At 60.7% G+C, this 57,671-nt stretch carries 50 protein-coding genes; 17 read left to right on the top strand and 33 right to left on the bottom strand.

Features of this window, described 5'->3' with window-relative positions; translation table 11 throughout:
• Positions 1-95 precede the first annotated feature (95 nt).
• Complete coding sequence (locus tag INF37_RS02315) at positions 96-386, top strand: hypothetical protein (RefSeq protein ID WP_101693870.1); 291 nt, start codon at positions 96-98, stop codon at positions 384-386.
• 84 nt (positions 387-470) lie between these two features.
• Complete coding sequence (locus INF37_RS02310) at positions 471-1,376, top strand: C40 family peptidase (protein ID WP_186962924.1); 906 nt, start codon at positions 471-473, stop codon at positions 1,374-1,376.
• Positions 1,377-1,477: 101 nt separating this feature from the next.
• Here the strand turns inward: INF37_RS02310 and INF37_RS02305 are convergent, their stop codons facing one another.
• Positions 1,478-1,852: a serine proteinase gene (locus INF37_RS02305; protein WP_101693872.1), complete on the bottom strand. Its 375-nt coding sequence runs from the start codon at positions 1,850-1,852 to the stop codon at positions 1,478-1,480.
• Between the two features lie 292 nt (positions 1,853-2,144).
• Between INF37_RS02305 and INF37_RS15830 the strand changes: the two genes are divergently transcribed.
• Entirely contained in the window at positions 2,145-2,636 is a 492-nt protein-coding gene (locus INF37_RS15830; protein ID WP_193536204.1) for a BclA C-terminal domain-containing protein, read from the top strand.
• Positions 2,637-2,698: 62 nt separating this feature from the next.
• Here INF37_RS15830 and INF37_RS02295 read toward each other — a convergent pair whose 3' ends face one another.
• The 10 genes from INF37_RS02295 to INF37_RS02250 all read right to left on the bottom strand — a co-directional run bounded on the left by INF37_RS02295 (position 2,699) and on the right by INF37_RS02250 (position 12,775).
• Positions 2,699-4,141, bottom strand: coding sequence for an aspartate ammonia-lyase (locus INF37_RS02295; protein ID WP_186962926.1), 1,443 nt, complete (start codon positions 4,139-4,141; stop codon positions 2,699-2,701).
• Positions 4,142-4,319: 178 nt separating this feature from the next.
• The gene (locus INF37_RS02290) at positions 4,320-5,498 is read right to left on the bottom strand and encodes an iron-containing alcohol dehydrogenase (RefSeq protein WP_193536202.1); all 1,179 of its coding nucleotides are present in this window, start codon (positions 5,496-5,498) and stop codon (positions 4,320-4,322) included.
• Between the two features lie 88 nt (positions 5,499-5,586).
• Positions 5,587-6,609, bottom strand: coding sequence for a rod shape-determining protein (gene mreB / locus INF37_RS02285; protein ID WP_101693875.1), 1,023 nt, complete (start codon positions 6,607-6,609; stop codon positions 5,587-5,589).
• A 158-nt stretch (positions 6,610-6,767) separates the two neighbouring features.
• Positions 6,768-7,421 (bottom strand): ComF family protein, encoded by a 654-nt coding sequence (locus INF37_RS02280; RefSeq protein WP_193536200.1) that lies wholly within the window; start codon positions 7,419-7,421, stop codon positions 6,768-6,770.
• Positions 7,418-7,600, bottom strand: coding sequence for a hypothetical protein (locus INF37_RS02275; protein ID WP_193536198.1), 183 nt, complete (start codon positions 7,598-7,600; stop codon positions 7,418-7,420). The genes INF37_RS02280 and INF37_RS02275 overlap by 4 nt, the downstream gene beginning before the upstream one ends.
• Before the next feature lie 124 nt (positions 7,601-7,724).
• On the bottom strand, positions 7,725-9,941 hold the full coding sequence (gene recD2 / locus INF37_RS02270) for an SF1B family DNA helicase RecD2 (RefSeq protein ID WP_193536196.1): 2,217 nt from the start codon (positions 9,939-9,941) through the stop codon (positions 7,725-7,727).
• 35 nt (positions 9,942-9,976) lie between these two features.
• Positions 9,977-10,321, bottom strand: coding sequence for a hypothetical protein (locus tag INF37_RS02265; RefSeq protein ID WP_101693878.1), 345 nt, complete (start codon positions 10,319-10,321; stop codon positions 9,977-9,979).
• A 45-nt stretch (positions 10,322-10,366) separates the two neighbouring features.
• A complete protein-coding gene (locus tag INF37_RS02260; protein ID WP_101694026.1) occupies positions 10,367-10,846 on the bottom strand; it encodes a COG2426 family protein in 480 nt (159 codons plus the stop codon).
• Positions 10,847-11,033: 187 nt separating this feature from the next.
• Entirely contained in the window at positions 11,034-12,440 is a 1,407-nt protein-coding gene (locus tag INF37_RS02255; RefSeq protein WP_193536194.1) for a copper amine oxidase N-terminal domain-containing protein, read from the bottom strand.
• Positions 12,441-12,553: 113 nt separating this feature from the next.
• Positions 12,554-12,775 carry a hypothetical protein gene (locus INF37_RS02250; protein WP_186962931.1) on the bottom strand — a complete coding sequence of 74 codons (222 nt, stop codon included), beginning with the start codon at positions 12,773-12,775 and terminating at the stop codon, positions 12,554-12,556.
• 103 nt (positions 12,776-12,878) lie between these two features.
• On the opposite strand from INF37_RS02250, the gene INF37_RS02245 reads away from it, so the two are divergent.
• Positions 12,879-13,109, top strand: a complete 231-nt coding sequence (locus INF37_RS02245) for a hypothetical protein (protein ID WP_101693881.1) — start codon at positions 12,879-12,881, stop codon at positions 13,107-13,109.
• Here INF37_RS02245 and uvrA read toward each other — a convergent pair.
• The 6 genes from uvrA to pyrE form a co-directional block, all read right to left on the bottom strand.
• Positions 13,106-15,934, bottom strand: a complete 2,829-nt coding sequence (uvrA, locus tag INF37_RS02240; RefSeq protein WP_193536192.1) for an excinuclease ABC subunit UvrA — start codon at positions 15,932-15,934, stop codon at positions 13,106-13,108. The two genes, INF37_RS02245 and uvrA, sit on opposite strands and share 4 nt — an antisense overlap.
• 38 nt (positions 15,935-15,972) lie before the next feature.
• Positions 15,973-16,737, bottom strand: coding sequence for a hypothetical protein (locus INF37_RS02235; RefSeq protein ID WP_193536190.1), 765 nt, complete (start codon positions 16,735-16,737; stop codon positions 15,973-15,975).
• A 15-nt stretch (positions 16,738-16,752) separates the two neighbouring features.
• Positions 16,753-17,025 carry a hypothetical protein gene (locus tag INF37_RS02230; protein WP_193536188.1) on the bottom strand — a complete coding sequence of 91 codons (273 nt, stop codon included), beginning with the start codon at positions 17,023-17,025 and terminating at the stop codon, positions 16,753-16,755.
• A 39-nt stretch (positions 17,026-17,064) separates the two neighbouring features.
• Positions 17,065-19,032 (bottom strand): excinuclease ABC subunit UvrB, encoded by a 1,968-nt coding sequence (uvrB, locus tag INF37_RS02225; protein ID WP_193536186.1) that lies wholly within the window; start codon positions 19,030-19,032, stop codon positions 17,065-17,067.
• 132 nt (positions 19,033-19,164) lie between these two features.
• Entirely contained in the window at positions 19,165-19,842 is a 678-nt protein-coding gene (locus INF37_RS02220; RefSeq protein WP_193536184.1) for a JAB domain-containing protein, read from the bottom strand.
• A 3-nt stretch (positions 19,843-19,845) separates the two neighbouring features.
• Entirely contained in the window at positions 19,846-20,520 is a 675-nt protein-coding gene (pyrE, locus tag INF37_RS02215; RefSeq protein ID WP_193536182.1) for an orotate phosphoribosyltransferase, read from the bottom strand.
• Between the two features lie 169 nt (positions 20,521-20,689).
• On the opposite strand from pyrE, the gene INF37_RS02210 reads away from it, so the two are divergent.
• Positions 20,690-20,995: a hypothetical protein gene (locus INF37_RS02210; RefSeq protein WP_193536180.1), complete on the top strand. Its 306-nt coding sequence runs from the start codon at positions 20,690-20,692 to the stop codon at positions 20,993-20,995.
• Between the two features lie 73 nt (positions 20,996-21,068).
• Here INF37_RS02210 and INF37_RS02205 read toward each other — a convergent pair whose 3' ends face one another.
• A complete protein-coding gene (locus tag INF37_RS02205; RefSeq protein ID WP_193536178.1) occupies positions 21,069-22,325 on the bottom strand; it encodes a diaminopimelate decarboxylase in 1,257 nt (418 codons plus the stop codon).
• A gap of 227 nt (positions 22,326-22,552) precedes the next feature.
• Here INF37_RS02205 and INF37_RS02200 point away from each other — a divergent pair, with 227 nt between their 5' ends.
• A complete protein-coding gene (locus INF37_RS02200) occupies positions 22,553-23,125 on the top strand; it encodes an ECF transporter S component (protein ID WP_101693890.1) in 573 nt (190 codons plus the stop codon).
• A 49-nt stretch (positions 23,126-23,174) separates the two neighbouring features.
• Here INF37_RS02200 and INF37_RS02195 read toward each other — a convergent pair whose 3' ends face one another.
• Positions 23,175-24,551 carry an MATE family efflux transporter gene (locus tag INF37_RS02195; RefSeq protein WP_101693891.1) on the bottom strand — a complete coding sequence of 459 codons (1,377 nt, stop codon included), beginning with the start codon at positions 24,549-24,551 and terminating at the stop codon, positions 23,175-23,177.
• Between the two features lie 298 nt (positions 24,552-24,849).
• On the opposite strand from INF37_RS02195, the gene INF37_RS02190 reads away from it, so the two are divergent.
• Entirely contained in the window at positions 24,850-26,160 is a 1,311-nt protein-coding gene (locus INF37_RS02190) for an MATE family efflux transporter (protein WP_193536176.1), read from the top strand.
• Between the two features lie 236 nt (positions 26,161-26,396).
• Entirely contained in the window at positions 26,397-26,825 is a 429-nt protein-coding gene (locus tag INF37_RS02185; RefSeq protein WP_101693893.1) for an Hsp20/alpha crystallin family protein, read from the top strand.
• 21 nt (positions 26,826-26,846) lie between these two features.
• Here the strand turns inward: INF37_RS02185 and INF37_RS02180 are convergent, their stop codons facing one another.
• Positions 26,847-27,062, bottom strand: coding sequence for a hypothetical protein (locus tag INF37_RS02180; RefSeq protein WP_193536174.1), 216 nt, complete (start codon positions 27,060-27,062; stop codon positions 26,847-26,849).
• 94 nt (positions 27,063-27,156) lie between these two features.
• Between INF37_RS02180 and INF37_RS02175 the strand changes: the two genes are divergently transcribed.
• The gene (locus INF37_RS02175; RefSeq protein WP_101693895.1) at positions 27,157-27,351 is read left to right on the top strand and encodes a helix-turn-helix domain-containing protein; all 195 of its coding nucleotides are present in this window, start codon (positions 27,157-27,159) and stop codon (positions 27,349-27,351) included.
• Positions 27,352-27,395: 44 nt separating this feature from the next.
• The gene (clpB, locus tag INF37_RS02170; protein ID WP_193536172.1) at positions 27,396-30,023 is read left to right on the top strand and encodes an ATP-dependent chaperone ClpB; all 2,628 of its coding nucleotides are present in this window, start codon (positions 27,396-27,398) and stop codon (positions 30,021-30,023) included.
• Positions 30,024-30,795: 772 nt separating this feature from the next.
• Here the strand turns inward: clpB and INF37_RS02165 are convergent.
• The gene (locus tag INF37_RS02165) at positions 30,796-31,338 is read right to left on the bottom strand and encodes an NADH peroxidase (RefSeq protein ID WP_101693913.1); all 543 of its coding nucleotides are present in this window, start codon (positions 31,336-31,338) and stop codon (positions 30,796-30,798) included.
• Positions 31,339-31,575: 237 nt separating this feature from the next.
• On the opposite strand from INF37_RS02165, the gene INF37_RS02160 reads away from it, so the two are divergent.
• Both INF37_RS02160 and INF37_RS02155 read left to right on the top strand, forming a co-directional pair.
• Positions 31,576-31,851: a metal-sensing transcriptional repressor gene (locus INF37_RS02160; RefSeq protein ID WP_101693914.1), complete on the top strand. Its 276-nt coding sequence runs from the start codon at positions 31,576-31,578 to the stop codon at positions 31,849-31,851.
• 142 nt (positions 31,852-31,993) lie between these two features.
• Positions 31,994-33,868 carry a heavy metal translocating P-type ATPase gene (locus INF37_RS02155; protein ID WP_193536170.1) on the top strand — a complete coding sequence of 625 codons (1,875 nt, stop codon included), beginning with the start codon at positions 31,994-31,996 and terminating at the stop codon, positions 33,866-33,868.
• Between the two features lie 52 nt (positions 33,869-33,920).
• Here the strand turns inward: INF37_RS02155 and INF37_RS02150 are convergent, their stop codons facing one another.
• Genes INF37_RS02150 through INF37_RS02135 form a run of 4 tightly spaced genes read right to left on the bottom strand, consistent with a single transcriptional unit; the run spans position 33,921 to position 39,354 of the window.
• Entirely contained in the window at positions 33,921-34,550 is a 630-nt protein-coding gene (locus INF37_RS02150) for a toprim domain-containing protein (protein ID WP_101693916.1), read from the bottom strand.
• 27 nt (positions 34,551-34,577) lie between these two features.
• Positions 34,578-35,621: a DNA polymerase III subunit delta gene (gene holA / locus INF37_RS02145; RefSeq protein ID WP_186962941.1), complete on the bottom strand. Its 1,044-nt coding sequence runs from the start codon at positions 35,619-35,621 to the stop codon at positions 34,578-34,580.
• An 18-nt stretch (positions 35,622-35,639) separates the two neighbouring features.
• Positions 35,640-37,925 (bottom strand): DNA internalization-related competence protein ComEC/Rec2, encoded by a 2,286-nt coding sequence (locus tag INF37_RS02140; protein ID WP_193536168.1) that lies wholly within the window; start codon positions 37,923-37,925, stop codon positions 35,640-35,642.
• Positions 37,918-39,354, bottom strand: a complete 1,437-nt coding sequence (locus INF37_RS02135) for an AAA family ATPase (RefSeq protein WP_193536166.1) — start codon at positions 39,352-39,354, stop codon at positions 37,918-37,920. The genes INF37_RS02140 and INF37_RS02135 overlap by 8 nt, the downstream gene beginning before the upstream one ends.
• A gap of 214 nt (positions 39,355-39,568) precedes the next feature.
• Here INF37_RS02135 and INF37_RS02130 point away from each other — a divergent pair, with 214 nt between their 5' ends.
• Positions 39,569-40,510 carry an Ig-like domain-containing protein gene (locus INF37_RS02130; RefSeq protein ID WP_193536164.1) on the top strand — a complete coding sequence of 314 codons (942 nt, stop codon included), beginning with the start codon at positions 39,569-39,571 and terminating at the stop codon, positions 40,508-40,510.
• Between the two features lie 87 nt (positions 40,511-40,597).
• Here INF37_RS02130 and INF37_RS02125 read toward each other — a convergent pair whose 3' ends face one another.
• The 8 genes from INF37_RS02125 to INF37_RS02090 all read right to left on the bottom strand — a co-directional run bounded on the left by INF37_RS02125 (position 40,598) and on the right by INF37_RS02090 (position 53,888).
• Positions 40,598-42,193 (bottom strand): sensor histidine kinase, encoded by a 1,596-nt coding sequence (locus tag INF37_RS02125; RefSeq protein WP_193536162.1) that lies wholly within the window; start codon positions 42,191-42,193, stop codon positions 40,598-40,600.
• Positions 42,183-42,857, bottom strand: coding sequence for a response regulator transcription factor (locus INF37_RS02120; protein WP_193536160.1), 675 nt, complete (start codon positions 42,855-42,857; stop codon positions 42,183-42,185). Before INF37_RS02120 ends, INF37_RS02125 begins: the two co-directional genes overlap by 11 nt.
• A gap of 65 nt (positions 42,858-42,922) precedes the next feature.
• Positions 42,923-44,059, bottom strand: coding sequence for a glycosyltransferase (locus INF37_RS02115; protein WP_193536158.1), 1,137 nt, complete (start codon positions 44,057-44,059; stop codon positions 42,923-42,925).
• Between the two features lie 176 nt (positions 44,060-44,235).
• Positions 44,236-45,321, bottom strand: a complete 1,086-nt coding sequence (locus INF37_RS02110) for a hypothetical protein (protein WP_193536156.1) — start codon at positions 45,319-45,321, stop codon at positions 44,236-44,238.
• A gap of 132 nt (positions 45,322-45,453) precedes the next feature.
• On the bottom strand, positions 45,454-47,901 hold the full coding sequence (locus INF37_RS02105; protein WP_193536154.1) for an O-antigen ligase family protein: 2,448 nt from the start codon (positions 47,899-47,901) through the stop codon (positions 45,454-45,456).
• 16 nt (positions 47,902-47,917) lie between these two features.
• Positions 47,918-49,306 (bottom strand): undecaprenyl-phosphate glucose phosphotransferase, encoded by a 1,389-nt coding sequence (locus INF37_RS02100; RefSeq protein WP_193536152.1) that lies wholly within the window; start codon positions 49,304-49,306, stop codon positions 47,918-47,920.
• Between the two features lie 140 nt (positions 49,307-49,446).
• The gene (locus INF37_RS02095) at positions 49,447-51,918 is read right to left on the bottom strand and encodes an S-layer homology domain-containing protein (protein ID WP_193536150.1); all 2,472 of its coding nucleotides are present in this window, start codon (positions 51,916-51,918) and stop codon (positions 49,447-49,449) included.
• Positions 51,919-52,103: 185 nt separating this feature from the next.
• Entirely contained in the window at positions 52,104-53,888 is a 1,785-nt protein-coding gene (locus tag INF37_RS02090) for a sigma-54-dependent transcriptional regulator (RefSeq protein WP_193536147.1), read from the bottom strand.
• A 261-nt stretch (positions 53,889-54,149) separates the two neighbouring features.
• Between INF37_RS02090 and INF37_RS02085 the strand changes: the two genes are divergently transcribed.
• The 4 genes from INF37_RS02085 to INF37_RS02070 form a co-directional block, all read left to right on the top strand.
• Positions 54,150-55,517, top strand: a complete 1,368-nt coding sequence (locus tag INF37_RS02085; protein WP_193536145.1) for a GntP family permease — start codon at positions 54,150-54,152, stop codon at positions 55,515-55,517.
• Positions 55,518-55,601: 84 nt separating this feature from the next.
• Complete coding sequence (locus tag INF37_RS02080) at positions 55,602-56,912, top strand: nickel pincer cofactor-dependent isomerase, group 22 (RefSeq protein ID WP_193536143.1); 1,311 nt, start codon at positions 55,602-55,604, stop codon at positions 56,910-56,912.
• Between the two features lie 122 nt (positions 56,913-57,034).
• The gene (locus INF37_RS02075) at positions 57,035-57,325 is read left to right on the top strand and encodes a UxaA family hydrolase (RefSeq protein WP_101691438.1); all 291 of its coding nucleotides are present in this window, start codon (positions 57,035-57,037) and stop codon (positions 57,323-57,325) included.
• Between the two features lie 21 nt (positions 57,326-57,346).
• Positions 57,347-57,671, top strand: a 325-nt coding sequence (locus INF37_RS02070) for a UxaA family hydrolase (protein WP_193536141.1), incomplete at its 3' end; no start/stop codon positions are given.

Genomic DNA, 57,671 nt, shown 5'->3' with positions numbered 1-57,671 from the left:
TGCTTGACATAAAATAAGAATTTGACAACTCGGAAACAATGTGTTACAATTCGGTTACAGTTTTTAATTTTTAATTTATTTTCAGGAGGCACAGAATGGCAGACGAAAAGTTTCCTCTGGTCTACAAGGGCCATCCCCTTCGCCGGAAAGATAATCTGATCTATTACGGAAGCATGGCCGATAAATATATCATCATGATGCAGGTCATGAGCACCAAAAAGGTCAAGGATCTGGATGTGGCCAACAAGGTCGTGGTCCAGCTCCAGCTCACCGATCCCGATCTGAAAAGCCGGGACCGCGTCGTCAAGAAGAGCGAGAAGGACAGCCTCTACGCCGCCATGGATGTGGCCGCCGTCTGGCTGGAGCGTGCCCTCTCCAACAAATAACCCCCACCCACCCAAATGCCAAACGAATGAGAAGATAAACGGACTGCCTTCGGGCAGCATTTGACTGAATGGAGGATTATACCGATGATACAGCCTGTGAAGTTCCTGCGCGTTATGGCCGTCACCGTGGCGGTTTCTTGTGCCTGTCTGGTCAGCGCTGCCGCCGCCAGCATGGGCGTCGGCACCGTTCAGGCCGACGCACTCCGCCTGCGCTCCGCCGCCAGCACCGACTCCGCGATCCTGGCCACCGCCTCCAAGGGCGACGCCGTCATCGTGCTGGAAGACGCCGGGAACAACTGGTACAAGGTCGATTATGAATCTGTGCAGGGCTATATGTCCGGCGAATACCTCACCATTTCCCAGAAGGCGGACGCTGCCATCGGTTACGGCAAGGTGAGCGCCGGCGGCTCTACCCTGAATATGCGCAGCGCGCCCTCCACCTCTGCTTCCAAGGTCGCCTCTCTGGCTGACGGCACCGTCGTCAAGATCATCGGTGTGGATGGCAGCTGGTATAAGGTCGACTATAACGGCAAGACCGGCTATGTCAGCAGCGAGTATATGATCACCACCAAGGAGACCACCTCCCGCGGCAATGAAACCACGGCGACCTCCTCCTCCAGCATGGGAGAGCAGGTGGTGGCCTATGCCAAGCAGTTCCTGGGCACCCCCTATGTGTACGGCGGAAACGGCCCCAACTCCTTTGACTGCTCCGGCTTCACCAAGTATGTCTATGCCCACTTCGGCGTGACCCTCAACCGCACCGCCACCGATCAGCTGGCCAACGGCACCGCCGTTTCCAAGAGCCAGCTTCAGCCCGGCGATCTGGTCTTCTTCAAGGCCAACACCACCAAGCCGGTCTCCCACGTGGGCATCTACATTGGCGGCGGCCAGTTCATCCACGCCTCCACCAATACATACACGGTCAAGATCGACAACCTGAATTCCGGCTATTACAGCCGCGTCTATGTCTACGGCCGCCACATCCTGTAATATCCTCTTCTTCCATTCCGTCTGAATCTGTTTAAAAAGCGCCTGATGGTACTCCATCAGGCGCTTTTTCTATGAATTCTTCTTGGCTGTTGGAAGGGTGCTTACTCCTCTTCCTTCTCGGGCTCTGCCGTCATGACAGGCTCCTCCGCGGGAATCTCGGTCTCCACCACGGCGGCGACCTCGCTGTCCTTGATGCTCCCCTCTTCCTTCAGCTGGGCGATCCGGGCCTTGTTTTCCTCAATGTTGATCTTGGCCGCGGTGATCTTCTCACACAGCGACGTGTAAGCGGCCTCCGGCGCCATTCCCCGCTCTGCATAGTAAAGTTTTCCAATCTCAATATAAGCCTTGCGGATATTGTCCTCCTCGCCGGTGTTGGCCAGGCTCAGCCGGGCGATCTCCGCCAGCTGCTTGGACTTGGCCATGCCAACCTGGGTCAATTCCACCGCTTTTACCTTCAAATCATCCAAAAGCGCCATATATCATGACCTCCTGTTCCCTTAAACTGGCTCCATTTTATACCTTTTGCCCTATCTGCGCAAGTAGCTCCCTCTGGATTTAAGGAATATTTAAGCCTCCTCCCGGACCGGTCATACCGCCCCCCTTTCCCGGCTGGCACCTCTCTGCACACCGGAGCATAGGATACTGCGGAGGTTATGCCCAATGAATGTATACCAGAACAAAGACTTCCGTTTCGGATGTCCTCCCCCTGTCTGTCCGCCCGCGTGCTGTCCTCCGCCCTGTCCCTGTCCCGGGCCGGAGCCGTGCACGGTGAGCATCGTTCCGGTTCCCGGTCCTACCGGCGCCACGGGCCCCACCGGCCCCATCGGTCCTACCGGTCCCACCGGAACCGCGCCAGCGCCTCAGGCCCTCTACGCCGTCGCTCCGGCGGCTCAGACGCCGGCCTCCGCCGGCTCTTCCCTTACCTTCCCCACCAACCAGATGGTTCTGGGGACCGAGATCACCCATACGGCCGGCTCCGGTGACTTCATCCTCACCCAGCCTGGCAGCTATGAGGTGCACTACACGGTCAACGCGGCTTCTTCGGACGCCCCCACGCTGGCCAGTGTACAGCTCAATGCCAACGGCACCCTTGTCCCGGGCTCCCTGGCGACCAACTCCATTGCCACCAGCGGAAAACCGGTACTGCTCGCCAATACCACGGCCCTGACCATCCCCGGCACTACCACGCTGACTCTGGTCACCAACACGGCCAACACCACCTTTACCAACGGCTCCATCCTGATTCACAAGTTGAGCTGAGCCAAGACACAAAAGCGCCTCCCCGGCTGGGGAGGCGCTTCGTTTGTTCCAATGAGAGACGCTTAGTCCAGCAGCTCCTTGGCGGGGATGCCGGGCTCGGTCATGGCGTAGGGATCCAGGATCTTGTTCAGGGTCTCCTCGTCCAGCAGGCCCTCTTCAATGGTGATGGTCCGGACGCTGCGGCCGGTCTGGATGGCCTTCTTGGCCACATTGGCGGCCGCCTCATAGCCCACATGGGGGCAGATGGCGGTGATGATGCCCACCGAGTTCTCCACCATCTCCCGGCACCGATCCCGGTTGGCGGTGATGCCCTGGATGCAGTTGTCCACCAGCGTGCTCACCGCATAGGTCAGGAACTCCACCGCGTGGGTCAGGTTCCAGAAGATGATGGGCTCAAAGGCGTTGAGCTCCAGCTGGCCGGCCTCGGCGGCCATGGTGATGGTCAGGTCGTTGCCCATGATGTTGAAGGCCACCTGATTGACCACCTCGGGGATGACCGGATTGACCTTGCCGGGCATGATGGAGGAGCCGTTCTGGCGGGGCGGCAGGTTGATCTCCCCGAATCCGCAGCGGGGACCGGAGGACATGAGCCGCAGGTCGTTGGACATCTTGGAGAGGTTCACGGCGCAGGTCTTGACCGCGCCGGAGACCGCCACAAACTCGTCCAGGTTCTGGGTGGCGTCAATCAGGTTGAAGGCCTGGACCAGCCGCAGACCGGACACCTTGGAGAGGTTGGGCACGATGCGGCGGAGATACTGCTCGTCGGCGTTCAGGCCGGTACCGATGGCGGTGCCGCCCATATTCAGGCAGCGCATCTCGTCCATGGCCCGCTCGAAGCGGGCAATGTCCCGGCGAATGGCCTCGCTGTACGCCCGGAACTCCTGGCCCAGGCGGATGGGCACGGCGTCCTGCATCTGGGTGCGGCCCATTTTGATCACGTCGTCAAACTCCTCCGCCTTCTGCAGAAGAGCGGTGTACAGACGCTCCAGCTGGATCTGAGCCCGGACCAGCAGCTTGAGCACCGCCAGCTTTCCGGCGGAGGGGAACACATCGTTGGTGGACTGGCCGCAGTTTACGTGGTCGTTGGGGTTGACCAGGGTGTAGTCACCCTTCTCCCCGCCCAGCAGCTCAATGGCCCGGTTGGCGATGACCTCGTTGGCGTTCATGTTCAGGCTGGTGCCCGCGCCGCCCTGGATGGGGTCCACGATGAACTCCTCATGGAGCTTGCCCTCCACGATCTCCTCACAGGCCCGGACGATGGCGTCGGCCACCTTCTTGTCCAGCAGGCCGATCTCATAGTTGGTGATAGCGGAGGCCTTCTTGATCTCGGCAATGGAGTTGATGATCTCCCGGTGCATGGTCAGTCCGGTGATGGGGAAGTTTTCCACTGCCCGCAGGGACTGCACGCCGTAGTACACATCCCGGGGGACCGCACGCTCGCCAATGGAGTCATGCTCCGAACGGTAGGGCCCATGCTCGAACTCCACACGCTGCTTATCTGTCATGGAATACTCGCTCCTCTTCCTGTTTTCCTGCACTTCAGATGCAGGTTTTCTTTCGTTGCCTCTAATCTAGCACGTTCACTTGCAAAATGCAAGCTATTTTTGCAAGTTTTCCACCATACGCAAGAAAAAAATCGTTTCCCCGGAAAAACTCCAGGGAAACGATGGTATTGTAACCGATTTATCCGCGGGCCATGCGGAAAATCTGGATCATATCGTCCTGACTCAGGGTCTTGAAGCCACCCAGATTGGGGTTGCGGCGGGCGCACTTCTCGGCCAGCAGCTGGATCTCGCTCTCATTGAGGTCGTGTCCCAGCTCCCGCACCGAGGTGGGCATGCCGATCTCCCGGTAATACTGCTCCATGGCCTCGATGCCGGCCAGGGCGGTCTTCTCCGGGTCACGGAAGTCATTGGGACAGCCCATTACCTTGACCGCGAACTGGGCGAAGCGCTCGGGCTCCTCCCGGTATACATACCGGGCCCAGCTCCCCCAGATGGCGGCCAGTCCCGCGCCGTGGGCCACGTCGAACAGGGCGCTGAGCTCGTGCTCCATGCGGTGGCTGGCCCAGTCCCCCACGGTGCCGCAGCCGGTCAGGCCATTGTGGGAGAGGCTGCCCGCCCACATGATCTGGGCCCGGGCATTGTAGTCCTTCGGGTCCCGGAGGGCCTTGCGGCCGCAGTCCATCACGGTGCGCATCAGACCCTCGGCCAGCTCGTCGGTAAGGGCAGTATCCTTCTCATGGGTGAAGTAGCGCTCCATGGTGTGCATGAGGATGTCCACCACGCCGCAAGCCGTCTGATAGGGCGGCAGGGTATAGGTGAGCTCCGGGTCCATCACCGCGAAGCGGCAGCGGCAGATGTCGTTGTTGAGCCCCCACTTGAGCCCATTCTCCTCGTCCGAGATGACGGAGGAATTGCTCATCTCGCTTCCGGCGGCCGAGAGGGTGAGCACCGCGCCCACCGGGCAGACCCGCTCCGGCTGAGCCGTGCCGCTGTAAAAGTCCCACACGTCCCCCTCGTAGGGGATGCCGTAGCCGATGGCCTTGGCCGAGTCGATGACGCTGCCGCCGCCCACAGCCAGGATGAAGTCCACGCCCTCCGCCCGGGCAAGGGTGATGCCCTCCCGCACCTTGGAGAGCCGGGGATTGGGCACCACGCCGCCCAGAGAGACAAAGTCGATCCCCTGATCCTTCACAGCACGCTCCACGCGCTCCAGCAGACCGGAGCGGCGGGCGCTCTCCCCGCCGTAGTGGATGAGGACCTTACGGGCCCCTTCGGCGCGCAGCAGCTCCCCGACTCGCTCCACTTCTCCCTTGCCAAAGACCACTCGGGTGGGGGTGTAGTACGTAAAGTTTTGCATGATGGCGTTCCTCCTTTGATCTGGACGGTATGTGTTGAAAGGGCAAAAAGGACGCCATACCCCTGTACGGCGCCCTTTCTGGTCAGTTTTAGTTCATCTGCTTGCGGCGGGACAGGTTGATGGTGCCGTCCTGCATGTCGCCGATGGTCTCCAGGCTCTTGCCGGTGCCGTAGGCCACGCAGGAGATGGCGTCGTCCGCCACATAGGTCTCGATGCCGGTGTGGGACTCGATCAGCTTGTCAAAGCCCCACAGCAGGCTTCCGCCGCCGGTCATGACGATGCCGTTGGTGGCGATGTCGGCCACCAGCTCGGGGGGCGTGCGCTCCAGCACACCGTGGATGGCCTCCAGAATGCGGGTGGCGGGCTCCTCAAAGGCCTCGATCATCTCGCTGGAGGTGACGGTGAACACTCTCGGCAGGCCGGTCATCAGGCAGCGGCCCTTGATCTCGATGGACTGCTCCTCGGGACGGGGGAACACGCAGCCGATCTTCATCTTCAGCTCCTCCGCAGTGCGCTCGCCGATGAGGACGTTGTGCTTGCGGCGGATATACTTGATGATGGCCTCGTCAAACTGATCGCCGGCGATCTTGATGGAGGTGGACTCCACGATGCCGCTCAGAGAGATGACGGCGATATCAGAGGTACCGCCGCCGATGTCCACGATCATATGGCCGTCGGGACGGGTGATATCGATGCCCGCACCAATGGCAGCAGCCACCGGCTCCTCAATGAGGTAGACCCGGCGGGCGCCGGCCTGGATGCCCGCGTCAATGACGGCGCGCTCCTCCACCTCGGTGATGCCGGAGGGCACGCAGATGACGATACGGGGCTTGAAGAGCCGGAAGGAGGTCACCTTGCGGATAAACTCCTTGAGCATCCGCTCGGTCATATCATAGTCGGAGATGACGCCCTCCCGCAGGGGACGGATGGCAACAATGTTGCCAGGGGTCTTGCCCAGCATCTGCTGAGCCTCGGTGCCCACCTTGAGCAGCTTGCCGGTGTCCTTGTGCAGGGCCACCACAGAGGGCTCGCGGAGCACAACGCCCTTGCCGGCCACATACACCAGAATAGACGCAGTACCCAAATCAATGCCGATATCCTTGCTGAACATACCCACACCTCGAAGTCTCTTGAACTTTTCTTTTAAGTTTGCCCAAAATTCCATTCCTAAATCACCTATTTAAAGTCTGTCTAACATTATAAAGACATTTCCCCCGTATTTCAACAGGATTTTTCATAAGTTTTTCGGATATTTCAACCACTCTTCCGTCAATGGGCACGGGCCGCCGTGACGCAGACCACATCGGCCGCGCCCGCCTGGCGCAATACCGCCGCGCAGGCGGCCAGGGTCGAGCCGGTGGTGATCACGTCGTCCACCAGCAGAAAACGCCGCCCGGCCACCCGTTCGGGCCGGATGCACCGGTAGGCATCCCGCACATTCGCCCGCCGCTCCTCCCCGTCAGAGAGGCCGGACTGGGCCCGGGTGTGGCGCACCTTGCACAGGACTTCCTCCGGCTCCATCCCCAGATGTTCCCCCACGGCCCGTGCCAGGAGGAGGGCCTGGTCGTAGCCCCGTTCCTTCCGGCGGCGCTGGGACAGGGGCACCCAGGTCAGCGCGTCAAAGCGCCCGTCCAGATGCTCCCGGACGCACGCGGCCATCAGCCCGCCATAGGTAAGGGCATACCATCTGCGTCCCTCGAACTTGTAGCGGCGGATGGACTGGCGCACCTCCCCCTCGTACCGGAGGGGCGAGACCGCCAGGGTGATCCCCTCGCCCCGCTGCTCCGCCCCCGTCCCGTGGGTATAGGGCAGCGCCCGGACGCAGTGGGGACAGATGCCCTCCCCTTCTTCCAGCAGCCTGCCGCAGAAGACGCAGCGGGGCGGAAAGAGGAGATCCAGAAGGACCTGCCTCCACCGGCTCAATCCAGGTCCTCCGGCCGGATGGGGCCGTGCTCCTTTTCAAACTCGCGAATACATTTCTGAATTAGGTAGTGGGCCTGTCCATTGATGGTACGGCCCTCATAATTGGCGATATAGCGCAGCTTCTGATGTGTCTCCAGACCAACTCGCAGACCAATGTGCTTGATTTCTTTTTCCTGCATACTCAAATAAAGACTCCATTCCGTGCATACTGCACGCATTCTATCTTTATAGTATGCAAATGAACGCAAATTATTTTATAATGCGTGCAATTGCACGCACAAAATAGTTTTGGGTATCCGTTTCCTATCCATTATTTTGGGCCAGACGCCATCGCAGGCCGGAATAGCGCCGCTGCTGACGGTTGTTGGCGGTCATCTGGGCCACCGCCTCCTCGTCCCCCACCAGCACCAGCAGCTCTCTGGCCCGGGTGATGGCGGTGTAGAGCACCCCCCGGGTGAGCAGGAGCGGCGTGGCCTTACTCACCGCCAGGATCACCGCCCGGTACTCGCTGCCCTGGGCCTTGTGGACGGTGACGGCATAGGCGGGCTCCAGCTCCCCCAGCATATCGGGGGAATACTCCACGATGCGGCCTTCAAAATCCACCGTAATGAGCTCGTTGCGGTTGTCCACCTCCAGAATCTGGCCGATGTCCCCGTTGAACACCCCCATGCCGGAGGTGAGGGAATCCCGGTCTTTCCACATCAGGTCGTAATTGTTGCGCACCTGCATGACCCGGTCTCCCTCCCGGAAGATATACTCCCCGAAGCGCCGCTCGCCCTTGCCGGGGACCGCCGGGTTGATGGCCTCCTGAATGGCCCGGTTGAGGGAGGTCGTCCCCGCCACCGTCTTGCGGGTGGGACAGAGCACCTGAATCTGCTCGGGCGGGATACCCATGTTCTCGGGCAGACGGTGGGAGATCAGCTCCACCACCGTGTCGGCCAGCCGGGCAGGCTCCTTCCGGCGCAGGAAGAAGAAGTCGGAGCTCCGGTTGCGCAGGTCGGGGAGCTCCCCCCGGTTGACCCCGTGGGCGTTCATGACGATGCCGCTCTGGGCGGCCTGCCGGAAGATCTCGGTGAGGCGCACCGTGGGGATGGCCCCGCTGCGGATCAGGTCAGAGAAGAGGTTCCCCGGCCCCACGCTGGGCAGCTGGTCCGGGTCTCCCACCAGCACCAGGCGGCAGTCGCTCCGCAGGGCGGAGAGCAGCGCCCGCATGAGGGCGATATCCACCATGGAGGTCTCATCCACGATGACGGCGTCAGCCCGCAGGGGCTCGCTCTCGTCGTGGGCAAAGACCAGCCGCCCGGTGCCGGGATCGAACTGGGTCTCCAGCAGGCGGTGGATGGTGGCCGCCTCCACCCCGCACAGGTCCCCCAGGCGCTTGGCCGCCCGGCCGGTGGGGGCGGCCAAGGCGGTCTCCAGCCCCAGGGCGTCAAAGAGGGCCAGCACCCCCCGCAGGGAGGTGGTCTTTCCGGTGCCCGGGCCGCCGGTGAGGAGCATCACCTGCCGCCGGGCCGCCAGAAGCACCGCCTCCCGCTGCTGGGGGGCATATGTAATGCCCTGTTCCCGCTGGATCTGCTCCAAAATCTCCTCCAGGCCGTCGGGGGGCAGCAGCTCCTGCCAGGCCATCTCGGTCATCCGGGCCGAGACATACTCCTCCGCCTCCTGGAGCTCGGCGAGGTAGCAGGCGGTCTCCCCGGCCACCTCCTCCTGCACCACCTCGCCCCGCTCGAGGAGGGCCTCCAGCCCGTCTTCCAAGCTCTCGGCCTCCACCCCGATGAGCTGGGCGGTGGCCAAGAGCAGCTTCTTCCGGGGCAAAAAGGTGTGCCCGTTCATCAGATTGTGGGAGAGCTCGAAGAGGAGCCCGGCCTCGATGCGCTGGGGGTCCTCTCCGTCCATGCCCATCTCCAGGGCCAGCTGGTCGGCCACGGCAAACTCCACCCCCAGCTCCTCGTCCACCAGCAGGTAGGGGTTGCCCCGGATGACCTCCAGGGCCCGGTCCCCGTACCGCCGGTAGAGGGGCATGGCCAGCTGGAGGGCCACGCCGTGCTCCCCCAGGAAGTCCAGCAGGCGGCGCATCCCCATCTGGAGCCGGAAGGCCTCCCCCATGGCGAGTGCCCGCTTGCGGGTGATCCCCTTGATCTGGGTCAGGCGCTCGGGCTGCTCCTCCAGGACCGTGAGGGCGTCCTCTCCGAACTCCTCCACCATGCGCCGGGCGGTGGCTGCGCCGATGCCCTTGACCGCGCCGGAGGCCAGATACTCGAAGATGGCCTTCTCCCCGGCGGGCAGGCGGCGCTGGATGACCTCGGCCTTGAACTGCTCGCCGTAGGAGGCGTGGCGCATCCACCGGCCCTGGACCGAGAGACTCTCTCCCGGGGCGATGGCGGGCATACAGCCCACTACAGTGATGCCGCCCTGCTCTCCGGCGTCGATCCGGAGGACCGTATATCCATTTTCTTCATTCTGGTAGATGACCGCATCCACCGTCCCCTCGATCAGGAGCTGTTCTTCCACCTGTTCCACCGGAATCACCCTTTTGTCTCAATCTCATCGGCCGCTCACGGCTGGCGGAGGTATTCCCCCAGCCGCTCCAGCGGACAGAGCACCATTCCTCCCTGCTCTCCCATCAGAGCAAGGGCCACCGCGCGGCCCCGGGGCGTGAGTCCCGCGTCGGCGATGATGATGGTAAACCGGGCGGCCTGCCCGCCCCGGAGCCAGCACAGGCCCCGCACATCGTGCTCCAGCGTCTCGGCCTCTCCCTGGACGGGCAGCACCGCGTAGACTGCCCCGCCCCCTGCTCCGCCGCTCACCGGCAGGAGCAGCTTGCCGAAGCACAGCCATGCCAGAGCCAAAAGTCCCGTGGCGGCCAGAAGGGCCACCATCGCCTGCAGAAAAGATTCCATTCCCGCTCACCTCCAGAGCATCCTATGCGGAAATGGAAAAATGGTTCAGATCATGGTCATCTTCACCACATACGTGAGGAAGGTCACCAGAAATCCCGCGATGAACACCCCGGCGGTCATGGCGGGCATGGCCTTGCGCAGGGGCATGTTCAGGAAAGCGGCGGCCAGCGCGCCGGTCCACCCGCCGGTCCCCGGCAGGGGAATGGCCACAAAGATCATCAGACCCAGATATTTGTACCGGGTCACCTTCCGGCCCTTCAGGTGGGCCTTTTTCTCCATTTTGTCCACCAGGGCGTTGAGCCGCGGCATATGACGGCGCATCCACTGAAAGATCCGCCGGATATAGACCACGATAAAGGGGAGCGGGAGCAGATTGCCCACCACACTGGCCACAAAGGCCACCCAGGGATTCAGTCCCAGGGCCACGCCGAAGGGGATGCCGCCCCGCAGTTCGATGATGGGCAGCATGGACACCAGCATGGTAAAGACCACCTCACCCGCCTGGTTCCCGGTAAGCCACGACATAAGATCCAATCTTAAAATCCTCCGATTCATTCGTTTGAAACCGGATCTGTCCGGTTTCTATCTCTATGATTGTAACATATTCGGTCAAAAGAAAACAGAACTGTTTTCCCACCACATGTGCAAAAGGCCCCCCGCCGAAGCGGGGGGCCGCAGCGTATTGAAACAGGTCAGAGTCGCTCCGATCCCGTTAGGGCATGACCGTCATTCCCATATCCAGGGGCGTGGCGGTGACGCCGGCGGGCAGACCGGTCTCAGGCTCCTTGTCGGTGGGCTTGTAGCCCAGGTCCATCTGGAGGGTCAGGTTCATCATGCCAGGCAGATCCATCTTCATGTCGATGGTGCTCTTGGTGCTGTCGGCATAGATCTTAGCGGTGGTGGACAGGTTCACGCCCTCGGCGCTGGCCGCGACCGCCATGTCCACCTGCATGGAGACGATCTCCCCATCCCGCTCGGTGAGCACGGTGGTGTAAGTGATGTTTTCCACGCCGCCCTCATTCAGGGTGTAGGTGGCCTTGTAGGTATCGCCGTCCTTTTTGAGGGCGCCGTCGCTGAAGAGCTTCACATAGCTGTCCGCGCTCATGGTCAGCATGGAATAGGCGGTATCACGGTCGCTGAGAGGCATGGAAGCCAGGGTGGAGCGCAGGGTGTCCTCCAGGCTGAAGTCCTTGTACAGGCCCATCAGCTGGGACAGGTCCATGCCGCTCATCTGGAAGAGGTTGTTCAGATCCATGGAGTACCAGCCGCTGCCGCCGTTCTGCTGCGCCAGGATGGGGGCGTAGATGTAGTACATGCCGGTCTCCAGATCCATGCGCAGCTCCAGCTCGGTCTTGGCCAGGGAATTTTTCAGCTCGGCCAGCTGCTCCGCAGTCATGGCGGCGGGGTCAGAGGCGACCAGGGTGGCCAGGTCGGAGAGGTCCATCTCCATGGCCAGCTGGGCGGCAGTCATGCTGCTCACGCCGGTGACGGTGCCGTCCACCTTCATTTCCACGTCCTTCTCGGTCCCGGTGAGGCTGGAATCCATGGTCAGCCCCATGGAGAAGGTGCCGTCGGTGGCCTGGTTCTGCTCCGCCTGCTTCTCATAGAGATTGGAGATATACTGGTCCATCTTGGTAAAGGTGGCATCCCCCAGGAGCTTATCCACATCCACGATCAGGATGGTCTGGTCGTCCTGATCCCAGCCCACGTTGCAGCCGAAGGCCTCGGCGGCAAAGCGGACGGGCACATAGGTCCGCCAGGTGGCGCTGTCCACATAGGGCGCCACATCCATGGAAATGGTGGAGGTCTTATCCCCCTGCGTGAGGGTGGCGGTGGAAGAACCGATGGTCATATGCAGGGTGGTGTCCCCCCGGACGGCGGTGATCTCCTTTCCCTCACTGGTCACCTGAACGCCCATGGCCTCAAAGACGGCCCGGAAGGGCAGGAAGGTGCGTCCGCTCTTGGCCACAGGGGCGGCGTCGGTGAAGGCCACATTCTGGCCGTCCAGCTGGACGGCGATGCCGGCGGTGTTCTCCGCGGCGAGGGCGGGGACGGCCAGGGTGGCCGCAAGAGCCGCAGCGCTGCCCACCGCGCCCAGACGTTTACAGATTCGATTCATACAGAAACCTCCTTTTCCAGCGCCGGTGGGAATCCCGGCACTTTTCCATAGCACCATGTTACACCATCCACCCGGTGAAATGTCAATGCAAAAGATACCTTTTTAAGGAAAGTTTAAGAATTCTCTTTCGTTTTTCCGCCGGGAAAAATGCCGTCCAGCGTCAGGTCCAGCCCCAGCTCCTTCCCCAGCAGATCGCACACCAGCCGGGACACCGATACCCCCCGGGCCGCGGCGGCGGCTTTGATGGTCTCCCGGTACTGTGCAGGCACAGAAACAGAGAAGGTATAGTAATTCTTCTGGCGATATTTATTTACTGCATTTTGAGAAGTTGCCACACCTTCGTCCTCCAGTCAAAAAATCAATCGCAATATTTTGTCTCAAATTATCCATATTGACATTATCGTTGAATATGCTAAAATATTTTTCGAGGTGATTTCAATGGAAGAATTTCTGCCCTGGCTCTACACCCGCTACATCTACCCCTACCAGGAGGAGCACGTTCTGGGGAGCGGCTATGAGATGGAGCTCTCCCTTCTGGAGTCCAACCTGGTCCCGGAGGACCGGAGGAACTATGCCAAGAGCCGGGAGTTTTTCTCCCTTCAGGCCTTTTTGCTGGGTCTCCGCACCGGCCTGGGTCTGGCCGAGAGCTTCCGATCGGACCCGGATTAACCCTCCAGCATCCTTTTCAGGTACCGTCCCGTGTAGGAGGCCGGGCAGTCCGCCACCTCCTCCGGGGTGCCGGTCACAACGACAGTTCCGCCGCCGTCGCCGCCCTCGGGCCCCAGGTCGATCACATAGTCGGCCGTCTTGATCACGTCCAGGTTGTGCTCGATGACCACCACCGTGTTGCCCACATCCACCAGCTTCTGGAGCACCTCGATGAGCTTGTGCACATCGGCGGTGTGGAGGCCCGTGGTGGGCTCGTCCAGGATATAGATGGTCTTCCCGGTGGAACGTTTGGCCAGCTCGGTGGCCAGCTTCACCCGCTGGGCCTCGCCGCCCGAGAGTGTGGTGGAGGGCTGGCCCAGCTTCACGTAGCCCAGTCCCACCTCGTAGAGGGTCTGGATCTTGTTGTAGAGGCGGGGCAGGTTCTCAAAGAAGCCCAGCGCCTCCTCCACCGTCATCTCCAGCACCTCGTGGATGTTCTTGCCCTTGTACTTCACTTCCAGGGTCTCCCGGTTGTACCGCTTGCCCTTACAGACCTCGCAGGGCACATAGATGTCGGGGAGGAAGTGCATCTCGATCTTGATGAGGCCGTCTCCGGAGCAGGCCTCGCACCGGCCGCCCCGCACGTTGAAGGAGAACCGCCCCGGGCCATAGCCCCGGGCCTTGGCGTCCTGGGTGGAGGCAAAGAGCTCCCGGATATCGTTGAAGAGTCCGGTATAGGTGGCCGGGTTGGAGCGGGGCGTGCGCCCGATGGGGGACTGGTCGATGTCGATGACCTTGTCCAAAAACTCCTCCCCCTCGATGCCCGCGTGCTTGCCCGGCCGGGTCTTGGCCCGGTTCAGGTCGGCCGCCAGGCGCTTATAGAGGATCTCATTGACCAGGGAGGATTTGCCCGAGCCGGACACACCGGTGACACAGGTAAAGGTACCCAGGGGGATGGAGACATCCACATTTTGCAGGTTGTTCTCGGCCGCCCCCCGGACGGTGAGGAACTGTCCGCTGCCCGCTCGCCGCTGGGCGGGGACCGGGATCTTCTTCCGGCCCGAGAGGTAGTCTCCGGTGATGGAGCCGGGGGTGTTCATGACCTCTTCCGCGGTGCCCGCCGCCACCACCTGTCCACCGTGGACCCCGGCCCCGGGGCCGATGTCCACGATGTAGTCGGCCGCGCGCATGGTGTCCTCGTCGTGCTCCACCACCAACAGGGTGTTGCCCAGGTCCCGCAGGCGCTTCATGGTGGCCAGCAGCATGTCGTTGTCCCGCTGGTGCAATCCGATGGAGGGCTCGTCCAGAATGTAGAGCACCCCCATCAGGGAGGAGCCGATCTGGGTGGCCAGGCGGATGCGCTGGCTCTCGCCGCCCGAGAGGGTGGCCGCCGAGCGGGAGAGGGTCAGATACTGAAGGCCCACACTCTGGAGAAAGCCCAGGCGGGACTTGATCTCCTTCAGAATCCGCGCAGCGATGCGCATTTTCTGCTCGCTCAGCTCCAGGTGCTCCACAAAGTCCAGGGCGTCGGTCACCGACTTGCGGCAGAAGGTGTCGATGTCGATGCCCCCCACCGTGACAGCCAGTGCCTCCTTCCGCAGGCGGCGTCCGCCGCAGTCGGGACAGGGCCGGTCGCTCATGCACTCCTCCAGATCCCGCCGGGCCGCGTCCGACTGGGTCTCCTGATAGCGCCGCTCCAGATTGTTGCAGATGCCCTCAAAGGCCTGCATGAGGGTGCCCTTACCGTTCTCCCGCTCATAGGTGAGCTTGAGCTTCTCCCCCTTTGTGCCGTAGAGGATGACGTCCATCACCTCGGGGGGCAGATCCTTCACCGGGGTGGAGAGTTTGAATTTGTACTGCTTGGCCAGGGCGTCAAAGTACATCCGGGAGATGCCGTCCCCCTTGATGTTGTTCCAGCCGCTGGCCGTGATGGCCCCCTCCAGGATGGAGAGGTCCTTGTTGGGGATGATGAGGTCGGGGTCCACCTTCCGCTGAGAGCCCAGGCCCGTACAGGTGGGACAGGCCCCGTAGGGGTTGTTGAAGGAGAACATCCGGGGCGAGAGCTCCTCGATGGAGATGCCGCAGTCCTCACAGGCGTAGTTCTGGGAGAAGAGGATGTCCCGGTCCTCCCCCACCACGTTGATGACCACCAGTCCCCCCGCCAGATTGGAGGCCACCTCCACGCTGTCGGTGAGGCGGCGGGTGATGTCGCTTTTGATGACCAGGCGGTCCACCACGATCTCGATGGAGTGCTTCTTGTTCTTGTCCAGCTCGATGGTCTCGCTCAGATCATAGAGGGAACCGTCCACCCGGCAGCGGACATAGCCCGACTTGCGGGCGTCCTCCAGCAGCTTCTGGTGGGTGCCCTTCTTCCCCCGCACCACGGGGGCCATGACCTGGATGCGGGTGGCCTCGGGCAGCGTGAGGACCTGGTCGATGATCTGGTCGATGGTCTGCTGCATGATCTCCCTGCCGCACTTGGGGCAGTGGGGCGTGCCCACCCGGGCCCACAGGAGGCGCAGGTAGTCGTAGATCTCGGTCACCGTGCCCACCGTGGAGCGGGGGTTTTTCGAGGTGGTCTTCTGGTCGATGGAGATGGCGGGGGAGAGTCCGTCGATGTAGTCCACATCGGGCTTCTCCATCTGCCCCAAAAACATCCGGGCATAGGAGGAGAGGGACTCCACATACCGCCGCTGTCCCTCGGCGTAGATGGTGTCAAAGGCCAGGGAGGACTTGCCGCTGCCCGAGAGGCCGGTGAGCACCACCAGCTTGTCCCGGGGGATGTCCACGTCGATGTTTTTCAGGTTGTTTTCCCGTGCGCCTTTGACAAAAATATGGTCGAGCATAGTGTTTGCTTCTCCTTTGTTCGTTGCGAAAAATAGTGCTACGCTGAGCCGGACAGTCCCATCATATATCCAATCAGAGCTACAATGGTCAGCACCACCCAGCTGAAGCCCCGGCTGAACAGCTCCCACTCGGAGGGCTCCGCCCGTTCCGGGTGGCGGATGGACCACCGCAGATTCCAGCGGAAGAGCTCATCGGCAAAGAGGATGGCGACGGCATTGATGACCACCACCAGGGTCCCCAGGAAATATCCTTCTCCATCCACCCGGCTGCGGATCGGGGGCCCCTCCAGCAGCAGGCTGATGGCCCGGGTGATAGATAGGCCATCTTCATAGGTCTGCTGGCTTCCAACTAAGCCGTAGGCCGTCCCATTAGCAATTATTTCCAGTCTATTCGGCTTGGTGCCGTTCTCATTCACCAGATAGAATCCGTCCAAGCCGTAGCCGCCTCGGAATAGGATCTCCCCATCCAGGCGGAGCTCCACCCCGGTCACACGCCCCATGGTCTCCGACGGGGGAAGGGCGGTAGGGTCCTCGGTCAAGGTATAGGGGCCGTACTCCACATCTCCCCAGCGGTAGAAGAGGGCACCCGATGGGGTATAGGTGAGCTCCACTGTTTTTCCGTCCAGCGTGCCGGTATAGACCGTATCCTCTCCCCGTTCCACCTGGCGGAGGAACTCCCCCTGGAAGTCAATCCCCCGCTGTATTCCCAGGGTCAGATAGAGGGCGGTAAAAAGTAGCAGCAGCCCGGCCTGGATGCACAGCATGATCCGCGGGAAGGGGGTAAGGGCTCTCCAACGGTTCATCCCCGCTCCCCCCTCTCAGGAGCGCCCGGTTCCCCGGGGGCGGCGGCGCTGCCGGGGCTGGCGGCCCATCCACAGCCGCAGGCCCAGCCCCAAGGCAAAGAGAATCGCTCCCGCCACGGCATTGACCTGTCCGGCCCGCATCCAGCCCAGCGCGGCGGCCTGTTCTTCCACCGAGGCGCCCGCGCCCGGGTCCCCCGAGAGCACCGCCGCAAACAGGATGCCCAACAGCAGGAGAAGAATACCAGAGAAGATCGCGGTGGTACAGAGGAATTCCATTCTCTTTTTCATACAAACACGCCCTTTCTCGTTCGGTCGGTGTGATCGGTGTCAGGACTGCCCCCGCAGTTCGATGATCCGGTCCCGCAGGACGGCAGCGTACTCGAATTCCAGCCGCTGAGAGGCCTCCTTCATCTCCTTTTCCAGCTTCTTGATGGCGGCCTCCCGCTCGCTTCGGGTCATCTTGCCCGCGTGCTTGGCCTCCCGGTCCTTCTTCTCCTCCTCCGAGAGGCGGATGAGCTCCCGCACCGACTTGATGACGGTCTTGGGCACGATGCCGTGTGCCTGATTGAAGGCGTCCTGCTTGGCCCGTCTCCGCTCGGTCTCGTCGATGGCCCGGCGCATGGAGGGGGTGATCGTGTCGGCATACATGACCACCAGGCCGTCGGCGTTGCGGGCCGCCCGGCCAATGGTCTGGATGAGGGAGGTCTCGGAGCGTAGGAAGCCCTCCTTGTCCGCGTCCAGGATGGCCACCAGACTCACCTCGGGCAGGTCCAGCCCCTCCCGCAGCAGGTTGATGCCCACCAGCACGTCGAAGGTCCCCAGGCGCAGGTCCCGGATGATCTCCATGCGCTCCATGGTGTCGATGTCGTGGTGCATATAGCGCACCTTGATGCCCGCTCCCTGGAGATAGGTGGTCAGATCCTCTGCCATCTTCTTGGTGAGGGTGGTGACCAGCACCCGCTCCTTCCGCTCGGTGCGCTCGTTGATCTCGCCGATGAGGTCGTCGATCTGTCCCTCCACCGGCCGGACCTCGATCCGGGGATCCAGAAGTCCCGTGGGCCGGATGACCTGCTCCACGATCTGGCCGGAGCGGGTGCGCTCATACTCCCCGGGCGTGGCCGAGACATAGATGACTTGGTTTACTCTCTGTTCAAATTCCTCAAATTTCAACGGGCGGTTATCAAATGCACAGGGCAGGCGGAAGCCGTAGTCCACCAGCGTGGTCTTACGGGCCCGGTCTCCGTTGTACATGGCCCGCACCTGGGGGAGGGTCACATGGCTCTCGTCGATGAAGAGGACAAAGTCCTTGGGAAAATAGTCCAGCAGGGTATGGGGCGGGGACCCCACCGGCCGCCCCTCGATGACCCGGGAGTAGTTCTCGATACCGGAGCAGTATCCCAGCTCCTGCATCATCTCGATGTCATAGAGCACCCGCTGCTTGAGGCGCTGGGCCTCCACCAGCTGCTCGTTGTCTTGGAAGAACTTGAGCCGCTCCTCCAGCTCCCGGTAGATCTCCCCGATGGCGGCATCCATCTTCTCCTTCGGGGTGACATAGTGGGTGGCGGGCCAGATGGGGATGTGATTCAGGTTCCGGATGACGGCGCCGGTGACCACATTGATCTCGCTGATGCGGTCGATCTCGTCCCCAAAGAACTCCACCCGGATGGCGGTGTCCTTCCAGTAGGCCGGGAAGATCTCCACGGTATCCCCCCGTACCCGGAACATATTGCGCTCAAAGGCGATGTCGTTGCGCTCATATCGGATCTCCACCAGACGCCGGAGGAGCTCGTCCCGCTCCAGAGTGCTGCCCACCCGGAGAGAGACCATCATCTTGGCGAAATCCTCCGGCTCGCCCAGGCCGTAGATGCAGGAAACCGAGGAGACCACGATCACGTCCCGCCGCTCCAGCAGGGCGCAGGTGGCCGAGAGGCGCAGGCGGTCAATCTCATCGTTGGTGGCGGCATCCTTCTCAATATAGGTGTCGGTATGGGGGATATAGGCCTCCGGCTGGTAGTAGTCGTAGTAGGAGACAAAATACTCCACCGCGTTGTGGGGAAAAAACTCCCGGAACTCGGCGCAGAGCTGGGCGGCCAGGGTCTTATTGTGGGCCAGGACCAGGGTGGGGCGCTGGATGCGCTCAATGGTCTTGGCCATGGTGAAGGTCTTGCCCGAGCCTGTGACTCCCAGCAGGGTCTGCTCCTGCAAGCCCATCTCCACGCCCCGGGCCAGGGCCTCGATGGCCTCCGGCTGATCGCCCGCGGGCCGGTATTCCGATACCACCTGAAAATCAGGCATGTCTCCTCCTCCTTGCTCTTGTGATCTGCCGGGTGTTCTCCCCCGGAAAAAGGGCGCGGGGCGACGTGCATCCACATCCCCCCGCGGTTGCCGCACGTCCATTGTATCAGAACGCACGTTCTAATTCAAGTGTCAGATGACGGCAAAAAAGCCGCTGTCCCGCAGGGATACTGCGTCATCATCGGTAAAGATGATGTGGTCCACCAGCTCCACCCCCAGCCGGGCCAGCAGTTCCGCCAGCTGCCGGGTGGTGAGCTTGTCCTCCGTCGAGGGAAAGGCCAGGCCGGAGACATGGTTGTGGGCCAGAATCAGCCCCGTGGCATTGAGTGCCAGCGCGGCCTCTGCAATGCGGCGGCTGGTGACCTCCACAGCGTTCACATTGCCCTCCCCCACCGGCCGCACACCCAGCGCCTTGCGCTTGCCGTCCATGCACAGCACGCACACGCGCTCATTCCTGGCCCCGAAGAAGTAGGGCCGCAGCAGAGCGCAGGCCGTCCGCGTGTCCTCCACGATCCCGTCCAGACTGGCCCGGGAGGTGAGATAGCGGCCGGAAAGCTCCTTGACGCATTTGAGGAGCACGGCGGCGTGCTCTCCCACCCCTTTGACCTTCTCCAACTCCTCCGGCGCGGCGTCCAGTACCCCCGCGAGGGAACCGAAACGCTCGATCAGGTCGTGGGCCAGCGGATTGGTGTCGCTCCGGGGATTGGCATAGAAGAGGAGCAGTTCCAGCGCCTTGTGGTCGGGGAAGGACTCCGGCCGGGCCAGAAATTCGCGTTTCAGCCGCTGCCGGTGTCCGTCGTGGATCCCCATGGATTACGCCCGGGGGCCGTACTCCGCCAGATAGGCCTCCATGCGGGCCTTCATGGCGTCGTCAATGTAGACCTTGCCGTCGATCTCCCGGTTGTGCAGGAAGGCAATGATCTCCCGCACAGTGACGATAGGATAGACCGCGATGCCATGGTCCTGGCGCAGCTCATCCAGAGTAGAGCAGTCCTTGGTGCCCCGCTCCATGCGGTCCACCGAGACGATGAGGGCCTTCATGTTCACCTTGGCCACGTGCTTGAAAAGCTCGATGGACTCCCGCACGGCGGTACCGGCGGTGACCACGTCCTCCACGATGACCACGTCGTCCCCGTCCTGGGGCTTGTAGCCCACCATGGAGCCGCCCTCGCCGTGGTCCTTGATCTCCTTGCGGTTGAAGCAGTAGGGCAGATCCCGGTCATAATTGCGGTACAGGGAGGAAGCAGCGGCTACGGCCAGCGGGATGCCCTTGTAGGCGGGCCCGAAGAGGCAGGTCACGCCCTCGGGCAGGTTCTCCTGGATGCAGGCGGCGTAGTAGTCGCCCAGCTTGGCGGCCTGAGCGCCGGTCTTGTAGTTGCCGGTGTTGATGAAATAGGGGGTCTTGCGGCCGGACTTGGTGGTGAAGTCGCCGAAGGTCAGCACGCCGGAGCGCACCATGAAGGTGATAAATTCTTCCTTGTAAGTCATAACTCTCTTCTCTCCTTCAATCGGTTGCTGTAAAGTCGTATTATTATACCATTTTCGGGCCATTCTTACAAGTCCGGGCCCCCTCTTTCCCGCTCCAAGGGTAGACAATTCCCTGTTTCCGGCATTATAATATCTCCAATCCAGTTTTTATGTGAAAAGGAGTGTCTCCATGCTGCCCTTTGTCCTGGGTTTTGTCCTGCTGGCGGCTTGCTTTGCCGCCCTGTGTGCCCTTCAAAGCGTCCTGTCCGCGCTCCCCAGCCGGTGGCCGGGGCTCATCCTGCCCGTCCTCTCCCTCCTCTTTTCTCTGGGCGTGGCCGGGGTACTGATCGCCCAGTCCTCCGCCGGCGGTGAGGCAGGGGCCCAGCTTCTCCTCATGGGCCTGCTGGGCTTCTGCTCGGTCAACATCATCACCGTGATCTTCCTGGCGGTTTACTTCGGAAAGCGGCAGGAGCGCAAAGACTCCCGCCGTTCCTGAGTTCTCTTTCCGGAATGGGAAAAGCCGCCCTCCGTCCTCTGCCGGTGCAGCAGGGACGGAGGGCGGCTTTTGCTCACCACACCACGGTGGCGAAATAGTCCTCCGGCGTCTCAGCCCGGCGGATCAGCTCCGTAGAGCCGTCCTCCCGCAGGAGGATCTCCGCCGAGCGCAGGCGGCCGTTGTAGTTGTAGCCCATCGCGTGTCCGTGGGCGCCGGTGTCGTGGATGACCAGCAGGTCCCCCATGTCGATCCGGGGCAGAGCGCGGTCCACAGCAAACTTGTCGTTGTTCTCGCACAGGCAGCCGGTCACATCATAGATATGGTCGCAGGGGGCGTCCTCCTTCCCCATGACGGTGATGTGGTGATAGGCCCCGTACATGGCCGGGCGCATCAGATCAGCGGCGCAGGCGTCCACCCCGATGTACTCCTTGTAGGTGTGCTTTTCGTGGATGGCCCGGGTCACCAGGCAGCCGTAGGGGGCCAGCATGAATCGGCCCAGCTCGGTGAAGATGGCCACATCCCCCATCCCGGCCGGCACCAGAATGGACTCATACTGTCTGCGCACCCCCTCGCCGATGGCGAAGATGTCGTTGGCGGTCTGCTCCGGGCGGTAGGGCACGCCCACGCCGCCCGAGAGGTTGATGAAGCGGATGTGGCATCCGGTCTCCCGCTTCAGGTCGGCGGCCAGCTGGAAGAGGATGCCCGCCAGGGTGGGATAGTACTCGTTGGACAGGGTGTTAGAGGCCAGGAAAGAGTGGAGGCCGAAGTACTTCACCCCCAACTCCTTCAGCCGGCGGAAGCCCTCAAAGAGCTGCCCCCGGGTAAAGCCGTACTTGGCGTCGCCCGGGTTATCCATGACCTGGAACCCCTCCTTAGAGGCCCCGATGGAGAACACGCCCCCCGGATTGAACCGGCAGCTGACCGTCTCGGGCAGGGTGCCCAAGGTTTCCTTCAGGCAGTCGATATGGGTGATATCGTCCAGATTGATAGTGGCTCCCAGGCGGTGGGCCATGGAAAACTCCTCCGGCGGAGTGTCGTTGGAGGAGAACATGATCTCCTCTCCCCCAAAGCCGCAGCGCTCGGACATCATCAGCTCGGTCAGAGAGGAGCAATCCACACCGCACCCCTCCTCCCGCAGGAGCTTGAGAATGGCGGGCGTCGGCGTGGCCTTGACGGCAAAATACTCCCGGAATCCGGGATTCCAGGAAAAAGCCGCCTTCAGCCGGCGGGCATTTTCCCGGATGCCCCGCTCATCATAGAGATGAAAGGGCGTGGGATACTGCGCGGCAATGTTCTGGAGCTGCTCCTGGGTGACAAAGGGCTTCTTCATTGTGGACTCACCTGATTTCTTTGGAATAGAAAAATTCTGTCGCTTTATCTTACTAAATCGACAGGCCTGTGTCAATGGAGTCCGCCTGTTTCAGCGTTTTTTCTTTTCATCCTTCCCTCGTCAAGCATCGCCGGAGAACCTCTCCACGACTCTGGGCCGCTTGCATCCCGGAGCCCGGCGCGCTATAATGAGGGACATGTCTGTTATCTTGATTGGAGTGTCTGCTTATGAAGATCTCTACCCGCTCCCGCTTTACCACCCATAAAATCGTGCTGATCGGCCTCATGTCCGCCCTGGTGCTCATCTTCTCCGGCTTCCGCATCCTGATCCCCATCTCGGTGGACAACGCCGCCATCCAGCTGGGCAACATCATGTGCGTCCTCTCCGGCCTGCTGCTGGGCCCCGTGGGCGGCCTCTCCTGCGCCATCGGTTCCGCCCTCTACGACCTGACCAACCCGATGTACGCCCCAGAGGCCTGGATCACCTTTATCAACAAATTTTTCATCGGCTTTTTCACCGGTCTGATCGCCCATTGGCATGGACGCAAAAGCCTCTCTTTCCGCTGGAACCTGTCCGGCGCCATTGTGGGCTCCCTGGTCTATGTGGTCCTCTATTTCTGCAAGAGCTGGCTCATGGGCGCCTTTGTGTTCAGCCTCTCCCCCGGCTCGCCCATGCTGATCTTCCTGGCTACCAAGTGTCTGACCTCTACCATCAACGCCATTCTGGCCGTGGCGGTAGCCGTCCCCCTGTGGGAGATGATCCGCCCCCCGCTTCTTCGCGCCGGCGTGATGATGCCCTGAACATGCAACAGCCCGGAGCGTCTTTGAAAGACGCTCCGGGCTGTTTGATTTATATGACACGCCGCTCTCCGCCATGGGTGCACTCCAGGAGCACCTGGGGGAAGCCCCGCACAAAGAGGATCGTGGTCACAGTGGCCGCCACCAGATCGGCAATGGGCTCCGAGAAGAAGGTGGCCTCCGCCCCAAAGAAATAGGGCAACAGCAGGAGGCCCGCCAAAAAGACGCTCTTGCGGAACAGGGAGCAGAACAGCGCCCGCCGCACCCGGCCCAGGGCCGTGGTCTCGTCCACCAGCGGATACTGTACCGCTAGAGGGATGATCATACAGGTGAACATCTTGATGTAGCGCACCGACCGGGCGGCGATCTCTCCGTCTGAGGTAAAGAGGCGCACAAAGAGCGGAGAGACCGTATAGGTGACCACCATCATCACACCGCAGAAGATCAGGCACAGGATCACGATGGTCTGAATGGCCTTTTTGATCCGCTCAGGGGCACCCGCCCCAAAGTTGAAGCTGACCACCGGCTGGGTCCCCAGGGTCATTCCGCCCATGGGCATGGTGATGAGGAGCAGATAGCTCTGCACAATGGTGGCGCAGGTCACCAGCGTATCGCCCAGCCCCGGCCCGCCATAGCGCTGGAGCACCGTGTTGAGGATGATGAGCAGCACACTGTCGGTGGCGATGATCAGGAAGGGGGACAGTCCAAAGACCAGTACCCGGCGCATGATGGCCCCGTCAAAGCCGCCCCACCCCAGGCGTACCGGCATGCGTTTGCGCAGCAGAGCCCCCAGCACAAAGGCACAGGAGGCCATCTGGGAGATCACGGTGGCCAGTGCCGCACCGGCCACATCCATTTTCAGTCCAAAGATAAAGATGGGGTCCAGAATGATGTTGAGCACCGCGCCCAGCATCACGGTGGCCATGCCCAGCCCGGAAAATCCCTGGCAGATCAGAAAGTTGTTCATGCCGTTGGCCATCAGGGCAAAAAAGGTTCCCGCCGTATAGATGGTCATATAGGTGTTGGCATAGGGGAAGGTGATCTCACTGGCGCCAAACCACATGAGCAGATGGTCCTTGGCCAGCAGGAAGCTCACCGTCAGCACCAGGGACAGAACCAGCAGCATGAGAAAGCAGTTGTTCAGGATGCGCCGGGCCTCTTCTTTCCGGCCCTCTCCCATGCGCATGGCCATGATGGGGCTGCCTCCCAGTCCTACCAGACTGGCAAACGAACTGAGCAGGGTCACGATGGGTCCGCATACACCCACCCCTGCCAGTGCCAGTCCCCCGATGTCGGGGATATTTCCGATATACATCCGGTCCACGATGCTGTAAAGCACGTTGACCAGCTGGGCCAGCATCGTGGGAATGGCCAGGCGAAGCACCAGCTTCCCTACCGGGTCACGTCCCAAGTCGTTGGTCCGTCTCATACTCTCCTTCTCCTTTCTCTAAATGTGGTACATATGGGGAATAGTATAGTCTTTTTTCCGGAGAGCGTAAAGAGTCAAACCCAACGCAAATACCACAAAAAAGTCTTGACGTTTGGGATTCCATCTGGTATCTTGGACAGCGTCAAGTCAATCCTCGCTCCAGCGCATCACCGGATGTCTGGAGACCGAGTGCCTGTACATATCCCGTAGGTCTTTGAAGGGATATGCCGCAGGCGCTTTTTTTGTGTCCGGGATACTCCCTCCCGGTCCGATTCCTCTGAACAAAGGATGTGCCGCCATGAGACAATCTGCTCTGTACCGAGAATTCACCACCTATGTGACCCTCAATATTCTGGGTTCCCTGGGCCTCTCATGTTATATTCTGGCCGATACCTTTTTTGTGGCCAGCCGTCTGGGGGCCGACGGACTCACCGCCCTCAATCTGGCCATCTCTGTCTTCGGGCTTCTCAACGGTTTGGGCATGATGCTGGGGATCGGCGGCGGCGCGCGCTACTCCATCTTTCAGGCCCAGGGCATGGAGCGGGAGGCCAACCGCACCTTTACCATCGCCTTTCTGACCGGCGCGGGTCTTGGACTGTTCTTTGCCCTGTGCGGACTGTTCTTTGCCCGCCCGCTGGCCGCGCTGCTGGGGGCCGAGGGACATATTCTGCCCATGTGCGCCACCTATCTGCGCACCGCGCTCTCCTTTGCGCCCTTCTTCATCCTCAACCAGGTCATGACCGCCTTTGTGCGCAACGACGGCAACCCCAAGCTGGCCATGGCGGCCATGCTCACCGGCAGCCTGACCAACATCGTGCTGGACTATGTGTTCCTCTATCCCCTGGATATGGGGATCTTCGGTGCGGCCTTTGCCACCGGCGTGGCCCCGGTGGTGGGTCTGCTCCTCTCCTCCCTCCACATTCTCACCGGGCGCAGCCGCTTCCGCCTGGTCCGTGAGCCCATGCGCCCCCGCCATCTTTTCTCCCTCTCCGCGCTGGGTGGCGCGGCCTTCCTCAACGAGTGTTCCACCAGTGTGGTGCTCGTGGTCTTTAATCTCCTGATCCTCCACCTGGCCGGAAACCTGGGGGTGGCCGCGTACAGCATCGTGGCCAATCTGGCCTTCGTCATGCTGGGTATCTTCAACGGTATCTCCAACGGAACCCAGCCCCTGGTCAGCCAGGCCTGCGGCCGGGGGGACCTGCCCCGGCAGCGCACCCTCTACCGCATGGCCCTGATCCTGGCCACCGTGTTCGGCGTGGGAATCACCGCGCTGGGTCTCTTTGCCGCCCCGCCCCTGGTGGCCCTCTTCAACTCCGCCGGGGACCCGGCCCTCCAGTCCCTGGCCGAGGGCGGGATGCACCTGTACTTCCTCGGATTCCTCTTTGTGGGCTTCAACCTTATCACCGCATCCTATCTGGGCGCCACGGAGCGGCCCCTCCCCTCCTCCCTTCTCTCCTTTTTCCGGGGCTTTGTGGGGATCGTGGTGCTGGCCCTCTGCTTCGGCCTGCTCTTCGGACTGACCGGCGTATGGCTGGCCTTCCCCGCCGCCGAGCTGCTGACCGCCCTGGCCGGTGCGGCCGTCAAGCGCCGGGAATTCCTTCGGATCTAGAATTAGCACTCTTAACGCCAGAGTGCTAAGTTTACAATTTAGACATAATTTATTGTATATTTGTTCATAAACTCGCTCTATACTAGAGGCAACAAAACGAGGTGAGAAGGCAAACCGGTGTTCTCCGGACCTCCTCACAGCGGCTCAGACCAGAGAGAAAACCGCTGAAATAGCAGTCCTTTTCTTTCATTGCTAATCTCTGTTCTCCGCCGTAAATCTGAAAGGAGACCTTCATTATGTTTGGTATGCTTCCGTTTGAGCGCACAAATGACAACTTTTTCGACACCTTTGATAATTTCCAGCGCAAATTCTTCGGGGAGAGCGGCGCCAATATGCCCGCCTTCCGCACCGACATTCGGGACGCCGGCGAGCACTTTATTTTAGAATGCGAGCTGCCCGGCTTCCGCAAAGAGGACATCCGACTGGATCTGAAGGATGGCATCCTCACCATCGCTGCCCAGCGCAGCGAGAGTGAGGAGGACAAGGCGCAGAAGGGCCAGTACATCCGGCGGGAGCGCCGCTACGGCACCTTCTCCCGCAGCTTTGACGTGACCGGCATCGACGAGAGCGGCATCACCGCCGCCTATAAGGACGGCATCTTGGAGCTCCGGCTCCCCAAGGCCCGCCCCGTTGTGCCCGAGGCCAAGCGCATCGCCATCGACTAAACCTCGCAGACGGGGAGCCGGTCAGTCCACACTGGCCGGCTCCTCTTCCGTTTTCAGCGCGGGGGTCCAGTGGGGGCAGACCTCGCCCGGCTGGGGATGGGGCATTCCCCGTCGGCCGCAGTGCCCATACCAGAGGGGGTGAAAGCGTTCGCCCCGTCCCAGCACGAAGTGCTGGTGGTAATATTTGCACGTCCCACATACCTCCGCCTCCACCATGTAGTAACGCGTGGTTTTCATATTTATCACCTCATTTATTATTCTACTATTGTTTGATAGTAGAATCAACCCTATCAAATGATAGTAGCATATAATGCAGATGAGGTGACGCTTCATGTATCTACCACGTCTGCGAGAATTGCGCGAAGATTTTGATTTGACCCAACGCCAGGTAGCCGAAGTGCTCGGGATTGACCAACGGGTGTATAGCACATACGAAACCGGAAAGCGGGAATTGCCCCTGCGCCATCTGGCTGTACTGGCTGACTACTATCATGTTACCACCGATTATCTATTGGGGCGGGAATGACCCCAATGGAACACCGTTTCTTTTGAAAGGATGTGAACTGCGTTATGAACGCTCAGAAATATACCCAGAAATCCCTGGAGGCCATCCAGAACGCCCAGGCCATCTGCACCGAATACGCCAATCAGCAGATCGAGCAGCCCCATATCCTGCTCGCCCTTCTGCTGGCCGAAAACGGTCTGATCCCCCAGCTGCTCACCCACATGGGCCTGACTGTCCCCTCTCTCACCGCCGCGGTCAAGGCCGAGGTGGAAAAGCTGCCCCGTGTCACCGGCTCCGGCCGGGAGCAGGGCAAGGTCTATGTGGCCCAGGACGTGGACCAGGCTCTCAATAGCGCCGAGTCCATCGCCGCCTCCATGAAAGATGAATATGTCTCGGTGGAGCATCTGCTCCTGGCGCTGGCGGAGCACCCCAACGCCGCTCTGAAGGAGCTTTTCCGCATTTACAACGTGACCAAGGAGGGGATCCTGCAGGCCCTCTCGGCCGTCCGCGGCAACCAGCGCGTCACCTCGGACAACCCGGAGGAGACCTACGACGCCCTGAAGAAATACGGCTCCGACTTGGTGGAGCGGGCCCGGCAGAACAAGCTGGACCCGGTCATCGGCCGGGATGACGAGATCCGCAACGTGATCCGCATCCTCTCCCGCAAGAGCAAGAACAACCCCGTCCTCATCGGCGAGCCCGGCGTAGGCAAAACTGCCATCGCCGAGGGGCTGGCCCAGCGGATCGTAAAGGGCGATGTGCCCACCTCTCTGAAGGATAAGACCATCTTCGCTCTGGACATGGGCTCCCTCATCGCCGGCGCCAAGTACCGCGGCGAGTTTGAGGAGCGGCTCAAGGCCGTCCTCAACGAGGTCAAGAAGAGCGAGGGACGCATCATCCTCTTCATCGATGAGCTCCACACCATCGTGGGCGCCGGCAAGACCGAGGGCGCCATGGACGCAGGCAACCTGCTCAAGCCCCTGCTGGCCCGGGGTGAGCTCCACTGCATCGGCGCAACCACCCTCAACGAGTACCGCCAGTATATCGAGAAGGACGCCGCTCTGGAGCGCCGCTTCCAGCCCGTACTGGTCAACGAGCCCACGGTGGAGGACACCATCGCCATCCTCCGCGGCCTGAAGGAGCGCTACGAGGTCTTCCACGGCGTGAAGATCCAGGACGGCGCCATCATCGCCGCCGCCACCCTCTCCAACCGCTATATCACCGACCGCTTCCTCCCCGACAAGGCCATCGACCTCATCGACGAGGCCTGCGCCATGATCCGCACCGAGATCGACTCCATGCCCACCGAGCTGGATGTGATCCAGCGCAAGATCATCCAGCACGAGATCGAGGAGGCCGCCCTCAAGAAGGAGGATGACGCTCTCTCCCGGGAACATCTGGAGGAGATCCAGAAGGAACTGGCCGAGATGCGGGACGAGTTCAATGCGAAAAAGGCCCAGTGGGAGAACGAAAAGAACGCCATCGGCAAGGTCCAGCAGCTCCGGGCCGAGCTGGAGGAGGCCAACGCCCAGCTGGAGAAGGCCCAGCGGGAGTATGATCTGGAGAAGGCCGCTCAGCTCCAGTACGGCCGCATCCCCGAGCTCCGCCGTGCCCTCGAGGCCGAGGAGGCCGTGGCTCAGCAGGGCCGGGAGGCCTCCCTTCTGCGGGACAAGGTCACAGAGGAAGAGATCGCCCGCATCATCGAGCGCTGGACCGGTATCCCGGTCAGCAAGCTCATGGAGGGCGAGCGGGAGAAGCTCCTCCACCTGGAGGACATCCTCCACCAGCGGGTGGTGGGACAGGACGAGGCCGTGCGTCTGGTCTCCGAGTCCATCCTGAGAAGCCGGGCCGGCATCGCCGATCCCAACCGTCCCATTGGCTCCTTCCTCTTCCTGGGCCCCACCGGCGTGGGTAAAACCGAGTTGGCCAAGACCCTGGCCGAGGCCCTCTTTGACAGCGAGAAGAACATGGTACGCATCGACATGAGCGAGTATATGGAGAAGTTCTCGGTCTCCCGCCTCATCGGTGCCCCTCCGGGATATGTGGGCTATGAGGAGGGCGGTCAGCTCACCGAGGCGGTGCGGCGTAAGCCCTACTCCGTCATCCTCTTCGATGAGGTGGAGAAGGCCCATCCCGACGTCTTCAACGTCCTGCTCCAGGTCCTGGACGACGGCCGCATTACGGACAGCCAGGGCCGCACCGTGGATTTCAAAAATACCATCATCATCCTCACCTCGAACCTGGGCTCCCAGTACCTGCTGGACGGCATCGGCTCCGATGGCGAGATCAGCGAGACGGCCAAAGAGCAGGTCAACGAGCTGCTCAAGCGCTCCTTCCGGCCGGAGTTCCTCAACCGTCTGGACGAGATCGTGTTCTATAAGCCCCTCACCAAGGACAACATCACCCACATCATCGACCTGATGGTCCACGAGCTCAACGACCGTCTGCATGAGAAGCAGCTCTCCTGCACCCTCACCGACGCGGCCAAGCAGTTCATCATTGACGCCGCCTACGATCCCATCTACGGCGCCCGTCCCCTGCGCCGCTATCTCCAGCATACGGTGGAGACCCTCATCAGCCGCAAGATCATCGCCGACCAGGTCCTGCCCGGCGACACCCTCACGGTGGATGTCCGGGACGGCGCGCTGGAAGTGGACAGCAAAACCGTCCTCACTGGCGAGATCGTATCCTAATATTTTCCTATTTGAAGCAAATACCCTCTCCCGGGAGACCGCCCTGTGCGGTCTCCCGTTTTTTGCACTTGTCCACATTGTCCACCGTGTTTTCCACATGATATAGTATTGTAAATTGTCGCAGTCTCAAAATACGGTATTTTTCGCTTTGTTTTTACTTTTTTTACCATTCTAGGACAGGAATCCGTGCACCGCGGAACTCAGCAGATCCTCCACAAACACTATCCAGTCAGGATATTGTATTGACCACAGAAAACATCGGAGACTATATCACATTCAGCGGCGAATATACCCATTCTTATCGCATCGAGTGCGACCGAAATACCAACCGTTTAACAGGAAGCTGTGATTTTACCGTCGTCTCTGTGAGCACACATACATTTCAGATTAACAGCCTGACGCAAGTCTGGTAATTGCACCTGTGAATGTCAAAAAAGTGTGAAGAGAGGAAAAGTTGCACACCAAGTTGCACACTTCGGCATCACAAGCGCAAAAAGAGAGGGAATCGGTTTCCCGGTTCCCTCTCGAAAAGTGCTTTTTTATCCGATTTGGATTAGCCGAAGTAACGCTTCAGCAGGCCCTCGAAAGCCTTGCCGTGGCGGGCAATCCCCATGAGATAAGTCCCATGGGGACCCCAATGATTTCATCTGCTCGGGCGGAGTGAATCCGCCCGGCATCGAGGTTTTGGCTTCGCCAAAACGCTCGGTGACGAGGCCCGCCACGACAAAAAAGTTCCCCGGTCCATTGGACCGGGGAACCCTTGCTTCATAGATTAGCCGAAGTAACGCTTCAGCAGGCCCTCGAAAGCCTTGCCATGACGGGCCTCATCGCGAGCCATCTCGTGCACGGTGTCGTGGATGGCGTCCAGGTTGTGCTGCTTGGCCAGCTTAGCCAGGTCGGTCTTGCCCTGGGTAGCGCCGTTCTCGGCGTCCACACGCATCTCCAGGTTCTTCTTGGTGGAAGCGGTCACGACCTCGCCCAGCAGCTCAGCAAACTTAGCGGCGTGCTCAGCCTCCTCATAGGCGGCCTTCTCCCAGTACAGGCCGATCTCGGGGTAACCCTCGCGATGAGCCACGCGGGCCATAGCCAGGTACATACCGACCTCGGTGCACTCGCCCTGGAAGTTCTCACGCAGGCCCTGCATGATCTCCTCGGGAGCGCCCTGAGCCACGCCCACCACGTGCTCGGAAGCCCAGCTCTTCTCGCCGGCCTGCTCAACGAACTTCTCCTTGGGGGCCTTGCAGATGGGGCAGATGTCGGGAGCGGACTCACCCTCGTGGACGTAACCGCAGACAGAGCAAACAAACTTCTTCATAAAATGTTCCTCCTAAATAAAATTCTATTTCTCCAAAACAGTTGTGGTTTATAATCAGTAATGATTATCATTTACAGTTATTAAGATACCACGCAATTACCCATTCGTCAAGTGTTTTTTTCTTTTTTGCCAAAATATTTTTTATGCCCGCCTCTCCTTTGCCAGCCCGTCTCTTTACATCCTTCTTTTTTCTATGATAAAATGAATCATCTTCGCGGACAGAAAGCAGGTAAGCGCATGAAACAATGTATGGACTCCGCCAATTTACACCGCAGGCTGAAAAAAATCATCGGTCAGCTCCAGGCCATTGATAAAATGGTGGACGAGGATGTCCCCTGTGAGGATGTCCTGGTCCAGATCAATGCCGCCAAAAGTGCTCTGCACAAAGTCGGGCAGGTCGTATTGGAGGGACATCTGAACCACTGTGTGCGTGACGGCATCGAACATGGAGATGCCGATAAGACCATTGCGGAATTTGCCAAAGCCATCGAGCATTTCTCCCGTATGAGCTGATGCTCCCTTCTATTATACCCATTTTCACAAGAGACTGCCAGTCCAAACGGACTGGCTCTCTTCTTTTTTCTTGACTACCCATACCCCTATGGGTATAATAAGGGCATCCCGGGTCATTTCTTTTCAGAAAGGACGATTTTATATGCGTTCCTCTCCCCTTTCGATCCTCTTGGATGAGAGCAAGCGCGCCCTTCTCTTTCTCCTCCTGTCCGGCGCTGCTCTGTTGGTCAGCTTTCTGTTTCCTGGCGCACTCCCCATCGATCCCGCCTGGCTTTCCATCCTTCTGTGCGGTATTCCCATCCTCAAAGAGGCCGCCGAGGGGCTCTTTACCCGCTTTGACATTAAGGCTGACCTGCTGGTCTCCCTGGCTCTGATCGCCTCCGTCCTGATCGGCGAGATCTTTGCCGCAGGAGAAGTGGCCTTTATCATGCAGATCGGCTCTCTTTTGGAGGAGCGCACCGTAGCCAAAGCCCGGGCCGGAATCGAGAAGCTGGTCCATCTCACCCCCCGCACCGCCCGCCGAATTCTGGACGGTTCCGAGGAGATCCTCCCTGCGGAGGAGGTGCGCATCGGCGACCACCTCCGGGTCCTGCCCGGGGAAACCATCCCCGTGGACGGCACCATTCTCTCCGGCGCCTCGGCGGTTAATCAGGCGGTCATGACCGGAGAATCGCTCCCGGTAGACAAGGGACCGGGCGATCCGGTCTCCAGCGGCACCGTCAATCAATTCGGCTCCTTTGACATGGTTGCCACCCGGGTGGGCGAGGACAGCTCCATCCAGCGTATGGTCCGCCTGGTCCAGTCTGCCGACGCTGGAAAGGCCAAGATCGTTGGGCTGGCCGACCGCTGGGCCACCTGGATCGTGGTGATCGCCCTGACCGCAGCCGCCCTCACCTGGGCACTGACCGGTCAGGCCATCCGCGCCGTCACCATTCTGGTGGTCTTCTGCCCCTGCGCCCTGGTGCTGGCCACCCCCACTGCCATTATGGCTGCCATTGGCAACGCCACCCGGCACGGCTTTCTTGTGCGGGAGGGCGACGCGCTGGAACGCCTCTCCACCGTCACCCGGGTCGCCTTTGACAAGACGGGCACCCTGACCCGCGGCACCCTCTCTGTGGCGGCGGTCCACCCGCTGGACGATGCCTGCTCTGAAGAGGTCCTCTATGCCCTTTGTGCCCGGGCGGAGTGCCGCTCCGAACACCCCCTTGGCAAGGCCGTCGTACAGGGGTGGATGGCCCGCGGCAATTCTCTCCCTATGCCTCCCGCCGCCTTTGAGATGGTCCTGGGCCAGGGGGTCCGCGCCACAGTAGACGGTCAGGAGATCCTGGCCGGTAACCAGCTCCTTCTGGAAGGGGCCGGATGTGTCCTTCCGCCTCACCTTCTCTCCGAGGCCCATGCGATGCAGCAGACCGGCTGCACCGTCATCTATGTGGCCTCCGGACAGACGGTCCTGGGTTTCCTGGCCCTGTCCGACACCCTCCGCCCGGATGCGGCGGATACCATCTCCCGGCTCCGCCAGGCGGGCAGTACTCCTGTGCTCCTCACCGGCGACCACGCGGAGGCCGCCCACGCAATCGCAGCCCAGCTCGGCATCACGGAGGTCCACGCCGGCTGTCTTCCGGAGGACAAGCTCCGCCAGATCCGCGCCTATCAGTCCAGCGGGCAGCCGGTGTGTATGGTGGGAGACGGCATCAACGACGCCCCAGCCCTGAAAACCGCCCTGGTGGGCATTGCCATGGGCGGCGTGGGCAGCGACCTGGCCGTGGAGGCCGCCGACATCGCCCTGGTCAATGACGCCATCCATGAGCTCCACCATCTGCTGCGCCTCTCCCGGCGCATGATGCGCACGATCCGGTGGAATCTGGTCCTCTCCATGACGCTGAACTTTGTTGCCATCGCCCTTGCCATCCACGGGGATCTCAGCCCGGTGGTGGGCGCTCTGGTCCACAACGCCGGCTCGGTGCTGGTGATCCTCAACTCCTCCCTGCTCCTCCCGTGGCACGGAACGGACCAATAATCTCCTCTTACAACAAATGAGGGACGCGTTTTGGTACGCGTCCCTCGTTCTTTTATATCTCGTTCGGAGGGTTCTCCTGCCCCTCCCGGTCCAGCGCCTCTACCGCCCGGCGGTAGGCCTCATAGCCGTACAGCCGGTTGAGCACTTCCACCAGCGCGTTGGCGGTGAGGTGCTCAGGCAGGTCTAACGCCCGCTGGAGGGCACGGCGCCGCTCGGCCGATCCGGCGCCCCCGGTGAGCCCGTCCCGCATCAGGTCGGCCTTTGTGACCGGCCGCCCGGCCGGAGCAGCCTCTCCCGTCCCGTCCAGAAAGGTGGCGCCCGCCCGGCGCAGGACCTCCTCCAGGACCTGGGGACGCATCCCCTCCACGCCCAGCTTGCCCTCTTTTCCCGGCTGGCGCTTGCGCCGCTCCTTGCCGTACCGGTCCGGGATATAGGCGTGCTTGACCTGATGGGGCGGAATGCTCCCCTTGAGGAAATTCCGGATGACAAATCCCGCGCCGTCCGAGTCGGTCAGGATGATGAGCCCCCGCTCCTCTGCCAGCTTCCGCAGGAAGGCCAGCTGTTCCCCGTCCTTGAAGATGCCAAAGCCAGAGGTCTCCACGATGAGCGCGTCCACCACCTGGGACAGGGTATGTTTGTCATAGCGGCCCTCCACCACGATTGCCTCCCGGATATGCAGCATAATTGGTTCTCCTCTCTGTGGGTTCTCCTATCGCCGGTCCCGGGCGGGCATAGCCAACTCCATCAGGAGCCCGATGAGCAGCTCCTCTCCGTCCGCGCCGGTGGACTTCATGGCCAGATCCACCTCGCCGCACCGGATGACCGCCCGGCGGCACCAGGAGAGGGAGAATTTCCGCGCTGCGTTCATCAGCTTTTCCGCCGGATAGGAGTTGCGCATGCCCCACTGCTCCATGAGGTAAGCGGTCCCCTTCCGGTGCTCCAGGGCCAGCCGGGCCGAGTAGAGCTGCCGGATCTGCTTGCCCAGCACAGCCAGCAGCTTGATGGGGGCCTCCTGCATGTGGAAAAGGTCCCCCAGCACCGACGCCGCCCGGTCAAAATTTCCCGCGGCAATGGCGTCGGTCATCTGAAAGACTACCGCGTCCAACTGGGGGGTGGCCACCGCGTCAATGTCGGCCCGGGTGACCCGGTGCCCCTTGGCATAGGCCCCGATCTTGCCGATCTCCGAGATCAGGCCGTTCATCAGGTCCCCGCAGAGGAACATCAGATACTTGGCGTCCTCGGTACCGATGTCATGGTCCAGCGCCCGGAACCGGCGGGAGATCCAGTCCACCAGATCGTTTTGTCCCTGCCGGTTGAAGGGGACCACGCTCCCCCGGTTCTTGAGCAGTCCCGCCAGTTTAGTGCGGGCGTCGGCCTTGTACTCGATCAGGTCGTAGACAAAGACCAGGCACACATACTCCGGCAGGTCGGAGAGGACCCGGATCAGGCCCTCCTTGTCTCCCTTATAGATGTCGTAGTCGTTGACCACGATGAGGGTGCGCTCGCTCATCATGGGCAGGCAGTCCACCATCTCCTGGAGCTTTTTTACGTCAAATTCCTTCCCCGTCAGGGTGTGGAGGTTGAACTCCTCCATCCCCGCCGGCAGGAGCTTCTGGCGCATCTTCCCCAGATAGAAATCCCGCAGGTAGGACTCCTCCCCGTGGAACACGTAGAGGGAGCCGATGGTCCCGGCGGCGATATCCTTTTTCAGCTGTTTATAGGCGGTGTCATCCGCCTTTGCTTTGGGGGCCATGGGCCGCCCTCCTTTCTGTTATTCCCGCGCCCGGAAGGTGATGGTACCCATCCAGTCCGTGCGGTAAATGGCACATCCCGCCGCCTCCAGCCTGGCAAGGGTCTCGGGCGCGGGGTGTCCATAGGAGTTATATCCCACCGAGAGGACGGCGTACTCCGGCCGGACCGCCTCCAGCAGGCGTTCCGAAGAGGCGTATTTGGAGCCGTGGTGTCCTGCGATCAGCACATCCACATCGGGCAGCGCGCCGTACTTCACCAGCCGCTCCTCCAGGACCGTATTCATGTCCCCGGTCAGAAGGGCGTCAAAGGTGTCCGTGGAGGCCAGCAGAGACAGCCCCTCCTCGTTGCCTCCCCCGTCTCCCATGGGACGGTAGATCTGTATGTCGGTCTGTCCCAGGGTGAGCTGTGCGTTCTCGTCCAGCAGCAGAACCTGGGTACCATGCGCTTCTACCTCGGAGAGCAGCGCCTGCCGCTCCGGGCTCTCCTCCTCTACATCGGGTGCAATCAGCAATTCCACTTCCATGCGCTCCAGCAGCTGCTCCACTCCGTTGGTGTGGTCGGCGTGAAAATGGGTCAGGATGAGTGCATCCAGCCGCGTCACGCCCCGGCTCTGGAAGTAGTCGGCAGCCACATCGCCGCTGTTGTCCCAGCCGCTGCCGCCGCAGTCCACCAGCGCGGCGCGCCCCTGGGAGAAGAGGGCCACACTCTGCCCCTGTCCCACATCCAGAACCGAGAGGGTCAGTCCGGCCAGTCGCAGCTCGGCCGCGCCGCACATCAGGGCAGCGCACAGGGAGAGGACTCCGGCACACAGTGGGATGACCGGCCGGATAGATCTCCCCGGCCCTCTCCGCAAAATCGCCCACAAAATCAACATGGTATAGAGCAGGATGAGCCATCCCCGCAGATAGACGCTGTCCAGTGGCACCGCGGCCAGTGGAAAGCGGCTCATTCCACGCACCACCCACAGCACATACCGCCCGGGCAGCGCGAACACCTCTCCCAGAAAACCGGCCAGGGCAGGGGCAAAGGTCCCCAGCACCGCCACACCCAAGCCGCCCGCAAAGCACACAGCCACCGCGCCCAGTACCATCAGATTGGCCAGCGGCGCCACCAGCGAGAGTTCCCCAAAATAGATCACCAGCAGCGGCGTGGTAAAGAGCAGGGCCCCCAACGTGGTGGCCAGTGAGGCCGCCAGTACCCGGAAGGCCTGTTTTCCCCATCGCCGCAGTCCCCGAACCCGGCGGGGCAGCCACCAGGTCCAGCACTCATAGAGCCGCTGCGCGCACAGCTGTATCCCGGCCACCGAGGCGAAGGAGAGCTGTAATCCGATCCCGGCTCCGGCATAGGGATTTTGGAGCAGTAGAAGGAGGAGGGCCAGCGACAGGGAGGTGGGTCCATCTCCCTCCCGCTCCACCAGGGGTGCAATCAGCAGCATGGTCTGGAGGAACGCGGCCCGCAGCACCGATGGGGTATAGCCCGCGATCCCCGCAAAGACCGCCATGAGCAAAATGGTCAGCACCGCCGTGCGGCGGCGTCCCCGGCCCAGCAGGCGCAGGGCCACCCCGGCCAGGAAGGAGACATGCAGGCCGGACACCGCCACCACATGGGCCGTCCCGGTCCGCTGAAAAGCGGTGTAGGTGGCATCATCCAGGCCGCTCTTGTCCCCGGTCACCAGACCGGAGACCAGCCCTGCCACATCGGCCGGGAAGGAGCGGGCGATCTGTTCCTTCAGATGCCGCGCCCAGAAGGCGGGCCAGTACCGGAAGGGGGCCCGCTCCGGCCTGTCCACCTCCAGCGCACCCCGGAGGCTGCCGGTGAGAAAGATCCCCCTGGCATAGAAGGTGTCGCTCTCCTCCCCGCCCACGGTGTGGGCCAGTTCCAACGCGGCACTGCCCCGCACCGTGTCCCCCGGCCGCAGGGTCAGGAGCGACTCATCTCCATAGAGCACCGCCCCCAGCACCGTTCCGTTCTCCGCCGGGAGGGCAATCTCCACCGATGCGCCATACCGCGTGGCCGCAGGCCAGTCAGTCACCACAGCCGTGAACGTATGCGCGCTTCCGCTCATCTGCCGGGCAGGCGCCAGAGTGCGGCCCTGATAGAGGGCCGTCCACAGGAACCCGGCTGCCAGTCCAAAACAGCTCAGCCGGACCAGCAGCATGCGTCCCTTTCCCTCCCGCAGGAGCAGACCCAGGCCCAGACACAGACACCCGATCCCCAGCGGCAGCAGCCATCCCTCCGGCAGCAGCAAAACGGCGAGCAGGATGGCCCCTGAGCAGGGCGCTGCAAAGGAGGCCAGCTTACGCACCCTCGCGCTCCCGCTCCTCTTCCAGATCGGCCCGGCACAGGGCCATCAGCTCCTCCCGGCTGGGGGATTCCATCTGCGCCACCCGGTCGGCCTGCCGGGCCACCGCTTTTTCAAAGACATTGCGCACCTCACGGGCGTTTCCGAAATTCTCATCCCGCTCGGCATAGAGGGCCTGAAAGAGCTCTTTTGCAAAGGCCTGGGCGTCCTCGTCCAATGTATATCCGTTTTTCCGGCACATGGACTGAAAAATCTCCACCAGCTGGTCGGCGCTGTAATCGTCAAAATAGAAGTACTTGTTGAAGCGGCTCTCCAGTCCTGGATTGGCGTGAATGAACCGTCCCATCTCCTCGGTATACCCGGCCACGATCACGATCAGATCTTTTCGGTGATCCTCCATGTTTTTGAGCAGGACCTCGATGGCCTCCCGCCCAAAATCACTGGCCTGGTCGGAGGCGGCCAGCGCATAGGCCTCGTCGATAAAGAGCACCCCGCCCAGGGCCCGCTGCACCGCCTCCTGGGTCTTGATGGCGGTCTGCCCCACAAATCCTGCCACCAGGCCCGACCGGTCCACCTCCACCAGCTGTCCCTTGGAGAGCACCCCGATGGCCCGGTAGATCTGGGCCAGCAGGCGGGCCACCGTGGTCTTTCCGGTGCCCGGATTGCCCAAGAAGACCAGATGGAGGGATATGGGAGGCACCGGCAGGCCGTGTTCCTCCCGCAGCTTGCGCACCTTGACCAGGTTGATCAGGCTCTTGACATCGGCCTTGACCTGCTCCAGGCCGCACAGACTGTCCAGCTCCGCCAGCAGCTCTTCCACGGTGGGGAGGTTCTCCTCCGTCTCCGGCTTCTTCTCCTCCGGCGGCGGGGGGACGGGCTGGGAAGACGCCGGCTTTTCCTCCGCCGGACGGCGGGTGACAAATTCCATCGGGTCCAGGGGCGCCTTCCCCGCTTTGAGCCCATCCCCCTCACACAGGGCGGAGAGGGTATCGGCACAGGCCTTGGCAAAGGACGCCTCCTCCGGGCTGACACAGTCGTCCACCGCCGCAAAGAGCAGGATCATCAGAGTAACCAGATCCACAAAGCTCCTGGCCAGAGAAGTGCCGGACACCTTGTCACAGGAGCGCATCCGCACAAAGCAGTCCAGAGGCCGGAAGCCGGGGTACTCGCTCACGGCAGTGCTCAATTCCCAGAAGAGGATGGAGGGGACGGGCTTTCCCGGCTGGTAAATGGCATTGTAGTACTCCACATGCCGCGGAGAGAGGGCTCCGCCATCCCGCTGCCACACCCCCAGGGCGCAGGCCCGGAAAAACACATCGGCCTCCTGTCCCAGCCGCACGCGTAAGACCGGATCGGTGATCTGCCTGGAAAACGCATTTAATCCATCCACATATTGTCTGTGTACCGCCGCGGCGGTCATGGAACCCTTCATCTGCTCCACCTCTTCCGTGGTTATCGTATCTTTTGATTATACTGGAATCCCCCGTCAGATGCAAGGAGGGAGCCCTTTCTCCCGGCGCTCTCTTGGGATTCTCCCAGATTATTAAATTTTCCCGAACATTTCCCCACGACCGTTGACGCACCCTGTATTCCCGTGTAAAATAAAGTTCTGAGAGGATAAAACTTGTCAATCGGAGGGATTTTTTATGGCGCGGACTCCCACCCGCAATCAAATGATCCACTGTGATATCTGCGGCGAAGATTATGCCGCTACTTATAAACGCTGCCCCTTCTGTGATGGCCGTCCGCCGGAGGAAGAGGATGGCCGTCCTTCCCGCCGGGCGGGACGGCGCATGGCCACCAACACCCGGGGCGGCGGCTATTCCAGCGGCCCCACCCCTGCGAAGATCATCAGCACGGTGGTCTCCCTGGCCTTTATCGTGGCCGCGGTCTGCATCGTGGTCTCCATTGTCAAGCCCATGATCGACCGGGGCAACACCACGCCCCTTACCTCGGCCACCCCCGCTCCCTCGGCGAGCGCAGAGGTCTCCCCCTCGCCGGAGGTCTCTCCCTCGCCCACAGTGCCTCCCGATCAGACGGCCACAGGCTTTACGCTGGACCAGAGCGATTTCACACTGCAGAATTACGGCCAGGTCCACACCATCCACGCCACCTTCTCTCCCGGCGGCAGCGTGGGCTATCTGGAGTGGACCAGCAGCAATCCCGATGTGGTCAGCGTGGATGAAAACGGCACGGTCAAGGGACTGGGCAAGTCCGGCGGCGTGAGCAGCGTGACCATTACGGCCACCCTCAAGGGAACGCAGATCTTCCAGACCTGCATCGTCCGGTGCAGCTTTGATGCCCCGGCCGGCGCCGGAGCGAGCACTGCTCCCTCCTCCACGCCCGGCACATCCACCTCCACCAGCAATCCGGTGCTGAATAAGACCGACTTTACCATGCCCAAGGGTACCACGGTACAGATGAGCGTATCGGGTACCACGTCCACGCCCTCCTGGTCCACCGCCAATTCCGCTGTGGCCACGGTGGACAGCAGCGGCCTGGTCTCCATGGTGGGAAAAGGCACCACCACCCTCATCTGCAAGGTGGACGGCAAGGAACTCACCTGTATCGTCCGGTGCAGCGGATAACGATTCCGATTTTGTTGACAGCAAAAGATGCGGCCAGCCCCGTGAAAGGGCTGGCCGCATCTTTTTCCTTGTCAATCGCTTTTCCTGCTATCCCTCCATACGGGGCAGGGTGAGAACAAATTCCGTGCTCCGCCCCGGGCGGGGATGGGGCTCCAGCCGGATCTCTCCTCCGTGGCCCTCCATCACCCGGCGCGTGATGGCCAGGCCCAAGCCGCTTCCCTTTCCGGACCGTGCCTCACTGCCCACCACAAAGGGCTCAAAGATGGTCTGGGCCCGCTCGGGCGGGATGCCGTCCCCGTTGTCCCCCACGCGCAGGAGGACCGTTTTTTCCTCCTGTGTCAGCTCAAAGAACAAGATGGTTCCCAGCCGGTTGTGCCGCAGCGCATTGGAGAGCAGATTATCCAGTACCCGCCGGAACTGCATCCGGTCCAGCGCGCAGAAGACCGCCCTCTCTGGAATGGATATCTCCAGCGTAAAGCCCGCCAGATCGATCTCATCATATTTTCCCGCCAGATAGGCCCGCAGATATTCACACAGATCGGTCCGCTCCAGTTGAAGCACGAACTGCGGATGCTCCACCTTGCTGTATTCGTGGAAGGCATTGATCAATTCCGTCAATCCCTGAGCCCGGCTCTGGATGGCCCGCAAATAGGGCTCCTGTTCTCCGGGCGGCACCTTGCCGTCACAGATGGCGTCCACATAGCCTGCGATCACGGTGATCGGGGTCTTGAGGTCATGGGAAATATCGGCGATGAGCTTCTGTCGCCCCTCATCCAGCCGTTTTCGCTCCCCCTCGCTCTCGGCCAGGCGGTCGGCAAAGCGGTCAAAGCTCTCCCCGATCTGCCGGATCTCCCGGGGGCCGCCGCAGTCTCCCACCCGTACCATCTGCCCTCTGGCCTGCGCCTCCACCGCCTCATTGAGCCGCCGGAGGGGACGGCCGATCTTGCGCCTCATCCAGACGATAAAGGCTCCCGCTGCTGCCAGATAGAGTGGGAGGAAGAGCAGCCAGATCCATCGGGCCGCCAGATAGGACTGGTAGGACTCCTCCGTCCCCATCCGCTTCTCCCGCATCAGGATGGTCCTGCGCTCCCCCTGCGTGTCGGTAAACTCCGCCCGGATCAGCTGGTCCTCGGGAAAACGACGGCCGGAGAGATAGGCATATTCCTCCGGGGTATAACGGCTGCGTCCGTCCCCCAGCCCGCCGAAGATGACCCGGTACTCCTGGTCCAGCAGGGCGGCATCCACGCGCTCCTCCTGGCCGTCCGCCCCCTCTCCATAGAAATGTCGGATGACCAGAAAGCGGCGGCTGCCGTCCTCTGCAAGCTTCTCAAAGGCCTGTGTCTCCACCGAGCTTCCATAGGGTACCACGGTCTCCAAAACCTCTGGCGGGCAGTGTGGATCAAAGTTCTCCTCCGTGGCGTACACCAGTCTACCGTCCGCTCCATACACGGCAAAGGCATCTCCTGCGCCCTTCAAATAATGCCTCAGGCGTTCATAGCTGCCCTCGTTCAGAGCATGATCCCCCAGCAGCCCCGGCCAGTCGGCCGGCTGATACACGTTGAGCAGCCAGGCATTCCAGAGGGCAAAGACGCCTCCGGCCAGCAGGAGCAGCACCAGGGTAAAGAGCAGATAGTTCCGGGCCAGGAGTCCAAAGAGGCCGCCCCTTTCCCTTCTATTTTTCAAGCTTATACCCCAATCCACGTACGGTGATGATGTATTGCGGGTGTCTGGGATCATCCTCCAGCTTGTCCCGCAGCTTGGAGATGTGCACCATCATGGTGTTGTCATCCCCCTCAAAATACGTGCCGATGGCCCCTTCGTAGAGCTGGATCTTGGTAAAGATCCGTCCGGGAGAGCGCATCAGCATGGCCAGGATCTTGTACTCCATGGGTGTGAGGAGGATGGACTCTCCCCGTTTGGTCAGCTGGAAGCTGGCGGTATCCAGCGCCAGGTCCCGCACGGTGAGCACATTCCCGCTGCGCCGCGCGGTCCGGCGGAGCTGGGCCTTGACCCGCGCCGCGATCTCCACCGGATTGAAGGGCTTGGCAATGTAGTCGTCCGCCCCCAGATTGAGTCCCAGGATCTTGTCGTTGTCCTGACTCTTGGCCGAGAGGATCAGAATGGGCAGATCGCTGTACTGCCGCAGGGCCCTGGTCAGCTCAAAGCCGTTGAGTCCCGGCATCATGACATCCAGGATGGCCATATCCGGAGTGTGCTCCCGCGCCAGCTCCAGCGCAGTATTCCCATCGGCCGCTTCCAGTACCCGCATCCCCTCCCCCTCCAGGTAGAGGCGCAGCAGGCTGCGGATGTCCGCATCGTCCTCGGCAATGAGGATCAAAGGCCCCATATTCGATTCCCCCTTGTTATTTTTTTATCCATAAATACTATTTGCATTTCAAAATTCGGCCCTGCTTACCGAACCAAACTTTTCTCCCGGCTCTCCTGGAACAGCGCGGTATAGCAGTCCCAGACCTGAGGCAGCACCTGCTCCAGGCCATACTGCAAAACGGATGCCCGTGTCCGTGCCGCCATTCCATCCCGCAGCCCTGGCTCCTCCAGGAGACGCCGCACCTGCCGGGCAAAGGCCTCGCTGTCCCCATAGGGATAGAGCAATCCGTTCTGGCCCTCTTCGATCAGATCCACATGTCCCTTGACCGCGCTGGCGATCACCGGGAGTCCCAGATACATGGCCTCCATCACATGGAAGGGGAGCCCTTCGATCCGGCTGGCCGCAGCCGCCGCATCCGCGGCGGCATACCAGGGCGCCATGTGGGTGCAGTATCCTGGAAAAAGGACTCGCTCCTCTACCCCCAGCTCCGCCGCCAGCATCCGGCATTCCTCCAGCAGCGCGCCCTCACCCGGGAGGATCAGGTGCACCCGCTCCGGCAGCTCCGCCATGGCCCGGATGAGCACGGCCTGACTCTTCCGCTGGGAGAACTCTGCGGCATAGACCAGTACAAAGTCCTCCTCCTTCAGCCCATACTGGACCCGCAACGCCAGTCCCTGCTCCCTGGAGGTCCCATCCAGGCGGGAAAAATCCACCCCCACGCCGGGAACCGAGCCGATCTCCTTTCCCAGGTGGTACCGGTGGGCCAGATTTAGGTCCGCTCGGTTCATCGTGAGGAGCAGGTCGGTCTCTCCTGCCGTCAGCTGCTCCGCCGTACGCAGAATGGTCCGCTTCACCGGCGCCATATCGTCATCGAAGAGATAGCCGTGCACCATGTTGATCACCTTGGGCCGCTCCCGCATCCCCTTCACCGCCATACGGGTAAAAAAAGCGGCCAGGGAGGTGTGCGTGGCAATGAGGGCATAGCGCTCCGCCCGGATCTTCCGGCGCAACATCCGGGCGGCGGCCCAATTGGCGGGCGCCGTCATCTTTTTCTCCAGGGGCAGGTGGATCACCTCATCCGCCTCTGGAATGGATGCCGGTGCTCCGCCGCAGGCCACATGGACCACCCACCCCTCCTCCCGGAAACGGCGCAGGTAGGGGCGGTGAAAATGCAGAATATGGGAATATGTAGAGGCCGTAAAGAGTACTTTCTGGCCCATATGCGATCACCTTCTTTCCACACAGCATATCATACCCTCCCCTCTCCCGTCTACTGGAAAAGGACGTCTTTTTCCACAGGGAACAGCAAAAAGCAACCGATGATGATCAAAAAATCAGGGATACAACAGGCGCTGTCCCTGCTGTATCCCTGATTTTCATTGCTCTATGGAATCGGTTAAAGGAAGGCCACACCGTAGTCGTAGAGCACGCCCGCCCCGTCGCTTCCCCGGGTCAGGACCATCTGTACCGCTGTGGATGTGTTTTTGGTCCCATCCGGCAGCAAAACGGAGAAGGTACTCTCCTGGCAGGCGTTCCCGTTCAGTTCCTCTGTATTGCGTACGCTCTCCTGTACCAGATCCGTATAGCCTCCGGCGGAGTCTCGTACCTTGATGCCCACCGTTCCCGTATGACGCACCCAGGCAATGGCCTTCCGGTAATCCTGGGTCAGCGTGATGTCCTTGCTGGTCACCGTTCCGCTGGCCAGACTGTCCGGGGTATAGATACAGGTATAGCCCATATCACTGTTATTGTCCGCCTTGATCCGGGTGGCTTTGATATAATATTTTCCCCCCACATTGCGCAGAACCAACGTATAACTCTGATAGGGCTGGACCCGTATCCCGCCGGAAAACTGGTAGGTCAGCTCAACCACCGCAGTATTGGGGACTACCTGAATGTCGCTGATCCCCAGCGTCTCCTCCCCCAGCTTGATCTCCACCCGGGTCTGCAAATTCTGATTTTCGGAAGAATAGCTGCCGCAGGCCAGACGCATCTTGATCTGCTGCAGCGTACCAAAGCCGGTTGGGATAAAGCTTGTCTCTTCGGTTTCATATTGCGGTCCGGGCCAGCTGACAAAGACAAACCGCTCCCGGTTCGAATCTCCCCTGTCATCGTACCCAGGCTCCGCCGCAAATCCCGTGCTGAAATTGGGGACATCCGGTAAAATCCGGATCTGCTTCTGGGCTGCATCATGGTAGGCCCCCGGGGTCACGGACGCGAGGAAGCTATCGTCCTGAAAGCCGTCAAAGGCCAGGGCCTGCCGGTATCCGGTCTCTTTCCCCTCATAGTAGTTTTGCAGCATGAGGTTATAGACCTCCAGTCCCAGCGGCTTCACCTGCCGCTCCAGCAGGTCGGTCCGACCGGTCAGACCGAGGAGCGTCTCATCCAGAATGCGATTGTCGTTATTGAATTCCTCCCGCAGAAAGGAGTCCTCCGCTGCCCATTGGTTGAGGTGAAATCCGGGCGTATATGCGTTTGCCATCAAAATCCCTCCTTACCCTATCCCTCCCCATGGCAGAATGTTGTACGTTTCCGTACACGGAACGGGCAGAAAAAATCGGCGGGCCCCAAAAAGGGGCCCGCCGATCCGGTATAGCGATGATTTTCACAGGGCTCAGGGCTGGGCGCCCATGGCCGCAAGCAGCGCCAGAGCCGCCTCTCCGGTGACTCCTGTCTCATCCAGCGCTTTCATCTGTTCCACAAAGGCCTGGTTCTCCTCACTGAGCGTGATCTGCTCCAGGCGTCCGGCATTGTACTCCTCCAGCATCTGCCAGGTAAGGAGGATCTGGTCCACATACCAGTCGATCTGTCCGATCCGGTCTTTGTCCTCCTCCGCACTCCAGGGGAAGATCTCCCGATAGAGGTCAAATTCCTCCTGCCAGGTCTCGACCACCGACGCCTTCTGGGGAATGCCCTCCCGGGAGGCTGCAAAGAGCTCCTCGTACTGTCCCAGGTCGGCATAGTGGTACTTCTCCAGGCTGTAATTGACGGAATGGATCTTCAGACGGCGCAGCTCCCGGGCATACTCTGCCGCCCGCTCCCGGAATTCAGGCACCTCGGATGTGGCCGCGTTGACTGCCATATCCAGCTTGTACTGGGCCCAGCCGTAGTGGTCCCGGGCAGCCAGATTGCTCATGGTATAGGGGGTCTGTTCCCGGACTCCCGCCTGGATCTCCTCATACTGACGGCTGGCGGTAATATAGTTGAACACAAACCAGCCAAAGACCAGCTGGAAGAGCCACAGTCCGCCCAGCGCGATCCATCCGGCCGCTTTTCCGCTCAGCTTGGCGACCGGCCGGCCATAGCAGACCGCCATCACGCCCAGCAGCAGCAGCGCAAGGGCCTGATAGGCGCTGATGGACCAGACGGCCTCCACCGCTCCGTGGAGGGCCAGCATGGCCAGACAGGCCAGCAGGGTGGACAGGAGCAGATCCTCCTCTCCCTCCCGGCGGCGGCGCAGCAGCATCACGGCGCTGCTGCCCAGCATGGTCAGGAACACCAGCAGTCCGGGAATGCCCATCTCAGCCAGCACCTGAATATAGTGGTTGTGCACATAGCGGCTGGCATAGTAGAAGCTCTGGACCTGGGTGACCGTGCCCTCCACACAGCCCAGACCGTTTCCGATGATGGGGCTCTCCTGGTAGATCTTCAGACCATCCCGCCAGAATTCCACACGCTGGATGGCGTTCTGGTTGGCCCAGAGGCCCTGAATACGGTTTGCCGCAAACTCGGGCAGCAGCAGGTAACCCAGCCGGACCTTTTCTCCGCTGGAGAGGGAGAGGCTCTCCAGATTCGCCCCCTCCGGTGCGCTGAGATTCAGGTAGACCACCTTGGAATCCTCCGGCACAGTGAAGGAGGCCCCCTCCAGATCCCCGGAGTAGAGCACCGTGCTGGTGTGCATGATGGTCTGGGAGGCATTCTGGCTCTCCACCACAACGGAGACCGGTCCCTCCCAGCTTCCCTCCAGCGTATAGGTACCGGGGGCGGGATAGACCGAACGGCGCAGATCCTCACCCGCGTTCAGGGCGATCCCGCCGGAGAGCTGATACCCCAGCACCACATAGGAGACCGCCAGCACCGCCAGCACCGCCACCGTGATCCCGGCGGCCTTTCCGTGGGAGGCGAGGACCGTAGTCAGCCGGTCCCCCACCAAGCGCTGCACCCCATAGAGCAGTCCGCCCGCCGCCACGGCAGCAAGAACCGGAAGCATGCCCAGCGCTCCGCTCTTCCCCAGGCCCTGGAAGGCCACAAACATCATCACCAGGGACACGACCGCGTCCTGGGCCATGAGCAGGAAGAGGGAAAGCCGCTTCCCAGCCGGGGCGGCCAGCAGATAGAGCAGCACGGACACCATAAACATCGCGATGGCGCCCATACTGAAGGCCAGCAAAAAGCCCAGGGTATTGATCCCCAGCAGCATGCTCGCCCCCACACGGCTCCGGGTGGTCCGGGCCGTCATAGCCAGATAGAAGGAGAGCAGCACGCCCAGCGCCAGCATTCCGCCCAGTACGTTGGGGTTCCCCAAAATACCGGTGATACGCACACCCTCCTCATATCCGGTGGACATATACTGGAACTGACAGCCCAGCGCGTCCATCAGGCGGAAGAAGGGGCCTGCCAGCAGCTTGCCCGCGGCGGCGTCCAGGCTCAGCAGGGAAAAGGCCGCCGTCACCGACGCGGTCATGGCTGCCAGCCTGGGGGCGTCCTCCCGCTTGGCGCGCACCAGTACCACACCGTAGACACACAGCGCCGCCAGGATCTTGGAAAACTCCGTCCCCGCGAAGCTGCCAAAACGGCTATACAGGCTGGCCGCCCCATTGAGCAGCAGATAGGCGAATACCGCCAGTACTGGAATGCTCAGCCGCTCTCCCAGACGCTGGGCCGGAGCGCGGCCAATGGAGCAGGCCAAAAAGAGTACGACCGCAGCCACGGCAATATGCTTGTCCGAACCACCCGCCTGGGCCGCCAACAGGAAAAAGAATCCGATCCCAATCAGCGCAAACAGCCCGTTGGATCGTGGAACGACCCCCGTCCGGCGGGTGGATGTATTATGCTTACCCATTCATCCATCTCCTCAATCAGTGTAATTTCTCATCGTTGATGAATCCCTTCACCAGCGTCAAACAAAGGATCTTGATATCAAACAGCAGACTCCAGTGCTCGATATAATAGATATCGTGCTCGATCCGGGCTTGAATGGAAGTATCGCCCCGCAGGCCGTTGACCTGGGCCCATCCGGTGATGCCGGGCCGCACCTGGTGCTTGACCATATAAAGAGGAACTTCCTCTTTGAACTGCTCCACGTAGTAGGGCACCTCTGGACGGGGGCCCACCAGGCTCATATCTCCCCGGAGCACATTGAAAAACTGGGGGAACTCATCAATGGAGCATTTCCGCAGCAGTGCACCGAAGCGGGTCTTGCGGTCGTCAGTGGAGCTGCTCCATCCGGTCTCCTGCCGGTCATTCACCCGCATGGAGCGGAATTTGTACATATAAAAGGGCTTTTTATTCCGCCCGATGCGCTTTTGACGGAAAATCACCGGTCCCGGGGAGGATAGCTTCACCCCAATGGCAGCCGCCAGCATGATGGGAGAGGTAAATACCAGCAGCACCAGCGAACCCACCACATCCATGGCACGCTTACAAAAGGCGTTGGCCCAATTGTCCAGAGGGATACGCCGGATGTTGAGCATGGGAATTCCGTTGAGATCATCAAACTGGGGACGGGAGGGCATATATTCCGCGTAAAAGGGAATGATGGAGAGCTTGGTCCCGGTCTTTTCACAGGCAGCGATGATGTGGGGTGTCTGGGGATAATCCTCCAGATCCACGGCCGAGACCACCTCATCCGGACGGTAGAGGTCCAGAATCGACTCCAGTGCCTCATAATCCCCCAGATAACTTAGCTCCTGCCAGGCTTTTTCATGCTCGGCGGCCACATACCCCACCAGATGATAGCCCAGCTCCCGCTCCCGCCGGATGGTCTCCAGATAGCGGCGGGCCATGGGGCCTCTCCCCAGCAGAATCACATGTTTCTGGTTATACCCTTGCTGCCGGGCATGGCGCAGGACACTGCGCAGCAGTACCCGCTTGGCGCTGAGCAAAAACAGATTCAGGGCAAAGAAAATGGCCAGTGTCCACCGGGAAACATGGATATCATGCCGCACAAAGAGCACACTGAGCAGCACCGTCATATCCAGAATACTGGCCCACCAGAGCTTTGGAAGCTCCCGCAGCAGCCTGGTCTGCCGGAACGAGCGGTACAGGCCAAAGGCGGCATAGGTGAACAGATGCACCGCCACCAACACGCCGGCCAAAATCAGATATTGAGAAAAGGGAACACTGATCACGCCGCCGGGCAACACATAGAAACGCAGCCAGAAGGCAATGGGCAGCGTGAAAAAAATGATAAGTCCGTCGGAAATCACATTCAGGCGGTTGAGCAGGACCTGATTTTCCTTGATCATGGCATACTCCCGTCCATTTCATTGGGTATCACAGTGTTCTATTTTACCCCGTTTCCGCCTGTTCTGTCAAATAAAAACACCCCCGGGGAAATCCCCGGGGGTGAAACTTATTGTTTTTTCAGCGATCCGTCAATCAGCAATTACTTGCAGATCAGGACGTAGGCAGCGATGTTCTCGTTGTCGCTGTCCTTGATGACCAGGATGTTGTCACCCTTGATGTCGCCGTCCTTCACGGTGATAGCGCCGATGGAGGACTCGGACACGTCGGTGCCGTCCACGTACAGGACCTTGGTGCTATCGCTGTAGCTGAAGGTGCCCTGAGCGTTGGCAACCAGACCCTTGGAAGCAACAGTGGCCTCGCTGGGCTGGATGGCGGAACCGGTGACCTTGGTGATCTCGGTGCCGTTGATGGACACGTTGTCATAGTAGCCCTTGGAGGCAAACAGCTTGCCGTCCTCGGAGGTCAGAGTGGTCTTCTCACCCTTGTAGATGACATCGTAGGTGTAGGTCTTGTCATCGGAGGTGCCGGTCACGGTGGGGTTCTTGTCCAGGACATAGACGCCCTCGGTGGAACCGGTCATATCGCTGTCGCTGATGAAGACAGCCTTGGCGATGTTGTTCTTGTCAACAATAGCGCTACCGGTCTTAACGGTGATCTCCTTGGGCACGTTGGCGATACCGGTGTAGACGGTGTAGACGTCGTTGCCGCGGTCGATCACGAACACGGTCTGAGCATTGGCCAGAACACCGCTCTTGATCTGGGTCTTGCCCTTCTCAATGGTGGTGCTGTTGATGTTCTTCTCGGTCAGGTCGGTCAGAACCAGCTTGTAGACGCCCTTGGAGTTGACGCTGTAAGCGTAGATAGCGCCCTCAGTAGGAGCGACCTTCTTAGTGCCGTTGTCATAGTAAGCGTTGACAACCTCGGTGGTGCCGTCGGTCTTCAGGATCTTGGTGTTGGCGTAGCCGCTGACGCTGCTGAAGCTATCCACAGCCAGGACCTTCAGGTACTCGTCGGCAGCAGCCTCGGCGTCGGTGTAAACCACGTAGCCGGCGTTGTCCAGGTAGAAGGTGACCTTGTCGCCCAGCTCAACAGCCTCATTCAGGTTCTTGGCATCCTCGTTGACACCCTTCACCAGGCCAGACTGCTCGTAGGTGGTGTCGTCGGCAGTGACCTTGTTGCCCTTGATGGAGGAGACGGTCACCTCGACGGACTTGGCGGGCTCAACAAACTCCTTGTTGCCGATCTTGTAGATGAAGACATAGTCGTCCTTCTTCACGTCAGCGAAGCCGTTGATGTCCTTGGCAGCCTTGGTGCTGCTCAGGCTCTTGTAGGTGATGCTATCAGCGGGGTTGACAGCGCTGACGTTGATGGTGCCGTCCTTGCTGTCGTTGTAGCTGGTGACCTTACCGAAGGTCTTGACCAGCTGCAGGGCGTAATCGACAACACCGTCATCGTTGTTGTCGATGAAGGTCAGCTCCTTACCAGCCTCGTTGGTGGTCAGAGGATCGTTCTTGGTGCTGTCGCCGGAGCCAGTAGTACGGATGGCATAGTTGACATACCACTCGGTGCTGCTGTTGGTCTTCAGGTTGTTGTCGTCCAGGTACTCCTTGATCTTGGTGGCGGAGTCCTTACCAGCGGTCAGGACAGCCACGTTGTTAGTATCGGACTCCAGAGCGTTGCCCAGCACGACGGCCTTGGAGGTCTGAGTGCTGTTGGCATCGGGCTGCACGAACATGGTCACGGTCTTACCAACCATGTCCAGATCAGTGGACACCTTGAAGGCGCCAGTGCTGTTCAGGCCCTTGGGAGCGTCGTTCAGCTGGACATAGGTCTTGCCCTCGTCCTGCACGCCGGCGCCATTCAGAGCAGCGTACTCGTTGGCCAGAACGACACCCTCAACCTTGACGGCCTTGAAAGCCTTCTCCAGCAGGGTCTCGCCGGTCTCCTGACGCTGGGTGTTAGCCACGATCTGACCGTTGGTGCTCACACCGGGAACGATCTCGTACTTCACCATCTCAGCGTTCAGAGCGTTGTAGATCATCTGAGCAGCCTGGTCACGGGTCAGGGCAGCGGAGGTGTTGATGGTCTCCAGGCCCTTGTACAGGCCGACCTGGTTGGCCAGAACGTCAGTGCTGACCTGCCAAGTGGCGCCGCCGATTCCCTCGTAGGTGGTGTTGTAGCCCACGGCCACCAGCAGCATCTTAGCAGCCTCGGAGCCGGTCACCTGAGCGGAAGGAGCAAAGGTGTTGTTGCCCTTGCCGGCGATGATGCCCTGCTGCACGCAGTAGGCGATGTACTTCTCAGCCCAGTGGCCCTTGGTGTCGGTGAAGCTGGTGGTCAGGTTGCCCAGGGTGGGCTCCTTACCGCCGTTCAGGGTCACGCAGATCAGGCGGGCGAAGGAAGCGCGGTCGATGTTCTGAGTGGCGCCGTAGGAGCCATCGGGCAGACCGGCAATGATGCCCAGCTCGGTGACCATGGACACGGCGTCCTTGTTGACGATCTCATCCTTATCGGTGAAATCGTTGAAGCTAGCAGCGCTGGCGGTAGCCATCATACCAAGAACCATGGTAGAAGCCATACCAACACTGAGCACTCGCTTCAGGTTGTTCATGTGGAGTTCCTCCTTTAAACATTTTCCCTCGGAGAGGCAATGCTCTCCCTTGGGTTCGTTCCTACTATACACGTCAAAGAAAAAAAGGTCAATAGATTTCCCGCATCCGTAACACAAGCGTAATCTTTCTAACAGAATCCGGTTTTATTTCCTCCCGCCCCCTGTGTTTCTTTATATATAAGGTATCAGTGGGCTGTGCGGGTCAAGCGCCAGAGTGTGGTGCGGCTGATGCCCAAACGCTTGGCGGCGGCGGTCTGATTCCCGTCCAGCTCTTCCAGGACGCGGAATACGATGTCCTGGTCGATCTCGGCCAGTGTGCGGTTCAGGTCCAGCGGTGCGCAGACTCCCTTTGTGGCAGGCGAGAGCACACACTCATACCGCTCTTTTTGCAGAACCCGCCGAATATCCTCGGCCCGGATGGTCTGCCCCGGCGCAGTGGTGGCCGCCTCTTCCACGATCCGCTGGAATTGGATGTAGTTATGGGGCCAATGAAATTCCTGAAGCAGTTCAATGGCCCGCTCCTCCGCCCCCAGGACAGGATGGGGTGCATTGGCATTCAGCCGCCCCAGAATCAGGTGCAGCATGGTGGGGATCTCACCGCGCATCATACGCAGAGGCGGAAGATACAGCGAGAGTGCGCCCAACCCATTGAGCCACTGTGCGCCCTCGGCGGAGATCTGCTCTCCCTCCTGCGAGACACACGAAATGATGACATGATTGCGCCGGCACACATCGGTCTCCTTCAGCACACCGATCAGCTGGTCTCTCCGCTCGGGAGAGAGGGACTGGACATGTGCGATGTGGATCACATGTCCGCTGTCCAACAGCGGGGAATTGTGATGTTCTAACAGGAAATTCCAACCCTTTTCATGGAGCAGACCGCAGTGGATGGATACCAGCGCGCTTCCCCGATAGGGTCCCTGCACATATAACAGGTGGACGACGGTCTCTTTTCCGGTCCCATCTTCCCCGCAGAGAACCAGCGGCGCGGTATTCCCGGCAAAATACCGGATCTGCTCCCGCAGTTCATGGCCAGGCAGGCACTGCATGCGTTCGGCAATGGCATCCTCTGCCTCCTGCCGGGAAAGATAGGAGATCCCCATCTGTGCCGGCCCCAGGGGAATCCGGCGCTCTTCCACAAAGAAAGCGGTATAGCTTTTGCTTCCAAAGAGTACTCGTCTCGCCTGGATGGAGTAGCGCATGGCGTTGATGTGCTTGGTCAGTCCCCGCTCCTCCTCCATGCCGGGCAGCAGGAGGGCCCCCCGCAATACTTCGAGCAGTTCCGGTGCCAGATTCTCCATGGTGGAAAAGAACACCTCGCCGTTCTGATTGTCCAGCACCGCAATTTTTCCCGCCTGTCCCCGCAGGATCTCCCGGAAAAAGCTGTTTTCCTGCCGCAGGCGCTCATGGCTGCGGCAGAGGCTCAGCGTCTGCTCCAATGCCTTTCGCAGACTTTCGATCCCGGACGTGATCAGAATCGCATTGAACCCCAGCCGCCGGGCAATGATACTGGCCGTCATATCGCACAGCACGGTATCATACTGCTCTGTCTGCAATTCCTTCAACTTGGGCTCCAGCGCATCCAGGGATTCCACCGTGAAAATATCCACGTGGTAGTTGAGCAGGTCGCACAGGACTTTTGCACTGATGGTAATGTTGGCATAGGCCACCATGGCCACCTTCCCCCGGATGCCGTTGGACAGGCGTAGTGCGCAAAACACATCATAGAGCGAGATCTCCACCTCTACCACAGGCAGTCCTTTCCCCTGGAGAATACTGGCCGTACCGCCTCTGGAGAGGATCACATCATAGTCGGTGTGAAAATAGTGCTCCGCGATCTCCACACCCTTTTCCATGTTCCCCACAAATACATCCATGCTCACCCGCGGATACTCCTCGGCCAGGTTGTACAGGAGCGTCTTCATTCCCTCATAGGGTACGACTCCAAGTACCCGTACATTTTGTTCCATCAATGTCCCCCCTACACTGTTTCTTTTTGAAATCAATTTTACCACATAACCAAAATAGAGACAATATTTTTTCCGCTCGTTTCAAAAAGAAACAAAATATCGGTTTAGCTCCAATTGCAAGAATAGACAGTTTTCGTTACAATAGACTTGATCAAACTGTTGAGATTTTCCACGTCTCCACAGTTGGGACTGGACACAAGGAGGGGATTGCCTTTTTGATCAACTAAGTACCCACTATCACTACAAAGAGGAGAGAAGTAAATGAATAGCACTATGTTAGTTGTGAATCTGGCCATCTCCATTGCGCTGATCATTGGCCTGATTCTCATCCCCAAGCTCAACCCCATGGTCAGCCTGGTCATCGCCAGTGCCTACATGGGTATTTCCTGTGGTCTTGGCGTTCTCACCACTATGGATACCATCGCTTCCGGCTTCGGCAGCATGATGACCAGCATCGGCCTTCCCATCGGCCTGGGCGTCCTGCTGGGTCAGCTGATGAGCGACACCGGTATGGCGCAGAAGATCGCCACCACCCTGGTCCATGCCGTACCCGCCAGGTTCGTTATGTGGGCCCTGGCCGGCGCCGGCTTCCTGCTCGCCATCCCCGTGTTTTTTGATATCACCTTTATCATCCTGATCCCCATCGGCATCGCCGTGGCCAAAGAGATCAATAAGCCCATGGCCTATGTCAGCACCGCCCTCATCATCGGCGACGTGATCGCCCAGACCTACATCCCCCCCACGCCCAATCCGCTGGCCGCGCCCGACCTGCTGGGCTACAGCCTGGGTACCCAGATGGTGGTCGGCCTGATTGTGGGTGTCATTGTGCTGATCCCCTCCATGCTCATCACCACCAAGGCCCTGAACGCCGGCCTCTTTAATGATGAGAAGGACGTCAACCACGAGGTGGATGTGCTCAAGAACCTCTCGGAGCACGAGGCCAACCGCAAGGATCTGCCCCAGCCCTCCTTCGCTCTGTCCATGGTGCCTCTGCTGCTGCCCGTTGTGCTCATTCTGATCAGCTCTGTGCTTCAGGCCACCGGTGCTCCCGCCGATTCTCTGGCGGTCTCCCTGCTGAGCAACAAGATCTTCACCCTGCTCATGGCCGTTCTGGTGGCCTACGTCGTGGCCTGGAAGTACATCGGCCGCAAGAAGGCTGAGGCCTCCGCCAACAACGCCCTGGGTACCGCTGGCGTGGCGCTGGCCATCACCGGCGCCGGCGGCTCCTTCGGCAGCGTGATCGCCGCCACCAACATCGGCGACGCCCTCATCAGCGCCCTGAACATCGGCACCGGCTCCGTGGTGAGCGTGCTGCTCTTTGCCTACTTCATCGGCTTTATCTTCCGTGTGGCGCAGGGCTCTGGTACCGTGGCCGGCATCACTGCCATGACCATCATGTCCACCATCGCCCCCTCCGTGCCCGTGCATCCCGTGTGGATCGCCATGGCCTGCCTGGCCGGCGGTATTTCCATCGGCCATGTCAATGACTCCGGCTTCTGGGTCTGCACCAACCTGTCTGGCTTCACCGTCACCGGCGGTCTGAAGACTTACACCTGGCCCATCTTCACCGTGACCGTGTTTACCCTGATTGCCGCCATTGTGGGCGCTCTTCTGTTCCCCATGGTATAATCATTTACCTCCATTCGGCCACCTCTCTTTGGAGGTGGCCGAATCTGCCCCTCGCCCTCCACGATTTCAGAAAGGAGCTTTATCATGGCCTTTGAAAGCAATCCGAACAGTGTTGTGGAACAACTCTGTCAGAGTGTCTCCCTTCCCAAGATGGTGCGTGTTCACCAGAAGTTTGACTCTACCCACTTTGAGCCGGAGGAACTCCCCGCGGTGGTTCACGCCCAGCTGGAGCGGGAAAACATCCGCAAGCAGATCCGTCCCGGCATGTCCATCGCTATCACCTGCGGCAGCCGCGGCATCGCTAACATTGCCATCATTATCCGCGCCATTGTTGACTTTGTAAAGGAGTGCGGCGCAAATCCCTTTGTCTTCCCCGCCATGGGCAGCCACGGCGGCGCTACCCCCGAGGGCCAGCTGGAAGTTCTGCGCAGCTATCATGTGACCGAGGAGACCATGGGCTGCCCCATCCGTGCGACCATGGAGACGGTCTACCTGGGCGATACCGTGGAAGGCAAGCCCGTTTTCAGCGACAAGTATGCCCATGAGGCGGACGGCGTGATCCTCTGCGGCCGCATCAAGCCCCACACCTCCTTCCGCGGCCCCTACGAGAGCGGCCTGCTGAAAATGGCTGTGATCGGCATGGGCAAGCAGCACGGTGCGGAGTCGGTCCATGAGTCCGGCTTCCAGAACATGGGCCGCATCATGCCCCAGTTTGCCCGCGTTGTGTTTGACCACACCAACATTCTGGCCGGCGTCGGTATCATCGAGAACGCCTATGACCAGACCTACAAGATCGCCGCGCTGGACGCCCAGGAGATCTGGGAGCAGGAGCCCGCCCTGCTTCAGGAGGCCAATCGTATGATGGGTCGTCTCTGGATCGAAAAGACCGACGTCCTGGTCGTGGACCGTCTGGGCAAGAACATCTCCGGCGACGGCATGGACCCCAACGTCTCCGGTACCTTCGGCAGCCCCGGACGTCAGCGCAATGAAGTCCCCGGTCCCATCTGCGCTCAGCGCACGGTGGTTCTGGACCTGACGGATGAGAGCCACGGCAATGCCAACGGCATCGGTGTGGCCGACGTGACCACCAAGCGTCTGGTCGATAAGACCGACGTGGACATCACATATCCCAACGCCCTTACCTCTACTCTGGTCAACATGGTAAAGATGCCCATCTTCTCCCACAGCGACCAGGGTGCCATCCGGCTGGCTGTCCGGATCTGCAACGAGATCGACAAGGCTCACCCCCGTATCGTTCGTATCGCCAACACCATGGAGATCGGTCACATCTGGGTCTCCGAGGCGCTGATCGACGAGGTTAAGGCCCATCCCAACATGGAGTTGGAGGGCGAACCGGAGGAATGGCCCTTTGATGAAAAGGGAAATCTCTGGTAATTTCTTTTGCGGCTCCCTTTCCATTCCCCTGCCGCATTTGGGGATGGTTGCAGCAGGCCACCCAAATGCGGCAGCGGGAGCTTTTATTCTGATTTTACGCGCTTGAGCGCCTGGAGGTTACTATGCGTAATGCAATGATCATTGATCCAAAGGACAATGTAGCCGTGGCCATTGAGGCCATTCAGAGCGGCGACACTGTCACCTACCTCAGCGGCAACGAGGAGAAGACCCTCACCGCCCGGCAGGACATCACCATCTATCACAAGCTGGCTGTCTGCGACATTTCCAAGGGTTCCCCCATCTGCAAGTACGGCGAGCACATCGGCATTGCCTCCTGCGACATCAAGGCCGGCGAGCATGTCCACGTCCACAATGTGGAGAGCCACCGCGAGGACCTGGAAGCCGAGGCATAAGGGAAAAGGAGGAAGTAAGGCATGAATTTCTATGGTTATAAGCGTCCCGACGGCCGCGTGGGTATCCGGAACAAGGTTCTGATCCTGCCCGCCAGCGTCTGCGCATCGGACACCACCCGCATCATCTCCCAGCAGGTGGTGGGCTCCGTCACCTTCAACAACCAGAACGGCTGCTCTCAGGTCGCCTCTGACCAGCAGCTGACCATGGACGTGATGGCTGGCTTTGCCGCCAACCCCAACGTCTACGGCACCGTGGTGGTCTCCCTGGGCTGTGAGAACTGCCAGATGGACCTGGTGGTCAAGGCCATCCAGGAGCGTACCAACAAGCCCCTCAAGCAGGTCATCA

Source organism: Pseudoflavonifractor gallinarum (assembly GCF_014982855.1).
Lineage (GTDB): Bacteria > Bacillota > Clostridia > Oscillospirales > Oscillospiraceae > Pseudoflavonifractor_A > Pseudoflavonifractor_A gallinarum.
Note: the sequence above shows the minus strand (reverse complement) of the source record. Positions and strands in the feature narration are given on the sequence as shown.

What these genes read in the sequence shown, in the direction of transcription:
- holA (WP_186962941.1), bottom strand. Translation starts at nt 35,621, where the DNA reads ATGGCCCCCAAAGCAAAGGCGGATGACACCGCCTATAAACAGCTGAAA.
- pyrE (WP_193536182.1), bottom strand. Translation starts at nt 20,520, where the DNA reads ATGACTTACAAGGAAGAATTTATCACCTTCATGGTGCGCTCCGGCGTG.
- INF37_RS02085 (WP_193536145.1), top strand. Translation starts at nt 54,150, where the DNA reads ATGAATAGCACTATGTTAGTTGTGAATCTGGCCATCTCCATTGCGCTG.
- INF37_RS02205 (WP_193536178.1), bottom strand. Translation starts at nt 22,325, where the DNA reads ATGAAGAAGCCCTTTGTCACCCAGGAGCAGCTCCAGAACATTGCCGCG.
- uvrA (WP_193536192.1), bottom strand. Translation starts at nt 15,934, where the DNA reads ATGCTCGACCATATTTTTGTCAAAGGCGCACGGGAAAACAACCTGAAA.
- INF37_RS02155 (WP_193536170.1), top strand. Translation starts at nt 31,994, where the DNA reads ATGCGTTCCTCTCCCCTTTCGATCCTCTTGGATGAGAGCAAGCGCGCC.
- INF37_RS02275 (WP_193536198.1), bottom strand. Translation starts at nt 7,600, where the DNA reads ATGCAGGAAAAAGAAATCAAGCACATTGGTCTGCGAGTTGGTCTGGAG.
- INF37_RS02305 (WP_101693872.1), bottom strand. Translation starts at nt 1,852, where the DNA reads ATGGCGCTTTTGGATGATTTGAAGGTAAAAGCGGTGGAATTGACCCAG.
- INF37_RS02150 (WP_101693916.1), bottom strand. Translation starts at nt 34,550, where the DNA reads ATGCTGCATATCCGGGAGGCAATCGTGGTGGAGGGCCGCTATGACAAA.
- INF37_RS02295 (WP_186962926.1), bottom strand. Translation starts at nt 4,141, where the DNA reads ATGACAGATAAGCAGCGTGTGGAGTTCGAGCATGGGCCCTACCGTTCG.
- INF37_RS02210 (WP_193536180.1), top strand. Translation starts at nt 20,690, where the DNA reads ATGCTGCCCTTTGTCCTGGGTTTTGTCCTGCTGGCGGCTTGCTTTGCC.
- uvrB (WP_193536186.1), bottom strand. Translation starts at nt 19,032, where the DNA reads ATGCCTGATTTTCAGGTGGTATCGGAATACCGGCCCGCGGGCGATCAG.
- INF37_RS02135 (WP_193536166.1), bottom strand. Translation starts at nt 39,354, where the DNA reads ATGAAGGGTTCCATGACCGCCGCGGCGGTACACAGACAATATGTGGAT.
- INF37_RS02190 (WP_193536176.1), top strand. Translation starts at nt 24,850, where the DNA reads ATGAGACAATCTGCTCTGTACCGAGAATTCACCACCTATGTGACCCTC.
- INF37_RS02185 (WP_101693893.1), top strand. Translation starts at nt 26,397, where the DNA reads ATGTTTGGTATGCTTCCGTTTGAGCGCACAAATGACAACTTTTTCGAC.
- INF37_RS02265 (WP_101693878.1), bottom strand. Translation starts at nt 10,321, where the DNA reads ATGGAATCTTTTCTGCAGGCGATGGTGGCCCTTCTGGCCGCCACGGGA.
- INF37_RS02130 (WP_193536164.1), top strand. Translation starts at nt 39,569, where the DNA reads ATGGCGCGGACTCCCACCCGCAATCAAATGATCCACTGTGATATCTGC.
- INF37_RS02115 (WP_193536158.1), bottom strand. Translation starts at nt 44,059, where the DNA reads ATGGGCCAGAAAGTACTCTTTACGGCCTCTACATATTCCCATATTCTG.
- INF37_RS02080 (WP_193536143.1), top strand. Translation starts at nt 55,602, where the DNA reads ATGGCCTTTGAAAGCAATCCGAACAGTGTTGTGGAACAACTCTGTCAG.
- INF37_RS02175 (WP_101693895.1), top strand. Translation starts at nt 27,157, where the DNA reads ATGTATCTACCACGTCTGCGAGAATTGCGCGAAGATTTTGATTTGACC.
- INF37_RS02245 (WP_101693881.1), top strand. Translation starts at nt 12,879, where the DNA reads ATGGAAGAATTTCTGCCCTGGCTCTACACCCGCTACATCTACCCCTAC.
- INF37_RS02100 (WP_193536152.1), bottom strand. Translation starts at nt 49,306, where the DNA reads ATGATCAAGGAAAATCAGGTCCTGCTCAACCGCCTGAATGTGATTTCC.
- INF37_RS02290 (WP_193536202.1), bottom strand. Translation starts at nt 5,498, where the DNA reads ATGCAAAACTTTACGTACTACACCCCCACCCGAGTGGTCTTTGGCAAG.
- INF37_RS02105 (WP_193536154.1), bottom strand. Translation starts at nt 47,901, where the DNA reads ATGGGTAAGCATAATACATCCACCCGCCGGACGGGGGTCGTTCCACGA.
- INF37_RS02120 (WP_193536160.1), bottom strand. Translation starts at nt 42,857, where the DNA reads ATGGGGCCTTTGATCCTCATTGCCGAGGACGATGCGGACATCCGCAGC.
- INF37_RS02310 (WP_186962924.1), top strand. Translation starts at nt 471, where the DNA reads ATGATACAGCCTGTGAAGTTCCTGCGCGTTATGGCCGTCACCGTGGCG.
- INF37_RS02255 (WP_193536194.1), bottom strand. Translation starts at nt 12,440, where the DNA reads ATGAATCGAATCTGTAAACGTCTGGGCGCGGTGGGCAGCGCTGCGGCT.
- clpB (WP_193536172.1), top strand. Translation starts at nt 27,396, where the DNA reads ATGAACGCTCAGAAATATACCCAGAAATCCCTGGAGGCCATCCAGAAC.
- mreB (WP_101693875.1), bottom strand. Translation starts at nt 6,609, where the DNA reads ATGTTCAGCAAGGATATCGGCATTGATTTGGGTACTGCGTCTATTCTG.
- INF37_RS02200 (WP_101693890.1), top strand. Translation starts at nt 22,553, where the DNA reads ATGAAGATCTCTACCCGCTCCCGCTTTACCACCCATAAAATCGTGCTG.
- INF37_RS02235 (WP_193536190.1), bottom strand. Translation starts at nt 16,737, where the DNA reads ATGAACCGTTGGAGAGCCCTTACCCCCTTCCCGCGGATCATGCTGTGC.
- INF37_RS02075 (WP_101691438.1), top strand. Translation starts at nt 57,035, where the DNA reads ATGCGTAATGCAATGATCATTGATCCAAAGGACAATGTAGCCGTGGCC.
- INF37_RS02180 (WP_193536174.1), bottom strand. Translation starts at nt 27,062, where the DNA reads ATGAAAACCACGCGTTACTACATGGTGGAGGCGGAGGTATGTGGGACG.
- INF37_RS02220 (WP_193536184.1), bottom strand. Translation starts at nt 19,842, where the DNA reads ATGGGGATCCACGACGGACACCGGCAGCGGCTGAAACGCGAATTTCTG.
- INF37_RS02165 (WP_101693913.1), bottom strand. Translation starts at nt 31,338, where the DNA reads ATGAAGAAGTTTGTTTGCTCTGTCTGCGGTTACGTCCACGAGGGTGAG.
- INF37_RS02095 (WP_193536150.1), bottom strand. Translation starts at nt 51,918, where the DNA reads ATGAACAACCTGAAGCGAGTGCTCAGTGTTGGTATGGCTTCTACCATG.
- INF37_RS02110 (WP_193536156.1), bottom strand. Translation starts at nt 45,321, where the DNA reads ATGGCAAACGCATATACGCCCGGATTTCACCTCAACCAATGGGCAGCG.
- INF37_RS02260 (WP_101694026.1), bottom strand. Translation starts at nt 10,846, where the DNA reads ATGTCGTGGCTTACCGGGAACCAGGCGGGTGAGGTGGTCTTTACCATG.
- INF37_RS02090 (WP_193536147.1), bottom strand. Translation starts at nt 53,888, where the DNA reads ATGGAACAAAATGTACGGGTACTTGGAGTCGTACCCTATGAGGGAATG.
- INF37_RS02315 (WP_101693870.1), top strand. Translation starts at nt 96, where the DNA reads ATGGCAGACGAAAAGTTTCCTCTGGTCTACAAGGGCCATCCCCTTCGC.
- INF37_RS02160 (WP_101693914.1), top strand. Translation starts at nt 31,576, where the DNA reads ATGAAACAATGTATGGACTCCGCCAATTTACACCGCAGGCTGAAAAAA.
- INF37_RS02230 (WP_193536188.1), bottom strand. Translation starts at nt 17,025, where the DNA reads ATGAAAAAGAGAATGGAATTCCTCTGTACCACCGCGATCTTCTCTGGT.
- INF37_RS02195 (WP_101693891.1), bottom strand. Translation starts at nt 24,551, where the DNA reads ATGAGACGGACCAACGACTTGGGACGTGACCCGGTAGGGAAGCTGGTG.